Consider the following 57,671-nt stretch of genomic DNA (forward strand, 5'->3'; position numbering starts at 1 on the left):
GTTTGAAGCTTGTTCTCTTTGGCAAAACTCTCTTATATTATTATAATCTTCAAGACACTCCATACCTTCTTGTACTAGAGCTTTATATATTGGTTTTTCAGAATCGCTATATCCAACCCACAACTCTTTACCATTACAGCCTATCACAAACCGACAAGGATTTAGTCCAGAAGGATATGAGGCGTTGAGTTCAGTAGCGTATAATCTTGCTTCTCTATAACTCTTTTCCATTGATTCACTAGGTGTTTTAGCTTCTACTATTAGCACTGGAAAGCTATTTTCTACAACTATATAGTCTGGGAAATACTGTTTTCTAGAACTACCTTTATCTATATCGAATTTTCTGATATCTTTCTTAGTATATATAGAATTTGGTTTATAACCTAACCCAAAAGGAGCAACCCTAGTAAGTATTGGATAGATCAATTTTTGTTCGACATCACTTTCATTTTCTAATCCTTCGATTATTTCTCTTGTTACTATAGATTCCATTCTTTTTAACCTCTAAATACTTTTGTTTATTAAATTTTAATTTCCACTTCTATTTCTTATCTATTTAATATTCTTATTTTCCGTTAACTAACATTAACTTTTCAGATTGAGATATAGCAGTCATTTTCTTTATTTCGGTTGGTTTAATTCTTATAAAATTGATATTCAATTACATCCCAGATTAACCAATCTACTTTATCAACCAAATTGTATTGCACATATAATGTAAAACCTGATGAATAATAGCATACAAATATTCAGTTATATGACAGAATTTAGTACAAGTTGGAGAACTAAGTAATAGACAATAAAAAACGCCATCATAAATTATGACGGCGTTCTTTATTAATACAGATACCTACGTGTTAGCTACAGCGCCTTCAATTCTTCCATCTGCCCCGCCATAGCCTTAAGCTGACCTTCTAGCTCAGCCAACTTCGCCTTCTCGGCATCGACCACTTCCGCAGGCGCTTTACTGACAAAGCCTTCGTTACTCAGCTTACGCGAGATACCTTCCGCTTGACCTTTCAACTTATCATATGACTTACCTAAACGCGCCAGCTCAGCCGTTGGATCAATCAATCCTTTCATTGGGACAAGGACGCGCAGCTGCCCAATCATACTAGATGATGACAATGGCACTTCATCACCTTCTTTGACGATCTCTAAGCTCTCGACTTTCGCAAGCGCTTTGAACTGGTTTTTGATACGTGATAGACGCGCATCTTCATCAGTAGAGATATTTTGTAGCAATACTGGCAGACGTACCGCATTGCCCAGTTTCATCTCACCACGGATATTACGTACGCTAGCGATTAGCTCTTGTAGCCACGCCATATCCGCTTCCGTCTGCTCACTGATTTGCGCAGTATCGGTTTTTGGATAGTCAGCGACCACGATGCTTTCAGTGTTTTTGCGACCCAGTAACGGTGCGACTGTCTGCCAGATTTGCTCGGTCAGATACGGCATAATTGGATGGCTAAAGCGTAATGCCGTCTCTAGCACGTGCAGCAGTACATAACGGATTTGCGCTTTGCGTTCGTCAGACACCGAGTCATCATTTAGACTAGCTTTGGCAAGCTCAACATACCAATCACAGTATTCATTCCAGATAAACTCATAGATATCTTGGCTGACCATATCGAGACGATACTGAGCGAAATGCTGATGGATATCGGCAACGGTAGAGTTCAGGCGACTCATGATCCATTTTTCTGGTAATTCCCACACGTTAGGGTTTGCCGCTTGGTCGATAGGCTTAGCATTGCCTTCGCTATCGACACAGTTCATGAGCACAAAGCGGCTGGCGTTCCAGATTTTATTACAGAAGTTACGATAGCCCTCGACACGTTTTAGATCAAAGTTGATGTCGCGACCAGTACTGGCAAGCGAGGTAAATGTAAAGCGCAGTGCATCAGTACCAAAGGCTGGGATACCTTCTGGGAACTCTTTACGCGTTTGCTTTTCAATTTTTGCCGCGTCTTTTGGATTCATCATATTGCTGGTGCGTTTTTCGACCAACGCCTCAAGCTCGATACCGTCGATAAGATCGATCGGATCTAAGACGTTACCTTTGGATTTTGACATTTTTTGACCATTGCCATCACGCACTAGACCATGCACATAAACGGTCTTAAACGGTACTTGCGGGGTACCATCTTCATTTTTGACGAAATGCATGGTCATCATGATCATGCGTGCAACCCAAAAGAAAATAATATCAAAACCTGTGACCAATACGCTGGTTGGATGAAAGGTTTTCAGCACGCATGGGTCAGCATTGACATCCGCCCAGTCAAGCGTACTAAACGTCCAAAGACCCGAGCTAAACCAAGTATCAAGTACGTCATCGTCTTGGCGTAATTTAACATCGTCGCTTAGATTGTATTTAGTGCGTACTTCAGCTTCGTCACGGGCGACATAAATCTCGCCAGTCGCATCGTCATACCATGCAGGGATACGATGTCCCCACCAGAGCTGACGGCTGATGCACCAATCTTGTAGATCGGTCATCCACGACATATACATGTTTTTATACTGTGCAGGGACGAACTCGATGCTGCCGTCTTCTACTGCGTCAATCGCAGGCTTGGCCAGCTCTTTGACCGCCACATACCACTGATCGGTCAACCATGGCTCAACGATCGTACCGCCACGCTCAGCACGCGGGGCTTTAAGTGCATAATCTTCGATATCTTCTAGCCAGCCCTGCTCGCCTGCTTGCTCAACGAGAAACTTACGTGCGGCAAAACGCTCAAGTCCAGCATACTCGCTAGGTGTAGTTTCTAACGTTGGCTCACGCGTTTGCAAGTCAGGATACACTTCCATTGATGCTAAGATATTGGCACGCTCATCAAGGATATTAATCAGCGGCAACTCATGACGACGACCGAGTTCATAGTCATTAAAATCATGCGCTGGGGTAATTTTCACACAGCCGGTACCAAAGTCTTTTTCGACGTAATCATCAGCGACGATAGGAACGATACGACCAGTAATTGGCAAGGTAATGGTTTTGCCAACTAAATGTGTATATCGTTCATCACTCGGATTGACCGCAACAGCGGTATCACCAAGTATTGTTTCAGGGCGCGTGGTTGCGACCACTAGATAGTTTTTGCCGTCTTGAGTCATCAAGTCTTTATCAGTGAAATGGTAGCGGAAATGCCACAAGCTGCCCTTTTCATCAACGTTTTCCACTTCTAGGTCAGACAATGCCGTTTGGAATTTTGGATCCCAATTGACCAGACGCTTACCACGATAAATAAGTCCATCGTCAAATAAACGAACGAACACTTCTTTTACCGCATTGGACAAGCCATCATCCATCGTGAAGCGCTCACGCGACCAATCGACCGAGCTACCCAAACGGCGAATTTGGCTGGTGATATTGCCGCCCGACTCTTCCTTCCATTCCCATACTTTATCGACAAAATCTTCGCGCGTCATGTCACGGCGTTTAAGGCCTTGCGCCTCCAAACGACGCTCAACGACCATTTGGGTCGCGATACCCGCGTGATCCGTACCAGGTTGCCAAAGTGTATTGTCACCATCCATACGGTGATAACGCGTGAGCGCATCCATAATGGCATTGTTAAAACCATGTCCCATATGCAGCGAGCCAGTGACGTTAGGTGGTGGCAGCGCAATAGAAAACGACTCGTCTTTATCAAAGCTTGGTTTAAAATAACCGCTGTCCTCCCAACCTTGATACATGCCTGCTTCGACCTCAGCAGGATTATAGGCATTTTCAAGTTGGCTTAAGGCGGCTTGAATAGATTCGGTCAGGTTAGTCTTGGTGTTAGTGTCGGTATTAGAATTGCTCATAATAAAATGGTCTTTTGTTGATAATGAATGTGATCACATAAATAAGTTAAAAAATAAGCGAGAAAGTAGATAAAATAATTATTAGAGTGATTTTAACGCAGATGGTTAGATTTTGTTAGATGCTAAGGTAATTTATCAGGTTTGCAGAGCGGCATTGCCTAATTAGCAACAGTAAAAAACAGCAATCGGCTGAACTCTCAACATAGTAAGTTCTAGTGCTGTTATAAAATAGGGATCATATTATAAAATATAGTCATGCCATAATATATAAACGACATCTTTATATCACAATCATTATCTGATAAATAGCGAGCCGACCGTGTCCCAAGATACCGAGCGTCAAGATAACTCTCAGGCTGATTATACAGATGATAAGCATTTTACTTGTGCTGTGACCAATCATGACCATAATGCCGAAGGTGAACAGCAGCGTAGCAATGATTCTACTCATAAAGAAGACAAAGATAATATAGACAGTGACATGCACGCTACCGAGCATTTAGAGGACAAGGATTTTTCCGAAGGTATTAGCGAAGAAGATAGAGAAACCATCAAAAAAGTCGCTAATGATGACAATATGAGTCAAGCAAAGAGCTACGCCAGCATATTGGTTGAGCAGGTAATGGATGCCAAAGAAACTTTTGAGCGCTCGCTTGGCTCGCTATTTACCAGTGCCTTTACGGCTGGTCTTGAGATTGGCATTAGCTTTTTTATGATTTTATCTGCTTTTGCATTGCTTAGCAGTGTGCTACCTAGTCAGTACGCAATCGTACTTGCTTCCTTACTTTACCCGCTTGGTTTTATTATCGTCGTCATCGGTCAGTCACTGTTATTTACTGAGCAAACTTCTCTGTTGAGCCTTCCTGTGCTCAATGGTATCGAACCTTTAAGTAAACTACTGCGCCTTTGGGGTATCGTTATCACTGGCAATATCGTTGGTGGTTGTTTATTTGCTGCTCTGATGGTGGGTCTCGGCTTAAATATGCAGTTGTTTAGCGTCAGTGATATTGATACTTATGCTGAGCATGTTTTGGGCTTTGCATGGTGGGTGATATTCGGTAGCGCCATATTGGCAGGTTGGATGATGGGCGTTGCTGCCTGGCTTGTGACTTCAGCGCGCGACACACTTAGCCGTATCGTCTTAGTGACACTTATTACGGGAAGCATTGGTTTTTTGGGTTTACATCATAGTATCGTTGGCAATATCGAAGTATTTTCAGCGGTACTGTACGGCAATAATGTCAGCTTATGGCGCTACTTGCTATTTTTAATTGTGATACTAGTAGGAAACACGATAGGTGGCGTGGTATTTGTTGCAGTACTAAAAAACCGCACTTTCTTATTTCAAGTCGAAAAAGTGAAAGAACAGACCGCCAGTGATAAAGCGCAGGCAAAAACCCGTACCGTTGATTAAAGTTGTTGGATTAGAGACATGTAGTTTGTGATTGATACGTTGCTGTTTCAGAGCTCATCACTGCGGTACCGTAAGCAATTGCTTCGACCATACTGCCTAACTGATTAATATTACTAACTTCAAAGCGTAAACCATAAATATGGTTATAGCCCTTAATATGGGCTTGGGTACGTAGACGAACTAACGCTTCGCGGCGAGCGCGCTCAAGCAAGGTCTCATAGGTGGTGAGGTTTTTACCAAAAATACTTAAAACACGAGCAATCACCATTTTAAAATAATCTTGCGCAATCACCACACTGCCGAGCACCAATTCACCTTGGCTATCTTGTACGACGATTGGCTGATAAAAGCGCTCGCTTGAGACAATAATATGACTTAATTCAGCTTCAGCAATTGCCAATCTAGCCAGATGCTGACGCTCATGTCGCGCACCAAAAAACCAGCCAACTATAAATAAGACTAGCAGCGGTGCATAGTTCATCAGCATTTGGGTGAACGATTGATTCATGGAACGTCTCTTATCATCAAAAAGCTATGACTCAGTATTTGAGCCTAGACTACTCACCAAAAGGATTGAAGCGTGGTAAGTCATCAGAGGTTTGTGCCGGTTTTGACGGTTGAACAGCTGATGGCATAGACTCCTCATTTTGAGAATGACCTGAATGATGATTCGGCGGCTGATTTGGTGGTTGATTCGTTGATTGATAAACAGGCTGTTGTTGCATTGGTACGGCTTTTACGGCTGTCCCATAAACAAATAATTCAGCTGCACCCTGTGCAATGCTAGAAGTCGAGAAACGCAAACCGACGACTGCATCAGCGCCCAAAGCTTCCGCTTTGACGACCATACGGTCAATCGCCTCTTGACGCGACTCTTCTAATAATTCGGTATAGGCGGTTAGCTCGCCGCCTACGATGTTTTTGAGCCCAGCAAACAAGTCTTTACCAACATGCTTTGAGCGCACGGTACTACCATATACCACATCTAGGCGCTCAGTAATCTGATAGTTGGGCAAGTGCTCAAGATTGGAAAGTTGCACAGTCATAGTACAGCCTTATTAGTGACTTATATAATTATTAACTTATAGAATAATAAAAAACGTAAAGTCCGTTAAAGATAAGAGCGCGATGTCTTAGATAACTCAGAAAGCACATCGCTAAAATAAATTTTATTTAGCAAACTCTTTAATCATTGGTATGAAACAACAAAAATAGCTCAGTTAAGTTACCTTCAATACTGTTTGCCATTTGCGCCATCGTATCTTCATCTTTACGCATTTGGGCAAGCTCAGGATCTTCATCATCAATACCGCTCAGCACAAGCATCGGCAAGGTCAAGACAGCCACATCTTCTGCTGTCTCTTCGTTTTCCATCCAATCACTGGCTTCGTCGCCATACATCGCATCGACAAATCCAATCGACCAAGCAACGATATCTGATTCATCTGAAAAATCGACCGCCTCTTCTTCATCGCCTGCACCTTCATTAAACGGCAAGGTAATCGGCATCTCATTTTTAAGGTCATTGATAATATCATTGCGCCAGCGATGGATACAGTCGATTACGTTTTCTGGCACGTCTTTAACACGACCTTCAAACATCGCATCTATCCAATTAGGCAATGGACGACCAATAACGGTAGCGGTCAAAAAACCATGGGCAGCAATACTATCTAGTACATACTGTTCTTCAGAATTGTCCAAAAAATATGCTAATTCATCTAAGCTTATTGGATTACTCATAATGTGGTTGTCCTTGAAAGATGGATTGCGTCAATCGCAATAAGTAAGTGGTCATATAAAATGACAAGAAGGCTAAAGATGATTGTCGTCTGCAATAAACCAAAGAACCAAAAAATAGCACTTTAAAAAATAGGCGCTTTGATAAAGCAAGTTTGACGTCATTAGTTAACCATGGTTAGCTAATAGCAATGAAAATGTAAATAAGGATTCAAAAATTATCGCGCAAAATAGTTACTTCATAACCTGATTGAGGCAATGACGAGTTAAAGTTCGTCATCGTCCCAATCATCACCATCTTCATCGAAATTATCGATATCATCAAGATCGTCTTTTAGCTCTTTAGCCAAACGTTTCTCTTCTAACAGATTATCAATCAAACGACGCTTTTCAAGGCTGCTTAAGCGTGTACGCACACTTTTCTCAGCTTCTTCAACCATATTTGCATCATCATCGTCGACGAAATCATCATCGAAATCGTCATCAATATCAGCATCACTCATGACCAGCTCCTATCTATTTTGGGCAAAATTATTGAAAAGTTATCAATATATATATGCCTTATAAAGTCTCTCTTGAGCGTTGTCAATGCTTTTTATTACTATCACTTATTTACAAGTCAATAACAAGCCGATTCCAATTGATATTACACGGGCAATTATCGAGATTTTTAACCTATTTAGCTTTTTGTATTCACCTACGCTTCTGTATCATCAATCATCAATACCGCATTACGCACATCGGCCAAACGCTGGATCATGGCATCATTAGCACCATCAAATATCGCGCACTCACGCTCATAAACCGTCGTTGGACGCATGACACTTTGGACCTGTACATGATGACTGATTTGCTTGAGACCGCTATTTGGCAATAAAATCAGCATCTGCTCTTTTTTACCGATGCTATCTAGCAGATGGGTCATTGCTTCAACTTGGGCATTGTCACTGATACCAGCTTTTGCTGGCAGTGCAAATCGTGACAGCTCAATATGCTTATCATGAATGATTTTATTAAGCATCAAATACAACTTGGCAAGCATCACGCCTGCTAATGCAACTTTTGCGTGGCTGTTATCTGCCTTTAGCATCACATAAGCGCCGCTTCCATCAAAGCTTGGCTCATTGAGTACGCTCACACCGAGCAGCAGCGGCTGTTTCAGTAACTCAGTCACCGCCTGATTTAATAGCTGTGTACAAAGTGCTAGATACGGCAGACGTTGAGACGGTGCTAGGCGCTCAAGCATATTAAACTCGTCATGAAAGACGATTTGAACGCTAACACTATCAAATGCCCTAGTAGCAGATAGTCGAGAGGCATGGTTGTTAGCGTGCTGATTACTATCTACCGCTTGATGAGCAGTATTATCACTGAGAGAATCGTCTGTCATATTACTGGCAGCATCTGTATCAGTAGTTCCACCATTAATATTGCCATCAAGGGTAACATCTTGGTTTTGCTGATTTCTGACATACTGATTGACTGCACTATGAATGTCTAATTTACGCGTATCAGGTTGGGGCTTCTGTACCGCACTGGTATCTGTTTGAGCGTTAGACTCGCTATCTAAAAGAGGATGACCATTACTTAACGAACTATTACTATGACCAGTTTCCTTCTCGCCATTAGCAGCAGGCGTTGATTGACGGCGTTCGAATTCACGATCGTAACTGCGCTGATCAAACTGATTATATTGCTCACGATGCACGTCTTGCACATCACGGCTGATGGCGTTGATTTGCTCTCTAGTTGGGCGAGCAATATAGCTATAAATCAACCATAACAGTAAATGCAGTATCATCGAACCAATCACAAACGGCCATTGCATGGCAATGATTTCACCCTTACTAATATCTTTTAGGGTTAATGCTACGCTACCGATGACCGCATCGCCTTTGGTTGCGATTTGGCTGATGGTATCGCCTTGCTGCATCGGCGCATTGCCGACCGGCACCAAGATATCGCCGTTATTGTCTTTAATCAGGATGCGAGTCACATCCTGCTCGCTGGTATAGCGATTGGCAATGACGCTTAAGCTGACGCGGTCTTTATTTTCTAAAGACAGCCGCGCTTCGTCGATGAGCTGGGCGACCATTTGTTCGCCTTTTTGCGCCCGACTGTTGCTCAGCTGTTGATCGGTACTGATGACCAATAATAGGGTTTGCAAACAAAAACTAACCAGAAGAATGATGGCAAACAACCCTTGCCGCGGCGCTAAATAGGTCATGATATGGGAAACTTTTTTGAATAATTGAAATTAAAAAACGAGACTATGGCTCATTCGCTCATGTTTGCAAGAATATACAGCTATATTTTTTAATATTTAATACCGCACTTTAATACCGTATTGTCACAATCATTTATTTATAAAAAAATCGATTGTGAGACGCTGCTATCGTACAGTAGATTTGTTATGCAATTATGTGTGGCTTAAACATTTAGCCAGTCTTTTTACCTACTAAAGCAGGTATCAACCTCTACTATATCACCATCGTAAGGGTTATGGCGTTAGCAAGTATCATAATTTTTTTGTCATAGTTGTCTTTTATTTTAGGACACTTTCTTTTGCTGCAATCGTTATTCTATGAGGTACTGATACTTTGTGCCTCATCTATAGTCGCTGCCCTATAAAGCTGTTATTATTCCTAATCTTATATCAGCATACAAGGGACAATTGAGCAATGCCAAACAATACCTCTTACTCTTTACCAAAAGACAGCAAAGCATGGCAACAGGCAGTTGATTCTATAGCCTCCTTGTTACCAGAGGGTACTAATTTACAGGATTTTGACGCGCTACAATCCTTGCCCATTTTTGCTTTGATCGTGGTGTTGCCAACGCATGTATCGTCAATCGACATCCACCAGTATGTGCAATCATGGGTCGATGAGCAGCCAAATTGGCATCTGGTTACGGTCGCAGAAGACGCCGATGCCAATTTTGTAGATGTTGAGATTGCTGATGTAGATACGACGCAACCCTTTGCCAAACGCTCATTTGTCGATGTGCAAGTATTCCGTTACTTATTAGTGCCAGTGACTGATATCCTGATGCATCCTGGCAAAAAAACCGCTGCCGCCCATATTATCGATGACCAATTGACCACACGCTTGCGTCATGACTTGACTGAAGCCTATAAAAACACTCAGAGCGCAGCCGTTAGCGATCATTTGGATGTCGTCGACTGTCATATATTATCCGTCGGTCATATGCTACGCACTCATAAACTTGCTTGCTTTGATATGGATTCTACGTTGATTGAACAAGAAGTCATCATTGAGCTGGCAAAAACAGCAGGTATTGGCGAGCAAGTAGAAACCATCACTGAAGCAGCGATGCGTGGTGAGATGGATTTTGATGAATCTTTTGCGCAGCGCGTGGCATTATTGGAAGGTATTCCAACCAGTGTGCTTGATGAGATTTGTAGTCGCTTAACCTTATCGACAGGCGCCTTGGCTACCATTAGCGCGTTAAAAGCTTTAGGCTATCATACAGTGTTGGTATCAGGTGGCTTTACCTATTTTGCGCGCTATATCGCTGAGCAACTGGGTATTGATGAAGTGCACGCGAACCCATTAGATATCGAAGAAGGTGAAGTAACTGGTCATATACAGTTGCCTATCATCAATGGTGCTAAAAAAGCGGCTATCGTCACTCATACGGCTGAGCGCTTAGGTATTGCCATGTCGCAAGTGGTCTGTATCGGCGATGGCGCCAATGATTTACCGATGATGGCACTGGCTGATTTGGGCGTGGCTTTTAATGCCAAACCTATCGTACAAGCGCGCGCTGATGCTGCTGTTAATGTTACAGGTCTTGAAGGGGTACTATATGCACTAGGCTACCCTGCATTTGTACGTAGCAATGAACGTAGCCTTGAAAACAGAAAAATTTAGATACTAATAATCTACCTCCAAGTAAAAGCTGGGCTAATGTATTTTAATTGGTCCAGCTTTTGTGCTTTATTCTCTGCTTTACAGCGTGTTTTGGCGCTACTATACTGCCATTCGCGATTGTCATTTCATATTGCCACTTTTATCTAGTTCAATAATTTTTTAATAAAAAGGATCGTCCATGACGGCATCACAATCACCGCGACCAGATGCCCAGTCATCTTCCAACCAGCCATCTTCCACTCATTTAGATAGTCCACCTAAAGTTAGCGAAAGCAGCCCGATTTACAACGATAGTCCTAAGCAGTTGCTAGGCGTCTATGTTCGAGGCTTGGCAATGGGCGCAGCGGACATTGTACCCGGTGTCTCAGGTGGTACGATTGCGCTGATTGCTGGTATTTATGAGCGCTTAATTAATGCTTTAAGCAGTGTCGGTCCCAATCTTTGGCAAGTCTTTCGTCAAGAGGGTGGTATCAAAGGTTTAATAGCGGTATGGCGACAAGTCGATGCTACTTTCTTATTGTTCTTATTGATGGGGATTGCCACCAGCCTTGTCACGTTAGCCGGTACGATAAAGCATTTATTAGACAATCAACCTTTGATGATTTGGTCGTTTTTCTTTGGTTTGGTCATCGCGACAGTTTTTCTATTATTAACTGAGATTAAACGCTGGAATATCGGGCGGGTGCTATTGTTCCTGCTTGGCATAGCCAGTGCCGTTATTATTAGCAGCTTGCCTTTGATGAATACGACGCCAAGTTTGCCGTATTTGTTTGTTGCTGGTGCTATCGCTATTTGTGCAATGATACTACCTGGCATATCAGGGTCGTTTATTTTATTGTTGATGGGTGCTTATGATACGGTTCTTGAAGCGGTTCATACTTTAAACTTTGCCATTATCTTTACATTGGTGGCTGGTATGGCAACGGGTTTATTGCTATTTACCCGTATGCTTAAATGGTTATTGTCCCGTTATTACCAAGCCACTTTAGCACTGCTAATTGGCTTTATAGCAGGCTCATTGGTCAAAGTCTGGCCATGGAAAACAGATGCGCTAGGGACATTAAACAGTGAAGCTATCCATAACGTTATGCCATGGCACTACCCTACCGGCGCGCAATGGTTAACTACCTTGAGCTTAATGCTATTAGGTGCCATTCTTGTGACTGCTTTATCGCTTTGGGGTCGTCGTAGCCTTCGTCCTTAAGATCTGTCTAATTTTATTATCAAACCTTACCATCAAAAAAAGCGCCCATATTAAGGCGCTTTTTTTATGTCTGCGACTGCAAAATTTGCCGTTTATTTTGCTCGATACTTTTAAAAAATCAAACGTCAGCTGTTGTCGCAAAGTCGCCTGCAGACTCTTTAGCTTTGTGCTGCAAACTTCCATAATAGCCTTGTTGGAATTCACCTTATGAAGAGCGAGATGAACAATGTTATTAATAATATTTTCTACGTTTGCTAGCGAGTCGTTGAGTACGAGTGCCATCATTGGCTATGGTTTGCTGTTAAGCACCGTTGTCGCCGTTGCTTTGTCATCGCAGCGCTGGTTACTCTGGTATCTGTTCGGTGGTATGGCTTATTGGTTAGCGGTTGAAATGATTCATAGTTTAGTAACCCATTGGTTTGTATGGTCGGAATGGCATAGTTACGTAGTTGCGATGGGTATCAGCTGGCTGCCTTTAGGCGCATGGGTCTTATATCGGGCGCTGCGCTATGAAGATGTCAGTCGCAGCATGATACAAGAGCGAGAGCTACAAGCAGCGCGCTATATTGAGCACACACCTGTCTATGATGACGACTATCAGCCACGCTTCCATTAAAATCTGTAAATCCGCAAACCTGCCCTATTATATTGCTGTCATCGAATGTTACAAGATACTTAAGGCTCTCTACGTAACTCCTAAAGAATTGACACCTTGCAATCGTTTATAATCTACTTATATATTTGTCACAAAAATTGTTATAAAGTACACATTATTTTGCGTCTTATTTTTTAGGAGTTTGTTTATGTTTACTGTACCAGTTTTGGATATTAAGTCTGACCCATTAGATGCATTATTAGCAGTGGTTGGCTATCGCTTATCTATGCTTGCTGACAGCGATAACGAAGACTTTAAAGCACTACTTGCAGATCGTAAGGTTGTTATTGAGCTTGCTAGCACTGAAGCAGATGTGGCGCGTTATTATAGCTTTGATAACGGTGCCTTTAGCCAACATAGTGGTCATGCCAAAGAAGCTGATCTAACTATTAATTTTAAAGACTCTATGACCGGCGTTAAGCTTTTGACCAAGGGCAGTCTGCCCGCCTTTATGACTGCTGTACAAGAAGGTAACTTAAGCATCGAAGGCGATTATAGCCTCATGATGTGGTTTAATAAGCTTGCCAAGCATATCGTGCCAGCTATCCCAGAAGAATGTGAACCCTTTATCCAAAAAGCTAAACCATACGCTTATAAAGCACAGAAACTTGCTAACCATTGGGTTGGTATTGCTAAGCACAAGTTGGGTAAATAATCGAATCATCATAAGTAATGGGCAGATAGCCGCTACTGATAGCTGAGTGACTTTCTCGCTAGGTTCTGATTTTCTAAAAAGGTTGCGCTATACTATAGCGCAACCTTTTTTATTGTAGATTGTACTTATAAAAAATGAAAACATCAGATACTTACCTTCTATGTTTCTGCCTAATATCATTATAAAAGGATTTATATTATGTCAGCACTGCTCAACATCACAGAGCCAAATAACAATGCTAATAGCAATGATAATGATTTTCTAGCTTCACTGACGACTGATGCTGCACAGTCCACTGCGAGCAAACACAGTCGCGAGCAGATTGCTCAATTGTTCGACTTGCCGTTGATGGATTTGTTATTACAAGCGCAAACGATACATCGTCAAAACTTCACGGCTAATGAAGTTCAAATCAGCACTTTATTGTCTATTAAAACTGGTAACTGTCCTGAAGATTGCGGTTACTGTTCGCAGTCCGGTCATCACCGCGATACTACTAAACTACAAGCGGAAAAACGCATAGAAGTAGATAAGGTCATTGCTGCTGCCAAACGCGCCAAGGCTACTGGTTCATCGCGATTTTGTATGGGCGCGGCATGGAAGCACCCAAGTGCCAAAGATATGCCTTATGTGGTCGAGCTGGTTAAAGAAGTCAAAGCCTTAGGACTAGAGACTTGCATGACTTTGGGGATGCTAGATACGGAGCAAGCGGCGCAATTGGCAGATGCAGGACTCGATTACTATAATCATAACTTGGATACCTCAAGAAGCTACTACGAGCAAGTAGTCAGCACGCGCAGCTATGATGAGCGTTTAGATACCATTGAAAACGTACGCAACTCAGGTATCAATGTTTGTAGCGGCAATATCGTCGGTATGGGTGAAAGCCGTGATGACCGCATTGACTGGATACATGAGCTGCTAAAAATGCCCAAAGCGCCTGAGTCTATTCCGGTTAATTTATTGGTTCCTATTGCAGGGACGCCGATTGGTGATCGAGTGCTTGCAGAAGGTCAACTATCAGTCCTTGAATGGATTCGTACCATTGCTGTGACACGTATTTGCTGCCCAAGCAGCTATGTACGCTTATCTGCTGGGCGCGAAAGCTTGTCTGACTCTGAGCAAGCATTAGCATTTATGGCAGGTGCAAATTCGTTCTTTTATGGTGATAAACTACTCACTACCGGCAATGCCAGTCAATCAGGAGACGATAGATTGATGCGTGAGCTTGGTTTAACCAAACAATTTGCAGCGCCAAGGGCACCAAAATTACTGCCTGTCTTAGACGCTATGAGCGGTCATAAAACACAGGTCATGTTAGCTGATTAAATCAAATTGACGTGACGGTATATCAGTAGACTTTTATCATCCGCCAATCTAGGATAAGCTTGCCTGCATTCATTGCTGTTCAAAACGAAATAACTAAAGAGACTCTAGTATGGCAGATTATTTTAACTGGATTAAAGCAGCGCATATTATTTCGGTCGTGACCTGGTTTGCAGCGATTTTCTACTTGCCGCGCCTGTTTGTCTATCATGCGATGAGCGATGACAAGGTCAGTCACGACCGTTTTATTATTATGGAACGCAAACTCTATCGCGGTATTATGACGCCGTCTATGATAGCGACGTGGACGTTTGGTTTGTGGATGGTGTACTTAGGTTGGGATGTTTATAAAACCCAAGGCTGGCTACACGCAAAGATTTTCTTAGTTATTTTACTGTCTGCTTATCATGGTGCTTGTGGTTTCTACCGTAAAAAACTCGTCAATAACCCACAATATAAGTCGCATGTTTTTTGGCGCTGGTTTAACGAAATACCAGTTTTTGCTTTGGTGATTATTGTTATTTTGGTGGTTGTTAAACCGTTTTAATAGTATTTAAAGCAATGCCATTAACATAAAAAAGCGTCCATCACTTTATTAAGTGATGGACGCTTTTTTATAGCTGAATAAATTATATTAAAAAGCCCTACATCAAACGGTTGGTCGCATGATTTGATAGACGTTGCTTAAATCATAGACTCGGTAACGAGCTGGCTCATGGCGACTCTCACCAGCATAGCTGAGTATCAACGCTTGCTTCGCTTGCTCATCAACCCAGCCGACAAACAAGCCGCTATGCTCAATACCATTATAGCCATGGTTAATATAGTAGAGCCAATCACCGACTTCAATCTCACCACTACTGGCATAGGGACCTTGACCATAAGTGCCTTTATGGATGGTATCGCGTGTCACACCTGCACGCTTAAACACCGCATTCAGATAATCCCAGCAGCCGCCTTTAATTATGGTGCGCTCATTTAACGCCATTTTACGGGCAGTACTAATCACTTCACGAGCAGCGATACTGCTTTGGGTCTCAGCACTACTTAATAGTGGTAAATATGCGCTATCGACATTGTCATAATTACCGGACAAAAACGCGGGCAAAACTGATGATGCTTGGCGTTGTACTTCAGGATAACGATAGGTAGTGTTAGTATTGACAGCAGGTTGCGCGGTAGCAAAACTTGGTGTATATGTTCCTACACGTTGTATCGTAGAGCGCGTACTGATTCTAGCAGCAGGGACAGCAGATGGGGTATAGCGAGCACTATAATCAGGTTGAGCAGATTTTTGCGCAATCAAGCTGCCCATGCTATCGGCATGAACTTGACCGACCGCACCAAGCGTCAATAATAATGCACTGCACGACGTTGTGATTGACCAAATGGGCAAACGCGACATGACTAGCTCCTTGTCAATAGAGTATCAATAACTGTAGTAGCGATAACCGTACGAGCGATAAAGGTGATAAGATTTTTCAATCTTACTTATAAACCATTTGGACAGGAATCTGCAAGCCCTATTGCTTTTAAAAAAGCGATAAAAGGTATCTATATAGAGATACGTGGTAAATAGTAGGGGCAAAATGAAGAAGCTTAAAAGAGGTTTTAAGATTAAAAAGACTTTAAAAGGTAGAAATTTTTAGGAATTTTAAAAATTGTTAAATCAGTATGCTAATCACTGCTCATTTTGATATTCACATGGCGTTTGGTCAATGCTTGACCTTGTAGAATGGCTTTAGTAGCTTTAGCTTCTTGGATATTATCAAAACCACTAATGTGATATTTACGCTTATCATCCACATCCATAATCGCTAACTGCTCACTTGTTAAAGTGATTTTATCGCTGTCTAGCAGATGGATATGTTCACGCTTGCCTTGGTTGTCATGTACCAGCTCACCAGCACGCACCCATAGAATGCCATTACTAATCACACCCGTCATCGCTTTTTTATGCTGTTGGCGCTGCCGATTAAAAAAGAAACTGCCAATAATAAGTAATGCTAGGGCACCGATTGACCATCGTACCGGCAACAAGCTCATTGCCAGCGCTACCGCCACTGCGCCAACCAATAACGCAAAGCCAAACCAAAATAGCCCAGTGTCAGTCGTGCTAGGCTGACCTTGTAAAGTAATTTTGGCGCCGTCATCAGTCAGCTTAAGCATGGGTTATACCTATTAATTGGCAATTAGATGTTATTAATGACGGAATTACCAACCAAGTGCGGTTTTTTGCATAGCAATCAGCTCAGCGATGCCTTTTTCGGCAAGTATCAGCATATCATCAGCTTGGGCACGCGTGAATGGCTTTTCTTCTGCGGTACCTTGGAGCTCGATAAACTCACCTTTTTGGGTCATGACCACATTGAGATCAGTGTCACAGCTGGCATCTTCTTCGTAGTTCAAATCCAAATACGCTTTACCATCTTTCATACCAACAGAAACCGCAGCAACTAAACCAATTAAAGGATCGGCTTTTAGTTTTTTAGTTTTTTGAATGCTCTCTAACGCATCAATTAAGGCAATAGCCGCACCTGTTACACTGGCTGTACGCGTGCCGCCATCTGCTTGTAAGACATCACAATCTAGGTAAATGGTATTTTCACCAAGCTTACTCAAATCAATCATTGCACGTAAGCTACGACCAATCAAACGCTGAATCTCTTGGGTACGACCTGATTGTTTACCGCGTGCTGCTTCGCGTTGGTTACGAGTGTTAGTCGCGCGTGGCAACATACCATATTCAGCCGTAATCCAGCCCTTACCTTTACCCTTGAGCCAGCGCGGTACACCAGACTCCACACTTGCAGTACATAATACTTTGGTATCGCCAAAGCTGACCAATACTGACCCTTCGGCATGCTTAGTATAATGGCGCTCAAAGCTGATTGAGCGAAGTTGGTCAAGCTCACGGTTGTCAATACGCATAAAATTTCCTAGTACGAGGTTGTAAAAGTAGTGTTATAAAATAAAAAGTGTATCGTTATTTGATTATTTAGTAGATATTTATAGATCATTAATATGCTTAAATAAATAATAATTGAATGTCATAACAGCACTAAATATTAGGTTATCCTAACGTGACAACGGTGCAATAGCAAGATTCACACCCGCTATCGCACCGTTTTTTTGGCTAAAAATAGCTGTAAAAGTTATTCTAAGCCTTCCATCTTACGCAATTCTTTACGTAGGATTTTGCCAACATTTGATTTTGGTAATTCATCAACGAATTGGATATGACGCGGACGCTTATAACCGGTCAAGTTCTTTTTGCCAAAATCAAGCAGCTCTTGCTCGGTAACTTCACCTTTTTTGACCACAAACAGTTTTGGATCTTCACCACGGTCATCATTTGGAATACCAATCGCGCCGCACTCTACCACTGCTGGATGCTCGCTCATGACTTCTTCGATTTCATTCGGATAGACATTGAAGCCAGAAACCAAAATCATGTCTTTTTTACGATCAACGATTTTGATAAAGCCTTTTTCATCCATGATACCGATATCGCCGGTTTTTAAATAACCACTGGCAGTAAAGGTTTCAGCCGTTTCTTCAGGGCGATTTTGATAGCCAATCATGACTTGTGGACCTTTGACACATATTTCACCGCGATCACCGAGCGCAACGACATTTTCTTCATCGTCAATCAATACGATATCGGTACTAGACGCTGGAATACCGATTTTACCAGTGAATTCTGCAATAGTCATCGGGTTAAAGGCAACGACTGGTGAGGTCTCAGACAGACCATAACCTTCAACGATAGGCAGACCAGTGATTTTATGCCACTCTTTTGCTACGCTTGGTAAGACTGACATACCGCCGCCAATAGCCGCTTTTAGGTTAGAGAAATCTAAATCTGCAAAGGCTGGTTTGTGTACCAAACCATTAAACAAAGTATTGACCGCAGGTATAAAGGCAGGTTTATATTTACCCATCTCTTTAATGAGACCATCAAGGTCACGCGGATTTGGAATCAGTAAACCAGCATAGCCTTGATACATGCCGTACATGCCGCAAACCATAAATGAGAATACATGATATAGCGGTAGCGCTGTCAAGATAACATCATTTGCGTCCACATCATCGTCAAAAGCGCTGTTCATGAGCACGCTAATCTGTAGCATATTGGCAACTAAGTTACCATGCGAGAGCATTGCGCCTTTAGCAACACCAGTGGTACCGCCAGTATATTGTAGTAACGCCACATCGCTTAAGTTCAAATCAGGACGTTTATACTTGCTTGCAGATACTGCATTTAACGCCTGCTTAAAGTTGGTGCTCTCTGGCAAACGATACGCTGGAATCATTTTTTTGACATGGCGAGCGACAAGATTGACGATAGACCCTTTCACCAGCCCTAACATATCACCAAGCTTACAAACGATAACATGCTTTACTTGACCTTTATCTTCAGCGTCTTGATAAGTTTTGGCAAAATTTTCGACGATAAATAAAGCTTTGGCACCACTATCTTTTAGCTGATGTGACAATTCGCGGCTGGTATATAGAGGATTGACGTTGACCAAAATCATACCAGCGCGGATGATACCGAGCATCACGATAGGATATTGCAAAACGTTGGGCATCATTACTCCAACTTTATCACCTTTAACCAATCCTAACGACTGCAAATAGCTGGCAATTTGGCGACTGTATAAATCCAACTGTTTGAAACTGATGGAAGCACCCATACAGATATAAGCAGGTTTTTGACCATAACGGTTAAAGTTACGCTCGAACACTTCAAGTAAAGAGGTACTATCATCCGGCATATCAATGGTCGCATTGATGCCGTATTTCTCATAAGTACTCAGCCACGGACTGTTACTTGCTATCGTCGGCATGGTAGGAAAAGCATTATTTGCAACTTTATGGTCTGTGCTTTCTTTTTTGTTACTGTCCGTCATAATCTTCCCTAAATATCGCTGTTAAAACATTACTGTTAAAATACACCTGATGTTATTACTACGGACGCCATTGCTGGTGACCTTGAATGACTGCTATGCTGCTATGCTGCTATGCTGCTAAACTTTATTATTAATTATAAAAATAGCTAAAAACTCTGTAAATCAACAACTTTATATCGACGATATTGTGCAGGCTTTAAAAAAACTACGCCTTTTTATCGTCAAAAACGAAAATATAACGGCACAAACTATAGCAGTTTTACCGACACTTCTCTATAAATAGTAAGAAATGAGCAGCCAAAAACAAAAAAATGATAAGGTCTCATATAAGTGACCTTATCATCTGTAGTAGTCGTTTTAACGGCTACTATATCAGCGATAAACAGGCTCCTAGCCATCCTTATTCGCGATAAAGACCGTCGAAAATCTTTCTAAAGTTCATAGCGTATTACTTACCGTGGTTCTTTTCTTCAAGCACACGCAGATCTTTATGTAAGATCTTGCCGACGTTTGATTTTGGTAGTTCATCGATAAATTCAACATAACGTGGACGCTTATAACCCGTTAGATTTTCTTTGCTGTAAGCAAGTACTTCTTCTACCGTCAAGCTGTCATCACTACGCACCACATAAATCTTCGGTACTTCGCCGCTCTTCTCATCTTCAACGCCAATGACACCACATTCCAAAATCTTTGGATGAGCTGACATCACATCTTCTACTTCGTTTGGATAAACGTTAAAGCCTGAAACCAAAATCATATTCTTTTTGCGATCGACGATTTTAAAGTAGCCTTCTTCATCCATTACGCCGATATCACCAGTACGGAAATAACCGTCAGAGGTCATAACTTCAGCAGTGGCATCATCACGTTTCCAGTAGCCTTTCATCACTTGCGGACCACGAACACAAATCTCGCCACGCTCGCCAAGTGGCACCTCATTACCTTCTTCATCTAAAATAGCCATTTCAGTACCAGGCATCGGCAGACCGATATTACCTGAGAATTCACCAGTACCTTGCGGGTTTGCTGAAGCTACCGGAGAGGTCTCTGACAAACCGTAACCTTGAACGATGATATTACCGGTAATTTTTTGCCATTTTTCAGCGGTATCTTTTAAAACCGCCATGCCGCCGCCCATAGACATCTCAAGCTTGCTGTGATCTAAAGCTTTGAATGCATCACTATTTGCCAACGCATTAAACAGCGTATTAACTGCTGGGAAGAACGCTGGTGGATAATCTTTATAAGCTTTAATTAAGCTGGCACCATCACGTGGGTTTGGTACCAGTAGACCGATACAACCGCGATATAAGCCGAACATACCACAAACCGTGAATGAGAAAATGTGGTATAGCGGCAATGCGGTCATAATAACCGCCTGCTCACTCTTACCTTCAAACTTATCGAAAGCATCACCAAGATAGGTATCACACTGAATCAGGTTAGCCACTAAGTTGCCATGCGTGAGCATCGCGCCTTTGGCGACACCTGTCGTACCACCGGTATACTGTAGAACCGCAATATCATCTAGGCAAATATTATCGGGGCGCTTATATTTTTTCGCCGAAAAGCGATTCAGTGCCTTTTTGAAGTTAGTACTGGTTTTAAGATTGTAATCAGGCACAAGCTTCTTCACATGGCGCACGACCATATTAACAATAAAGCCTTTTAATGGACTCATCAAGTCGCCCATCGAGGTGACAACGACATGGTCAACCAAGTCTTTACCAATATCTTCATAAGTTTTGGCGAAATTTTCTAAAATGAACAAAGCCTTGGTATTAGAGTCTGTCAGCTGGTGCTCAAGCTCTTTTGAGGTATAAAGGGGATTGACGTTGACCAAGGTCATGCCAGCACGTAGCACACCCAATACGGCAACCGGTAGCTGCAAAATATTTGGCATCATAACGCCGACTTTATCGCCTTTTTTCAGACCTAATGACTGCAAGTAAGCTGCGATTTGTTTGCTATAGCGATCTAAATCTTCGTAGGAGAGCTTTACATCCATACAGACAAAAGCTGTTTTACCAGCATACTTCGTAAAATTCTGCTCAAATATATCGATTAGAGAGGTGTTGGCAGCTGGCATATCGATATCATATGTAATGCCAAGCTTTTCGTAAGTTTTGACCCATACTTTGTCATTACGACGAATCTGGTTGCCTTGATTTTCCATAATCTTTTTACTCCTAATAAGTGATACAACTGTTGGTCTGACCCATCATGCTGTGATAAACGTAAATTTGGACAAATGTAAAAAACTGGACAGACATAAAAGCCTGAACAAAGATAATAATTTGGCGCACAAGCCAGCCACAATGGTGGTAATCGATACTCACAGCATAAATATGCGGTAGTAACTCAACAATTTAATGGTAAATGACCCTTTGTTGTTTAACATACACACTTTATACAAACTACTCAATACAAAAGATTGCTACCTGAGTGCGCAAAGTCGTTTGACGAGGCGCAATGCTAGTACTATCAATTATTTAGATAGCTGTATTGGCAATATAGTCAAAGTGTGCTTGTCGATACTACAGCGTCTTATTTATTACTTGTTATCTGTCTTAACCATTCAAACACGCTCTTGCCGACAAAAACTGAGTATAGGCATAGTGTTTTTTATAACCAGTTGACCATATCAGTAAAAAATAAACGGTTAAAATAGGATAAATATCAAATCACCAGTAAATTCACTATACTGGATTTACTGCTTAAAAACTATATCGTTAACAGCAATCTAGATAGCGGTGTTTAGCACGTCATCGTTTGTCGTTTATACTGTTTTACACCTTTTTAATTGTGCCAATATCCTTTACGATAGGGCTATCTTATTTTCACCCTATTTAACTGTCTTGTGAGCCATTAGCTCTTAAGAACAAACCTATTAAAGCAAGCTATTAAAAAACTTCTATTAAGAATCAAAAGCGAAAACTACTTTATGTCCGATGTTATTGATACGATTGACCCTGTTTTATCCAGCGAACCCATGGATACGCGTTCAGTGGCGGAGTTCACTGAGCAAGCTTACCTTAACTATGCCATGTACGTCATCATGGATCGGGCATTGCCAAATATCGCCGATGGTCTCAAGCCTGTCCAGCGCCGTATCGTCTATGCCATGAGCGAGCTAGGGCTAAAATCGACGGCAAAGGCGAAAAAATCGGCGCGTACGGTCGGTGACGTTTTGGGTAAATATCATCCGCATGGCGATAGCGCCTGTTATGAAGCCATGGTATTGATGGCTCAACCATTTAGCTATCGTTACCCACTGATTACCGGTCAAGGTAACTGGGGTAGCCCTGATGATCCTAAATCATTTGCGGCGATGCGTTATACCGAAGCCAAAATGTCTGCTTACGCCAATACCTTGCTCGCGGAACTCGGACAAGGAACCGTCGATTGGCAAGATAACTTTGACGGCACTCTGCAGGAGCCAACTACCCTACCTGCGCGCCTGCCCAATATCTTATTAAATGGTACGACCGGTATTGCGGTCGGTATGGCAACCGATATTCCGCCGCATAATCTTAATGAAGTCGTTCGTGCGGCGATTCGTTTGCTGAAAAATCCTGAACTATCGGTTAAGCAATTGACGCAATCGATACCAGCGCCTGATTTGCCAACACCGGCTGAAATCATCACCAGCAAAAAAGACTTGCAGTCGATGTATGAGACGGGTCGTGGCAGCTATAAAATGCGCGCAACCTTTCATATTGATCCTAAAGAGAAAAACCTCGTCATCATTAATGCGCTTCCTTACCAAGTCTCCGGTAATAAGATCCAAGAACAAATCGCCAAGCTGATGACCGATAAAAAGCTGCCTTGGATTACGGATATTCATGATGAGTCAGATCACGAAAACGCTTGCCGTATCGTGCTCGAGCTACGCTCAACGCGGGTTGATGTTGATCGCGTCATGAGTCATTTATTTGCCAGTACTGACCTTGAAAGTAATTACCGCGTCAATATGAACATGATTGGCTTAAACGGTAAACCACAAGTTAAAAACCTTAAAGAAATCCTAGAAGAATGGCTCGTTTGCCGCCGCTCAGTGGTGACGCGCCGTTTGCAATATCGTCTCGATAAAATCGATAAGCGCTTACATATCCTTGCAGGTCTGCTGATTGCCTATCTAAATATTGATGAAGTGATTCGCATTATTCGCGAAGAAGACGATCCAAAATTATCATTGATGCAGGACTATGATTTAAGCGAGATTCAAGCCAATGCCATCTTAGATATTCGTCTGCGTCAATTAGCAAAATTAGAAGAGTTTGAGCTTAGACGCGAGCAAGATGAGCTAGCTGCCGAACGCGCCATTATTCAAGAGTATTTGGACAATCCAGAAAGCCTGACCACTTTGATGATTGATGAGCTCACTGCTGACATGAAAGAGCACGGCAACGAGCGGGTGTCACAATTGGCAGAGCGTGAAGAAGCGCAAGCGTTAAAAGAATCTGACCTTGTACCAAGCGAGCCAATTACTGCCGTATTATCAAAAGCTGGTTGGATTCGTGCTGCAAAAGGTCACGATGTTGATGCCGCTGGTATGAGCTATCGTTCAGGTGATGCTTATCAAGCGCACATCCGCGGTAAATCAAATGAGAAAATCTACGTCCTCGATAGCACCGGTCGTAGCTACAGTATCGACGCCCATAATCTCGCCTCAGCACGTGGTCAAGGCGATCCGCTCACCAGTGTATTAAAACCGCCAGCAGGTGCCAGCTTCGAGCAGCTATTAACGGGTGATAATGACCAACGCATCATACTCGCCAGCTCGCAAGGCTATGGTTTTATTAACACCATTGGCAATCTAGAAAGCAATCAAAAAGCCGGTAAAAATATCATCAATCTAGCTGCTGATAGCCGCTTACTTCCTGTTGCCCGTATAGATGCTCAAGCTGATGTGACTGTAAATCCTGATAATAATGGCTTATCTGCTAGCGAAAACGGCTCTACGCCTGATCATATCGCTGTCGTGACCAATGCTGGCTATTTATTAATCTTTGCACTCAACGATTTGCCTGAACAGGCTCGCGGTAAGGGTAATAAAATGATTACTCTAAAAGGCGATGAGGAAGTGCTAACTATTACGCCACTCAGTAAACAAGACAGCTTAGTCATTACTGCTGGCAAGCGTCACGTAACCCTAAAGCCGATGGACTTAGCCAACTATACCTCTAAACGTGGTAGTCGTGGTGGTCAGTTGCCAAGAGGCTTTCAGAATGTGACGAGTGTTGAGGTTGTTGGATGAGATTAGAGATATGACTGTACCTCAATCATTAAGCAATCCATCTGATAAAATCATTTATCAGGTGGGTTTGAATACGCTTAGATATCAAGAAATAGAAAGAATTGTTAAAAAACTCATTGAATTTTCGGATTACACTGTAACTTCTTCTGATATATCTAAAGATAGACCTACACCCATATCATGGTCTTTTAATCCTAGCGTAAATACTACAAAAAATACTATGGGAAGCTTAGTCAGCTTACTTTGTGATCTCCAGGATGTGGATGAGAATAAAGAATCTGATGATAAAAATGAGTTTAAAATCTCATTTAAAATGTCGCATGGAGTGATAGATAGACAAAGAATTCAAAATTTATTTCAAAAAATAATAACTGATAGAAATAACTTCACTCATCATTTTGAAAATTATTATTTCGACTCAAACTCAAATATTAAACAACCTCATGAGGTTGTTTTAAATCGTCTACAATTTGAATATAACGACGCTGGCTGTTTACTAGAAAAACTAAAAAGCGAACTTAAAATGAAAATAGATTTCATAATAGAACATATGAATCTCTTTTCAGAAGTAGCGACCATTAACCAAGTAGCTAATATCTTTGATGAAGCCTATCAGTCGTGCAAACGCAGTGACGATTGGGCAGTATGGCAACAAGTAATGCATTATGTGTATAAAACACCTAATATTCAAACTAATATTGAAGAACTGAAAAAGAAGAAAAGCCTTAAAACGACTAAGAATATGCTTATGTGTGTATTCCCTAATTGGTTATTTAGAGATGAGCCAACTGAAAATGGTACACGGACTTTAGTTCAGGTGGACAATACGTTAGTCAATATAGATAGCAGCTTCCCTGAAATTATTATTTCGGATTAATATTTTAGTAATTACTAATTAGTAACTTAAAAAGTGGAAGTTTCGACCTCCCTTATTCAGTAACTTCTTTATATTTCATCATACCAACACTACCTCTTTATGGTTAATACGTTTTAAATCACTAAAAATGGTAGGATTCTAACACTTAATATAAATAGGACTGCCAAAGCCATTATGAATAATAAAACACCTACCCCCAAAATCATCTTTTTCGATATCGATGATACCTTAAGCCGTGACGGTGTGATTGCCGCGCATAATAAAGAGACCCTTGAAGCGCTGGCAAAGACAGATATCAAACTGGTCATTTCAACCGGACGATCAAAGCCGATATTGCCACTTGATATCATCGCACTGCTTGAGGCGGACATTTTAGATGCCATTATCTGTATGAATGGGCAATATAGTTTTGATAATCAGCGCGTTATCAGCCATTATCCATTATCCGATGAGCAGTCTTCCGCCATTACTCAGCTTTGTCAGCAAAGCGGCTTGGTCTATAAATTTGACTCCGCTACTAACATTATCTGGTCAGATGAACATGAGTGGCAAGACAGATACCACGATAAAATAAAGAGCTGTAGCATCATCGACCCTGATTATTGCCGATTTAATACCGTATATCAGTGCTCGGTGTTTTTTGATGATCAAGATAAAAAAATGCAGGAGGTCAACTTCGCAGAGCAAGACTTAAAGCTGGTACCTTGGCATGAAATTGTCGCTGATATTTTGCCGATTGACGCCTCAAAAGCACGCGGTATATTAGATGTGTGTGCTTACTTTGACGTCGATGCAAGCGACTGCATGGCATTTGGTGATGGATTGAATGATTTAGAAATGTTTGATTTGGTCGGTTATGCGGTGGCAATGGGCGATGCAAAGCCCGAGCTGATAGAGCGTGCGGATTTTGTCACTGGGACGATTGAAGAGCATGGAATACAAGCGGTGGTTAAGCATTTACTTGTAGTCTAGACACTAGACAATTAATAAAATTTTAATTCGCAAAAACCCTTGCTAGTATCTAGTAAGGGTTTTCTATTGTTTAACATTCAGTAGCTATTTCTATAGCTATTTAATTTCGACCCGCTATCAACCCATAAACCCAACTGCCTAGCTTATAAAATCCAACAGCAACTAAAATAAAGAGTAATGCTGCCAATAAATACGCTAAAAAATTTGGTATACCAGTTGACCAGCCAATAGTAAATGCCACACCAAGATATGCTTCTAATGGCCAGCTTAAAATCGGCGTATCCATACCAAAATTAAAGAAAGCAATGAGTGCGCATAGACCTAGCACGGCGGTAATAATTCCAGCAAGTTTACGGTTAGTCATCTCATCTCTCTTATATAATCAAATCAATTTAGTTAGCAAGTAGTGCAATTATTAAGGCATTGTTAAACCACCATCAACTGCGATAGATTGACCAGTGATAGCCGAGCTTAAATCAGACGCCATCAGCAATACCGAGTTAGCGAAGTCGGCAACTGAGGTTGCTTGACGCAGTGGCGTCGTCGTAGCGATATAATCAAATACCTCTTCAGTGGTTAATTTACTTGCGTCAGTGGTTTTAAGCAGTCCACCTGCCAGCAAGTTCACACGAATACCATATTGACCAAGCTCGCTCGCTAAATTGCGCGTTAGCCCAATCAGCGCTGACTTTGCCGTCGTGTAATCGTAATACGTCACCACTGGATTATAGATAAGGTTGGTTGAGATATTGATAATCTTACCCATACCTTGAGACTTCATTTGCGGTAATACCGCTTGTACAGTATTGACCGCACCTTGAACAATACCATCGATTTGCTGAGAAAAATGCGCCCATTGCACGGTTTCGATACTGGTGTAATCAGCACTTGGATTGAACTGATAGCTCGGCAAAGCATTATTTACCAAGATATCAATGCGCCCGAAACGCTTAATCACTTCCGCTGCCATCGCTTGCATTTGTGCCAAATCAGTCACATCACCTTGATAAGCAAACGCTTGCCCGCCTGCCGCTTCAATATCAGCAACGACTGTTTCAGCAGCCGTTTTACTATTAAGATAATTGACGCAAACGCTCGCCCCTGCCGCTGCCATCTGCGTGGCAATCTGTGCGCCAAGACCGCGACTGGCACCAGTAACGATAGCGACTTTATCAGTGAGCAATGCGGGAATAGAAACGTCAGTCTTATTCATTATTATTTATCCTTTATAATTTTAGTTGGCTATATAAAATTGGCGTACTAGAAATCTCCACTTATACAGCAGAAGGAGTATTCACCAGTGAGTATTTGGCAAATGTTTAGCCGCGCTAATCATAGCATGATTAATTATAATGGTTATATGAGCCAATCGCGACCGTCATCCACCTTAAAGTCAGTAGATTCAATCCCTTGGCCTTTAAATTTCGACTTACCATAACCATAATCGTATAATGAATGATGTTATAACGGCATCATGCGCCCGCTATTTATCTTTTGCCTTAATTTAGGAGAGACATTTTGTCCCATTTATCATCTGCCAAGTGCTCTACTCGCGCCTCTATTAAAATACTGCCGAAAGCATTACTGTGCGTCGCTATCGGGCTATCTATTACCAGCTGTAGCAAATCTGATAATGCCGCTAGCGATACTGCTGCTACCAGTACAGAGACATTAAACCTATATAACTGGTCAGAGTATATGCCGCAAGAGATTCTTGATGGTTTTACCAAAGAGACTGGTATCAAGGTCAATTACACCACTTTTGATTCAAATGAAGCCATGTACGCCAAGCTCAAGCTACTTGATGATTCTAGCCAATATGACTTAGCGATTCCATCGACCTACTATGTCGAAAAAATGGCAAAAGAAGGGCTGCTACAAGAGCTTGATAAGTCTAAGTTGAGCAACTTTAAAAATCTCGATACTTCATTTACCAACACCAAAGTTGACCCTGATAATAAATACTCGATTCCTTATATGTGGGGCAGCACTGGATTGGCTATCAATGGTGAAACGATTGATCCAGCGACGGTGAATAGCTGGAATGACCTATGGCGTCCTGAATATAAAGGTCAAGTGATGCTGATGAATGACATGCGTGAAGTGTTTGGTATGACGCTATTGACCCTTGGTTACTCTGGTAACAGCAGCAATCCTGATGAAATCAAAGCCGCTTACCAGAAGCTTACTACTTTGATGCCAAATGTTAAAACCTTTAACTCAGATGCTTCACGTATGCCGTATATGGAAGGTGAAACCAGCATCGGTATGACTTGGAATGGCGAAGCGATTATCGCTAATAACGAAGGTCTGACCAGTTTGGTCTATAAATACCCAACTGAAGGGGCTATTCTTTGGATGGACAACTTTGTCATTCCTAAAAATGCCAAGCAGGTCGATGCCGCGCATAAATTTATTGATTATCTGCTGCGTCCAGAAAACTCTAAAATCGTTAGTGAAGAGATTGGCTATGCATCGCCTAACATCGCCGCCCGTGAATTGATGCCAGAAGAAGTCAGAAACAATCCGACCATCTATCCAAGCAAAGCAATATTAGCAAAAGCTGAATTCCAAGAAGATGTCGGTGATGAAGCATTGCAAGTGTATCAGCAGTATTGGGATAAGCTAAAAACGGGACGTTAATTGCTATTCTATATTTAAGCTTTAAAGCGATACATTGAAAATACACTTTATAAAAAAAAGCTGCTCATTATTGATCAGCGTTTTTTTTATAAAGTTAAAACAGCTTAAAAACGCTAAGGTACTGCTGGTATCAATTTTTTGCAGCCTCTGTCTGCGTAGGCACAGCAAGCAAGAAAAATTGATACCAGCAGTCAGTAACGTACTGATATTACTTTTTACTGACTATATCTATTTTTTATAAAATAGATTTTTTATAGCTATAAATGTAAATCTGTCTCGCCGCCATGCTCTTCGATACGGCGCTGTTCACGGCGCTGATAGCGCACACCAGAGGCAGAAAACCAGCGCGGTTTGGTCGTTTGTAACAAATCACTGAGCTGTTGTAATTGCGCTTGCAAGGTTTGAGTCAGCCAAAAATAGCCCTGCCACTCAAACGCTAAATGCTGCACACTTGGATAGTCAGAGACCATAATACGAGTAATAGGACGAAAAACTTCATCGCTCGGACTGCGTAACACCGCTGCCATATGACGCATTGCTTGGGTGAGCTCATGCTGATAATGTATAAGCAAGATATGGTTTTCCTCATCAATCTCGATATTTGCCAAGCGCGGCGCAGCCGTTAATAATAAATCAATAGTTCCGATAATATTGCGATGCGCACGCTGAATGGTCTCAATAGTGTCTTTATCAAGCCCCGTTTCGCTTGCTGTAGCAGCAATATGCGGTCGAACAGCAAGCAAGCGCTTGTTAATTTCTTGCAGCGCTTTTAGTAGCTCCTTATCCACCGGAATATCAGCTACCGCATGACTGGCATAATAAGTAACGCTTGAAGTACGGCTGACTTCAGTATATTTAAAAGGTTTAGCCGTCAGAGCTTCCGCATCGATATGATGACCAACGCCAGCATATAAATCGCTACAGGCATCAAGATTGCTCGCCATCAAAAACCGAAACATCAAGGTGGATTTGAGCGGTAAAATCAAGGTCGCTGCAACCGCAACCGCTGCACCAATTAAAATATTAAAAGCACGATAGAGACCGTCTTGGGCAATATTGCTATGCTCGGGGCTCGAGACAATCATCAACATCGTAATGCCCGTGAGTAAACCAACATAGCCAAGCTGTTTGACCGCTATATAACCAATAATGCCGCTGATAATAGCAATCAGCATGTAATATAACCACAACCAGCCACCGATATCCTGAATCAGCCATAAAAAACTCAAGCCGACCACCACACCAAGTAATGTACCCAATATGCGCTCTTTTGCTTTGGTGTAAATCGCCCCTTGATATTGCAATAACCCCAATATCACGAACACGGTAATGGTCGTCCATTCACCATGCGGCAAATGGGTTAGCTTATTTAATAATAATGCAACGAGAATAGCCACGCCCAAACGTATGGCATGCAGCACGTCAGCATGCTGATAGCGTGCATATGGCTCTATAACCGGTGCGGTAAATCGTTGCCAAATAGTCTGTTTCACGCAGCTCGTCTCTTATTATTAAAAAAATTGGAATTAAACAGAGTATAAAAATAACGCCTTTTACCTATTAAAAGATAAAAGACGTTAAAGGTCAAACCATCCTAGGATTTCAGTAGAAAAAATTATAGCTAAGTAAGCGTTTGGCTAGTAATCAAAATAATCACTACACTTCTAAATAATCTAAAATCCCTTCAGCGGCTTCGCGACCTTCCCAAATAGCCGTGACTACTAAATCAGAGCCGCGCACCATATCGCCACCGGCAAATATTTTGGGATTATTAGTTTGAAATTTAAAGGTTTGTTTTTCTGCTGCCAATACCCGACCGGACGTGTCCATAGATATCTGCTGTGAGTCAAACCAATCAGCCGGACTTGGGCGAAAGCCAAATGCCATAATCACTGCATCACAGGGGATAATTTCCTCTGAATTAACAATCGGCTCAGGATACTGGCGACCGTTTTCATCTGGTGTACCCAATTGCGTAGTAACGACTTTAACCGCATTAACCTTGCCATTGAGACCGATGATTTCGGTCGGTTGCCGATTAAATAAGAACTCAACGCCCTCCTCACGCGCATTGACTACTTCACGACGTGAGCCAGGCATATTTTCTTCATCACGGCGATAAGCACAGACGACTTGCTGCGCACCTTGACGGATGCTGGTACGATTACAATCCATTGCGGTATCGCCGCCGCCAAGCACCACCACTTTTTTACCTTTAAAATCGATATATTCTGCGGGGTCTTTTTCCCAATCATTACAGCGATTGACGTTGGCAATCAGGTAATCTAGGGCGTCATAAACGCCCTCTAATTCTTCACCGGCAAAGCCGCCACGCATATAGGTATAAGTGCCCATACCCATAAACACAGCGTCATATTCATCTAATAGCTCATCAATACTGACATCCGTACCGATTTCTGTCTCAAGGCGGAATTCCATGCCCATGCCTTCAAAGATGACACGGCGGTTGCGCATGACGTCTTTTTCCATTTTAAACTCTGGAATACCAAAGGTTAATAAACCACCAATTTCTGGGCGCTTATCAAAGATAACGGGTTTGACGCCGTTTCTGACAAGGATATCCGCGCAGCCAAGTCCCGCAGGTCCTGCACCGATAATCGCAACCTTCTTATCTGTCCAAACTACCTCCGACATATCAGGACGCCAGCCAAGCGCAAAAGCGGTGTCATTAATATACTTCTCAACATTGCCAATCGTTACCGCACCAAAGCCGTCATTAAGCGTACAAGAACCTTCACATAAGCGGTCTTGCGGACAAACACGCCCACAAACTTCAGGCAAGGTATTGGTTTGATGGCACAATTCTGCAGCTTGGAATATTTGACCTTCAGCGGCAAGTTTAAGCCAGTTAGGAATATAATTATGGACTGGACACTTCCATTCGCAGTAGGGATTGCCACATTCAAGGCAGCGATGCGATTGCTGCGTGACTGATTCACTTTCAAAAGGCTGATAAATTTCAACAAACTCTGTCGAACGGGTGGCGATGTCTTTTTTAATCGGCTCAAGCCGTGGCACATCTAAAAACTGAAAACTATTTTCTAAGCGTTTTGCCATGGTATTGTCTCTTTTATATAAGGGTCTTTTATAGTGGCTGACGACAGTCGGTATCTGTAGCCCAAATGAGGCAAATTTACTGGTACGGGCTGTCATCTGCCTGCTCAAAATATCTATAAATCCTCTTTAAAATAGCGTTATATACTTCTAAAAGCTGTCCATTACTTTTAGTTTCCTGCATAAATGCTATTAAAAATCGGCACCATTATTGCGGATCAGCGGTCGTGGTCTTAAGCAAGGTTGCAACGTTTGCTGCTTTTGGCTTAACCAAATAGAACTTACGCGCATAATGCTCAAAGTCCGCCAATATAGTCTGCCCCCACGCGCTACCCGTCTTATCGACATGTCTTTCGATGACTTGTTCTAAATAGATACGGTGGCTTTCCATCTGCTCGCTTGAGATGCGATTTAAATCGATCAGCTCATGGTTACAACGATCAAAGAAGTCACCATCCATATCGAGTACATAGGCAAATCCACCTGTCATGCCTGCGCCAAAGTTAAGACCGGTACGCCCAAGTATGGTGATAATACCGCCCGTCATGTACTCACAGCAGTGATCGCCTGTGCCTTCGATGACCGCATGAGCGCCTGAGTTACGAACACCAAAACGCTCGCCTGCGGTACCTGCCGCATATAGCTTGCCGCCTGTTGCGCCATACAAGCAGGTATTACCGATAATGGCAGTATCTTGCGTCACAAAGCTAGATTCTTTCGGCGGATAAATCACAATCTCGCCACCTGCCATCCCTTTACCGACATAATCATTGGCATCGCCTTCAAGCTCAATATGCAAGCCGCCCGCATTCCAAACACCCAAACTCTGCCCTGCTGTACCGGTTAAGTGTAGCTTAATCGGTTTGTCACTCATGCCAAGATTGCCCCATACCTCTGCAATCTCACCTGAGATACGTGCGCCAATCGAGCGGTCACAGTTGCCAACGTAATAACTGTAGTCGCCACCATTACCTTGACGAATATTCAGCAGCATATCGCTAATCATTTGCTCAGCAAGCAAGCCTTTATCAAATGGCTCATTGCGCTCAACCTGACAGGTTTGTGCTTTATCAATACTAGCAGGATGGCTAAACAGTAGCGGCGATAAATCAAGATGCTGCTGCTTAGCAGTATTGCCTTCTAATATATCAAGTAAATCCGTACGTCCAACCAACTCTTCCATGGTTCGCACGCCAAGCTTTGCAAGCCATTCTCGCGTCTCAGTTGCGACAAACTTAAAGAAGTTAATCAGCATTTCAGCTTCACCGATGAAGTGCTCATCGCGCAGCTGGGCTTTTTGAGTGGCAACACCTGTTGGACAGTTATTTAAATGGCAAATACGCAAGTATTTACAACCAACTGCTATCATCGGCGTGGTGCCAAAACCAAAGCTTTCAGCACCAAGAATAGCCGCTTTGACCACATCCAGTCCTGTCTTTAGACCGCCATCGGTTTGAATACGAACCTTATGACGTAAGCCATTCACCCGTAATGATTGATGGGTTTCAGCAAGACCCAGCTCCCAAGGCGAGCCAGCATGATGAATAGAAGACAGGGGCGACGCCGCCGTCCCACCGTCATAACCTGAGATGGTAATCAAATCAGCATAGGCTTTTGCTACCCCAGTTGCAATCGTACCAACGCCCGGACGCGACACCAATTTAACCGAAACCAATGCATCAGGATTGACTTGTTTTAAATCAAAAATCAGCTGTGCCAAATCTTCAATCGAATAAATATCATGATGTGGCGGCGGTGATATGAGTGTCACACCCGGCACCGAATAACGTAAACGTGCAATCAAGGCGTTGACCTTACCACCTGGTAGTTGACCACCTTCACCCGGTTTTGCCCCTTGCGCAACTTTGATTTGCAAGACCTCTGCTGAGCGTAAATAGGCGGGCGTGACCCCAAAACGACCAGAAGCAATTTGCTTAATTTTTGAGTTACGTAAGGTACCGTAACGTACAGGGTCTTCACCGCCCTCACCTGAGTTTGAACGACCACCAATAGTATTCATAGCGATAGCGATAGCTTCATGCGCTTCAGGTGATAGCGCACCTAGCGACATGCCAGCAGAGTCAAAACGCGACAAAATGGCTGAGATATCTTCAACCTCATCGACTTTAAGAGGATTGTCAGTTTTAAGTTGTAATAAATCACGTAAAGTAGCAACCGGACGGCTATTAACGAGTTCTGCATACTGACGGTAATTGTCATAATTACCGGTACGTACCGCCGTATGTAGGCTATTAATCACATCAGGATTAAAGGCATGATATTCTTTATTAAAGACAAACTTTAGCAAGCCGCCTTGATCTAGTGGTGCGCGTCGTTTAAAAGCATTGGCCGCGAGCTGCGCTTGATCGGCGGCCAAATCGGCAAAGGTTGCGCCTTTAATACGACTTTGCACACCTTTAAAGCATAAGTTAACGACTTCTTCAGAAAGACCCACCGCTTCAAATAGCTGCGCGCCTCGATACGACACAATGGTAGAGATACCCATTTTTGATAAGATTTTGAGTAAACCTTTATCTAAGCCTTTACGGAAATTTACCCTTGCCTGAATTGGATCGCCAAGCAGCTCACCTGTGGCAACCAAATCATCAATCACGTCATAAGCAAGATAAGGATAAATACAGGTCGCGCCAAAGCTAATTAATACCGCTACTTGATGCGAGTCACGAGCAAGACCAGTCTCAATAATTAAATTAGCATCGGTACGGATACCTTGGGCAATGAGATAATGATGCACTGCACCTGTGACCATTATGGCGTTAGCAGGGATTTTATCTGCTGCGATATCTTTATCCGATAAGACAATCAATGTATGACCTGCGCGAATGCTACTGGCTACTTGCTCACAGATAGTCATAATGGCAGCAGACAGGTCTAAGGTACGCTCATAGTTTAAGTCGATACGTGCCAGCTTAAAGGCAGGATCATCCAAGGTTTCAAGTTGCTGCATCTTGCTTGCTGATAATACTGGCGACGATAAAATAATACGATGGGCGTCGCGTGCTGATGGTGCAAACACGTTGGTTTCAGCACCGAGGCAGGTCTGTAGCGACATAACGATAGCTTCACGCAGCGGATCAATTGGTGGGTTGGTCACCTGTGCAAACTGCTGACGGAAGAAATCACCGACATGGCGGATTTGCTGTGACAGCACTGCCATTGGCGTATCATCACCCATTGAACCAACTGGCTCTTGCGCGTTTTCGGCGTTAGGGCGGATGATTTCTGTACGCTCTTCATTGGTGATGTGATACATCTTTTGCAGTGCTTTTAGCGGTTCACCGCGACATGCCTGTGCCGCTAACTCTTCTTCTAAGCGCTCATCATCGCGGATGCGAGTTGCTTCGTCACGTAGCCATTTACGATAGGGATGCGCCTTTTTAAGTAGGGTCGCAATGGCTTTGGTGTCCATGATTTGACCGGTTTGCGTATCGATGACCAGCATTTGACCCGGTCCAACACGACCTTTAGCGAGCACATCTTTTGGCTGATAGTCCCAAACGCCTACTTCTGATGCGACCGTAATATAGCCATTCTTCGTCGTCACCCAGCGTGATGGACGCAAACCATTACGATCAAGCATACAGACCGCATAGCGACCATCTTGAATGACCAAACCTGCAGGACCATCCCACGCTTCCATATGCTGTGAATAAAACTCATAAAACGCGCGCAAGTCCATGTCCATGCTATCGACATTCTGCCAAGCAGGTGGCACTAGAATCGACATCGAATGAAACAAGCTCATACCACCTGACATCAGAACTTCTAGCATATTATCTAAGCTAGACGAGTCTGAGCCACTGCTATTTACCAATGGCGTTAACTCATTCAAGTTGGGCAGTTTTTCTGATTTTAATTTTGGCGTACGCGCCTCAGACCAGCTGCGGTTACCCGTAATGGTATTTAGCTCGCCATTATGCGCCAGATAGCGAAAGGGCTGTGCCAATGGCCAGCGCGGTAGCGTATTGGTTGAAAAACGTTGATGGAATACCACGATATGCGATGCCAAGCGCGCATCTTGCAAATCTAGAAAAAAAGCAGGCAAGTCTGATGGCATCACCAAACCTTTGTAAATGATAGTCTGACAACTCAATGAGCAAACATAAAACAGCTCATCATCGACCAAGCGTTGCTCGGCTTTTTTACGCGCCACAAACAGCTTACGGTTAAAATCATCTGCCGCCAAACCATCCGGTGCATTGACAAATACCTGCTTAAAATCTGGCAATGTCTGACGGCCAATTTCACCAACAATACTTAAATCAAGCGGCACATCGCGCCAGCCAGCTATCTCTAGTCCTTGTGCGGTAATCTCGTCGCTTAATACTTGCTGGCTATGCTGTGCTTGGATTTTATCATCATGAACGAACACCATACCAACGGCAAAGTTATCCGTTAACTTAAACTCTAGCTCTGCTGCAATGCCTTTAAAGAAGGCAATTGGGGTCGCTAATAACAAACCACAACCATCACCAGTTTTACCATCAGCCGCCACGCCACCACGATGGGTCATGCAACTTAGGCTATGAATAGCTGTTTTTACCAAATCATGACTGGCTTGACCCTCAATATGAGCAATCAAACCAAAGCCGCAATTGTCAGAAAAGTCATCTGGCGAGGCCAAATGCGTATGGGAGGAAATCATTGACATAGCTGGTCCTTTTAAGTGAGCGGCAGTCTATGCAATCAATGTGATGCACAAACCGGTTTCCGCAAGCAGAACGGGCTAGAATATATTCACATATCCGGATTAATAAAGCGTGTGCTTAAACTTTAGTGTCTCTGCTTTGGGGATGATAAAAATACTTACCACTCCTATATGTATTCTAGTGGCGTTTAAGCCATTAATTTAACGGCAAACGAGACAGAATAATCTTGATGAAAGTATGAGGAATCAATCATACACAATCAAAATATTGAGCACTTTAATACTATCATTTATTTCATTATAAGAGTCAATATGAAGCTTATAACCTTAAATGATAAAATCAGCAATTCACTGAGAACGCAGTTTATCCATCAGATATAAATATAAGACGCTTATATTCAAGCGCCTTAATTATCCTAATAAGGATAATAATAAGAGAATTAGCAAGTAGCAGCGCTTGAGATACGATGTTTTCTATTAATCGCTTATCTTAGAATGAATATAACCTGATAAGATAATTGGCTCATAAATTGCCATTTACGATAACTATACAGAACGTTGCCCAGCTTTATACTAGTCAATGATTGATAAAAAATCTAGTATTTTCTGCTTACTTATCCGGCAGATTTTGTAAGCATTTATATTATTGTTTGTTATATAAGAGCTAAAAACATATAAATAAATTATTTATAAAAAAAGCCCACTACAGGTTTGAGTGGGCTTTTCAAGACAGATTTACATTTTTGAGTTAATTACTCTTTTCTTGAATAAGCTCTTTAATAGTATCGTTATTAGCCTTTGCTGCTGCACTGTTAGCATTGCTGTTAGTATTTTTATTAGCCGAGCTTATATTTTGATTTTTGTTAGTAGAATTTGCACTATTAGGATTGGCGTTACCAGAATTGCTGTTATTAGTACTAGCAGCTGGCGGCTTAGGCGTGGCGACTACAGGCGGTTTCTTCGGTATATTGCTATCAGTATTTTTAGGTACTGAGGTCGTAGCACCTTGCTCTTCTGTACCAACAATACGCTCTTCATTGACTACCAAGGTGTCAGAAGTATCTGCTGACTGACGAATGCTTTCAGTGCTGCTATTGGCAGATTCTTGAGAGTTTCGATTGGTCGCACTACTTGCTGTTTGCTCGCTGTTATTATCCACTGGTATTTTTTGACGTAATGGTACTTCTCGTTTGGTAGGTCGCAGATTGACAGCACGTGAGCGCTTGGTGCTCAAATCTTTTACAGCATCAGGACGTTCATAGTTATCAATAATACCGACATAACGGTTAATTTCTTCAGGCAATACACGTACATTAGCAGGCAGCTTAAAATCTATGAGCTTGGCTGCGCCTACCGCCTCTTGTGGGCTACTCAACAGTCCATAAGTCAGCATATAACGTACTTGCTTATTTTCATCAAGGTAGCGGAAATAGGCAAACTTACTACGGTCTTCACGCCCTTCTAAATAACTGACAATCACGTCATTTTCAGCGACATTCATGACCTGTACTGTCCACTTGCCTTTATTAGCAAGCAAATAACGCTTGTCTTTAAACTCATCAGGGTAGCTACGTAAATCGCGGACGGTTTCATCAAAGCTTATCGGCTGTACATCGGTATCAAGCTCATGCAGCGATTCTATTTTTAATGGCTGCTCAAGCTCAGCGCTTAATGGTTCTGGCGCTGCTATAGGGGCGTTTTCTATTTTGGCTCCCATCGCTGGCGTTTGACTAAACATCCATACCAACGCAGTAAATACGCCCAGCATCAAAGTCGCTATCAACCAAATCAAAGCTTGGCGGCGATAGGATTGGCTCGCGGTGCGAGTCGTCGAACGAGATGCTGCCATGGGGATGTCCTTGGTAAGGATATACTTAAAATAAGGGCGTAAAAAATATAAAAATCAGTAGAGATCTAACTGCTCATGCTATTTATAAAAGGCTTACCGTTATTGCTTGCGCATCATGTCTAGTAATCAGCATGAGTCGCGTGTTGTAACAGCACATCAGTAAGCAACTCAGGGTCAAAATCATTGGTTAAAACCGCCTCGCCCAATGATTTTAACAAAATAAGGCGGATTTGTCCGTGTTTCACTTTTTTATCGTGTCCCATTAAGCTCAAAGCTGTGTCTACAGCAATAAGCGGCGGTACGATAGGTAAGTTAGCTAATAATAATATACGTTTGATACGGTCAACATCATCACTCGTTAACCAGCCCATTCGTTGTGATAGCACAGCTGCTTGTACCATACCAGCAGCGACCGCTTCACCATGTAACCAATTGCCATAGCCTTCATGAGTTTCAATCACGTGACCAAAGGTATGACCAAAATTCAATACGGCACGTATTCCTGACTCTCTTTCATCTTTTGCGACGATATCCGCTTTGTATTGACAGCAGCGCTTCACTGCTTCACCAAGTATCGCTAAGTCTAATGCCATCATTGCAGGCAAATTGCACTCAAGCCAAGTCAAGAACTCTACATCCATAATCAACGCATATTTAATAACTTCAGCAAGCCCTGCTGATAGCTCACGCGCCGGCAAAGTCTTGAGCGTGCTCATATCCGCTAATACCATTTGCGGCTGCCAGAATGCGCCTATCATGTTTTTACCCTGCGGATGGTTAATACCTGTTTTGCCGCCGACACTTGAATCCACTTGCGACAGCAAAGTCGTTGGTATTTGAATAAAGTTGACACCGCGCATAAAGCTTGCTGCTGCAAATCCTGTCATATCACCAATCACACCGCCACCAAGCGCAATCAGGGTGACGTCACGATTAAAATGCGCTGCCATTAGCGCATCATAAATCTGATTGATACTGGACTGATTTTTAAATTGTTCACCATCTGGTAGCACACAAACCTGCACAGTAAATTGCGCTTCAAGTGGCTCCTGTAAGGCTTTAAGATAAAGCGGCGCAATAGTCTCATTGGTGACAATCAATACTTGCTGACCGCTAATATAAGGGGCAACTTGGCTAGCCATGCTGCTATTTTCTGCTATTGCGTTTTCATTAGCGGTGTTACCAGTAGCCGTTTCTTCAGTAATGACGATTGGATAGTCATGACTTTGCGTATGTACTGTCAAGTTAGCATGATACAGTGGCGTTGCCATGAAAATCCCCTTAAGTCTTACGAGTAAAAGTTAACTAAATAAATAAGTGTTCAATAATATTTGTTACATCAACTACTTTTGACATCAGTCTTTTTCAGGTTCCGAAGCAACAGAGGTAGAAGCGCAAAATGAGTTAAGTTGCTGCATTAATTGGTTGACCATGTGCCGTGGATAGGTGTGCCCTGTTGGCATGATAATATGCGCCACTTGCCGATATAAAGGATCGCGCGCACTATATAAACCTTGCAGTATTTTTCTGGGATTCGGTTGTTGTAACAATGGACGCGATTTATCTTTTGCAGTACGAGCCATTTGCACATCAACAGGCGCATTGAGATAAATAACGATACCGCGCTTTTTTAAATACTCACGATTTTCAGCTGCCATTACAGCGCCACCGCCAGTCGCTAAGACAATTTGCGGTTGCTGCGTCAGCTCATCTATCGCACGTGTTTCCCGTTCACGAAAGCCGGCTTCACCTTCTTTGGCAAATATCCAAGCAATATCAGCACCGGTCTGCGACTCAACATACCAGTCACTATCTACAAACGTCCGCCCTAGCTGCTTTGCCAATAATCTACCGATTGTGGTCTTTCCTGCTCCCATCGGCCCTACCAAAAATACCGACGGTAATTCCTCGACCATAGTACTCACTCAGCTAAATTAGGTATGATACAACGTCATTGATATTCTGGCTAGTAATGAGCGGTGATTATTGTTAGTAAAATTCTTGCCAGCCTAAAAATTAGCCATTAAAAAAGCAAGCCTTAGCGCTTGCTTTTTTAATGGCTAAAAACTAATTTACATACTAATCTAAGCGACTAATACCATCATTGATCAGTTTCGGTGTGATAAATATCAACAACTCTTCTTTGGTGTTGCTGCGCACATCTTTACGGAAGGCGCGACCGATATAAGGTAAGTCGCCTAAGAACGGTACTTTATCGACCCCATTATTAGTACGGTTTTTAAAGACGCCGCCCAATACAATCGTTTGACCATCTTCAACAATGACGTTGGTTGAAATAGAGTCTTCAGCAATAGCAACCTGATTATTAATAATAGTCGGTGTGCCATTAGTAATTAACAACTGCAAACCAATCTTACCGTCTGGGGTAATATTTGGGGTGGCTTCTAAACTTAAAGCCGCTTCCTTAAAGCTGGTTGTCGTAGCCCCACTCGCTGATGCTTCTTGATAAGGAATCTGCGTACCAGAAGATACTTTTGCCGTTTGTTTATCTGAGGTCAAAATCTTTGGCGTGGAAATCACTTCACCGCGGTTGTCCGCTTGCATGGCTGACAACTCAAGATCGAGCATAAAATCAGAGATACCGAGCAGACCAAAAGCAATACGACCAGCAGGATTAGCAACACCCAAATCAACGTTTAAATTGTCAGGACGAGTGATATCGTATTTAGGATAAGAGACCGTTTGACCATTAATCGTCGTAGTCTGCACATCAAAATCTTTTAAATCCCATAAAGTTTGATTACTACCACCGACTAACAAGTTACGGTTGTTAGCAGCGCCATTTGACAAGATACCCCAACGCACACCAATCTCTTTACTAAAGCTGTCAGTCGCACTAACAATACGTGCTTCAATCATAACTTGACGTACAGGAATATCGATTTTACCAATCAGCTTATGGATATTTTCAATGCTAGCTGCCACGTCTTTAACGATCAAGGTATTGGTACGCTCATCAACGGTTACCGTACCACGATTGGAGAGCAAGTTATTACTATCAGCCTTATTACTACCAGTATTGCTACCGCCTGTGTTATTACCACCACCGCTACCTTGGGAGATAAGGGTTAAAACATCGGCCGCTTTTGCGTAGCTTAGACGGATATATTCAGTACGCAGCGGTGCATAAGATTCAACCGCTTGCTGTGCTTCAAGATCTTGAGCTTCTTGCTGCGCAAGCTCAGTAGATGGCGCAACCAAGATTACATTACCGTTTTCACGTTTGCCCAAATTTTTACTCTTAAGAATGATATCAAGCGCTTGATCCCAAGGCACATTAATTAGGCGCAAAGTAATATTACCAGCGACCGAATCACTTGCAACGATATTCATCTCTGTAAACTGTGCCAAGATATCTAAAACACTACGAATCTCAACGTCTTGAAACTCCATAGACAGCGCTTCACCGGTATAGACTTTTTCTTCTAAAGTCGGCTCGCGTAACAGTTCCGGCTTTCTGATACCGATGTTTAGCTGATTACCTGATTGATAAGCTTGGTATTCAAAATCCTCTTTCATATTGATGGTAATAACACCATTTTGACTTTGATTTTTGGTATCAATACTATCGACCAATCCGCTATTCACATTTAAGCGGCGTAGCAGATTTCTAGGTACAGTACTGCCTGTCAAGCGCACAACCAGCTTATTACCTTGACGTTGAACGTCTACTGGAATGGCTTCATTAGCAAGTGAGATACTAACATTGCCACCGCCATCATTCCCTGCTGAAAAATTGACAGCGCTTAGCCCATCATAACTGTATTGCTTACTGACTTGGGCAGAAGCAAGTTGCGGGCTTAATAAAGGGTTGACACGTACAACCATAGTGTCAGCAGGCACTTGGGTTTTTGTTACAATGGTTTTAATTGGCGCAACCGCAACGCTACTGGTTTCGACAATGGGTGTAACCACAGCAGTGGTAGTGATAGCCGAATTGCCATTAAGCACATCTTGGACCGGATCACTGGTAATTACTTTGGTAGCCACTGGCGCAATTACTGGACGATTAGGGTCGGTAATCGTTAGCAATAACTCATTACCGTCAATCGCGGTAGTATAATTGCCAGTCTTTTTTAGACCAACGATAAGACGGGTAGTATTGTCACTGTTTAATGTGGTGACTTCATTGACCATACCGATATTATATTCATTAAAGCGACTAGCAAGCCCGTTTTGTACCTGTTCAAAGTCCAGCACTAAGCGACTAGGATTGTCAAGCTGATAGGCAGCGGGCAATACCGGCGCGCCTGAAAACCCTAAACGCATTTGGGTTACGGCAGGCGTTGTCTGCACCACAGAAACATTGTTGATGCGCTGCTCGGCATAGGCACTGCTGCTTACGGCTACCATACTCATTGCCAATGCCGAGATGGCAAAAGTAGAAGATACGCGGTTGCTCATCATCATTACCTTGTTATTGCGTACTGTCATTATTTATTCCTCAAAAAATCTGCCGACTTAGCTTATAGGGGACACCAGTGACTGGGGTTTTTCAACAAACCCAGCACGGCTGTCTGGCACAATTTCAATCAAGTTAATCTGAGTCGGCGTGATTTCAACAATACGACCGTCATTTATTCCAAGATAATTACCCACTTTAACACTAGCCACTGAACCATCGGGACGCTGTACTAAAGCATACTGCTGACCTTCAGGTGAAATCACCACACCACGAAAAACAAGCTGCGATAGCTCATATTGCTCAAGTGGTTCTTTCACTCGGGTGATATCAGGACGTACCCCATCTATAGAGGTAGTCGGACCTTGTACGTTCACTAAACTTGGCGGCAAAAATGGACTACGCTGCGCACTGGCGCTATAAACGAAATCTTCGACCAGCTCAGCTTTAGGCGGTGGTTCAATCGGCTGCGCTGGCTGATTACGGATATCTGCCATCGCTTGCTCTGCCAAACCAATACGGTCGGTACAAGCGCTTAAGGACAAAACAGCAGCAGTTAACAGCAGTAATCTTAATCTAGGCATAGACAATTTCTGGATAGTCATCAGTTGCCTCCTGCAGCAGCATCGGTAGGCGCTGCTTCAGTAGTAGCCGCTGCATCAGGAGCTGCTGCATCACCTTCAGGGTCCGCTTCTTTTGAGCGATAGGTTTTAGTTTGCAGTACCAAATTAAGTTCTGGCAAAACGTCCAAGGTTGGCTGCGGATTACTGACCTCAAAATCATGCATAGTGATAATCCTTGGTAAAGCGGCCAAACCACTGATAAAGCTGCCAAACTGATGGTATTCACCCAAAGCTGCAATACGGATCGGCTGCTCAATAAAGAATTCATTTTCAATTTCAGGCTCAACCGAGATGTCTTGGAAACGTATATTACTGCCCACGCCGGTCATATTGATACCCTCGACCAATTCTGATACGCGGGTATCTTTTGGTAGTTGGTCAAGCAAAGTATTAAATTCAGCTTCCATTTGAATCACTTGAGCTTGATAAGCTTGCAAATGGCGTGCACGCGATTCTTTTTCGCGGTAGCTATCGAGCAAGGTTTGTTGCTGACTCTCAGCTGCGGTGATTTCATCGATTTTACTGCTAATTGGTAATGCCCATGACAAAGCCGCAATCAAAGCAATAATAAAACCAATAACAGTAACTTTGACAGGCAATGGCCAGCTGCCATAGTTTTCAGAATCTAACGATTCAAAACTGCGACGAAACTCATTTAAATCAAATTGTTTCTTTGGCTTGATCGCTGTTTTTTTAAGTTTGACTAAGGTCTTTTTACGGGTCAGTTTCATGACGCACCTCCGGGTACAGTGCTGCCATCAGCACCCTCTACAGGAACGGCTGTTTCCGACTGCACTTTGGTCGTTATCACAAACTGTACGTAGCTGTCTTCAGGATAAATAGGACGCGGTTGCTCACCGGGAGTAGTAGTAGAAGTATTACCTAAAATGGGCGCTGCTTGATAAGCGGTGATATTTTGTTGAATGTTACTCACGGCTGAGTTGCCCATCCATTTACTGCTATCAAGATTGCGAATCAAGCTTGATACCACGTTCGGATTGTCAGCAAGACCTGTCAACGTCAATATATCTCCTTCACGCTTTAAGTTAGTCAAATAAAGCGCTGGCGGAATGGCTTTAGCAAGATCGTCCCATAAACGTACAGGTACAGGGCGTCGACCTTGCAGGTCTTGAATAACTTGCATGCGTGAGATGATATCCTCGCGGCGCTGCTCTAAGCTATCAATCTCGACCAATGCCTTATCTAAGCGGGCATTCTCTTGCTCAATCAGGGCATTTGCATTCAATTGCTCATCAAGTTCGTTATTAAAATAACTCCACGTTGCAAATGCTGCTAGCAAAGACAACAGCGTCACTGCCACGACCAAGGTGATAAATTCTTTATTACGGCGTGCGCGTTCTTCTTGCCGCCAGGGCAATAGGTTAATACGAGCCATTAGTCAAAGCTCCTTAACGCTAGACCGCATGCGGCCATTAAGCTGGGTGCATCAATCGCTAATTGCTCATTATCGATATGCGGCGCTATAGTCATGTTGATAAACGGATTCGCAATGCTTACAGGGACACCCAGTCTCTGCTGCGCCATTCCCGCAAGACCTGCAATGGAGCTACTACCGCCTGCAAGCACCACATGATCAATACTGCTGTATTGACTTGAGGAAAAATAGAACTGTAGTGAACGCGTAATCTGTTGAATAGTATTTTCTATAAAGGGTGTTAAGACATCAGGATAATAATCGTCAGGTAAGGCACGCTCGCGCTTACTAATGGCAGCTTCTTCAGCGGAAAGACCGTAGCGGTTTTGAATGGCTTCAGTCAGTTGACTGCCACCAAATAACTGCTCTCGGCTATAGATAAATTCGCCATTTTTGGCAACATATAAGGTGGTTTGATTGTGTCCGATATCAACCAACGCTACCAAGTCTGGTAAGTTTGGCAAACTGTCCGCCATCAAACCAAAAGCCCGCTCGATAGCATGCGACTCAATATCCATCACTTTAGTTTGCAGTCCGCCGAACGTCAAAGCGTCAACTCTTTGGTCAACGTTTTCTGAGCGCGAGGCAGCAAGGAGCACTTGCACCATGTCATCATTGATAAGAGATGGACCCAATACTTCAAAGTCCAAATTAACATCTTCTAATGGATAAGGGATATATTGGTCAGCATCGAGACGAATTTGAGCTTCACGCTCTACATCACTTAGCACCATATCCATATCAATGATTTTAGTAATCACAGCTGACCCTGAGACGGCAGTTGCTGCACTGCTACCTGCTGCTTGGCAACGTCTGGCCAAGCCTGCTATGGTATTACCTACTGCTTCGGTATCTACAATGAGTTTGTCGATGACTACGCCTTCTGGTAATATCTCAGTACCATAAGACTTTAAGTGAAAGACGCCATGTTGGCGCTGTATGTCAACTAGCTTCACTGAAGTGGTACAAATATCCACGCCAATTAAATGTCGACTTTTAGAAGTAAATAGCCTCACAAACTCTATACCTTATATTAAGTGTACAATCTGATAGTTATTTGTAATAATTTGGTACAATACTTTACTTAGCAGATAGATTCAAGCATTTAAATTATCTAGTTAGCCTAACTTACACATTTATTATTACTTGCCTATTTTGTTCAAGGTATAATGTGTTTTATCTGTTGCAAACCTAAATCGATAAGTCTCACTATGACCAAAAAAAATACCACCTTTCGTCTCGTTCACTTTTTGGTGGGGCTATTCATTGCCTGTTTAGCGTTGGCGGTTGTATTAGCGCTTGCCGTTCCTATCGGCTTTTATGGTATGGCGATGTATTTATCACCAACTTTACCGAGCACGCAAGAGATTAAAACAGCAAATTTAGAGATGCCATTACAGATATATAGTCGTGATGACAAATTGATTGGACAATATGGCAATCGCTTATCACTACCCATTAGCTTTGAAGAGATACCAGAAAACTTAACCCATGCCTTTTTGGCAGCAGAAGATTCCTCGTTTTTTCAACATAGTGGTATCAGTATTAAAGGATTGGGTCGCGCCGTTACTGAGGTTGTCACGGATGATGACAGCCAAACGGGCGGCTCAACTATCACCATGCAGGTTGCCAAAAACTATTTTTTAACTTCAGACCGCACTTTAAATCGTAAATTGACCGAATTGTTTTTAGCTCGTAAAATCGAAGATGAGCTGAGTAAGAACGATATTCTTACCCTTTATGTCAATAAAATCTATTTAGGTGAAGGCGCTTACGGTATTCGTGCTGCTGCCAAAAAATATTATAGTAAATCCCTAGAAAACCTCACCATTGCTGAGATGGCAATGTTGGCAGGTTTGCCTAAGGCACCCTCTAAATACAATCCTGTTGCCAATCCAAGTCGTGCGCTCACGCGCCGTAACTGGATCATTGGTCGTATGCATGAGTTGGGTTATATCGATAAAGCCCAGCGTGACGAAGCCATCAACGCGCCTATCGGCATTAAACTATATAAAGAAAAGCTGGATGTTAATATGCCTTATTTGGCAGAAATGACACGGGCGGCCTTGGTTGAGCGCTATGGTGAGCAAGTCATGCATGGCGGTTGGCGCGTGCGCTTAACTGTTGATAGTCAAGCACAGATAGACGCAGAAACTGCGGTACTATCTGGATTGGTTGCTTATGAACATCGTCATGGCTGGCGCGGTGCTGAAGCGAATGGTGAACCGTTAGAGAATTTCAGTCGCTACAGTAATATGACACCTGCCAAAGTAACTAAGGTCAATGCCCGTAGCTTTGAGGCAATAATGCCTTCAGGTGAGAGCGCCACTGTCAATTGGTCTGGTATGAGTTGGGCACGCAAATATATTTCTGCAGATCGCATCGGCTATTTTCCGAGTAATGCCAGTCAAATTGTGAGTAAAAATGACATTATTCGTCTGATACCGACTAGCAGTGGTGATTGGCAATTAGGTCAAATACCCAAAGTACAAGGTAGCTTAGTTTCTTTAAACCCTGATAATGGCGCCGTTCGTGCCCTGGTTGGAGGCTTTGACTTTAATCACAGTAAATTTAACCGTGCCCTGCAAGGTTGGCGTCAACCAGGTTCAACTATTAAACCGCTTGTCTATACCGCCGCATTAGAAAAGGGCTATCGTCCAGACAGTATAGTATCTGACCGCCCTATTCAAGTGGGCGATTGGAGACCTAAAAACTCTGATGGTCGCTTCTTAGGAGATATTACCCTACGCCGTGGACTTTATTTATCGCGTAACTTGGTTTCTATTCGCCTTTTACAAGCAATTGGCATCTCTGATGCCCGTGATCTTTTAGATGAATTTGGTCTTGATAAAGAAAAGCTGCCCACCACTTTGTCTTTAGCATTGGGTGCTGGTCAAGCAACCCCATTACAAATGGCCACTGCTTATGCTACTTTTGCTAATGGCGGTCACCGCATTCAACCGTATTTTATTGAACAAATTTATAACTACAATAACAAGCTTTTGTTTCAAGCCAATCCTCAACAAGCATGTGCACTATGTTTTAACGATCAGCTTGATGGCGTTAATAAAAAGCTGACTGAAAATCATGAGGCGAAAATAGCAGAAGACAAAGAATCGGTTTCGGATGCTAAGGTAGATAAAACTAAAAAGTCATCTACAGATGAAAACAAAGATGCTGATATAAAAGCAGAAGTAAGCAGTATAGAAAGCACTAAGATGGACTTGAGCATCTATGATGCCAGTCCGGAATCGGATCGTCTAAAAGCACCCGTCATACAGTATGTACGAGCCGAACAAGCACCGCGTATTTTGAAGCCCAGAGTAGCTTTCGAGATGGCAGATATCTTACGCGATGTGATTCAGCGTGGTACAGCCTTTAAAGCAAGATCTTTAGGGCGTGATGATATTGGCGGTAAGACAGGTACTACCAATGAGGCAAAAGATGCTTGGTTTGCAGGATTCCATCCTACCAATGCTACTGTCGTCTGGATAGGTTTTGACCAACCTTCAACCCTTGGTCGACGTGAGTATGGTGGCGTAGCGGCATTACCGGTATGGATGGACTTTATGAAAGCCCAGCTTAAAGACACGCCTAGCCAATGGGTTTCGATTAATAACCGCGCCAAATCTAAAAAACAAAAGCAAAGCATTATAGAGATGATGGATGAAGGGGTTACTGAAACTGATGACGAAGATACAGGTATAGGTAAATCGGAAAAGCCAGTCAAGACTAGCACACAACAGCGCCAACCACCTCCCCCAAAAGCTGTTGAAACGCCACAAGATACGAATGCAGCAAAAAAACCTACTAATAATAGTACTGCTAACAGTCCAGTACAGAAACCAAAGCCACTCACAGTTACACCTGTCGAACGTATGCCTGCGATGCCGGAATAATAAACTAGCTATAGTTTTAATTAATAAAATATAAAAAGGCTTGTTCAGTATCTACTGAACAAGCCTTTTTTGTTGAGCATATTTTTAATTGACTATAATGCTAGATCCCTACTCCTTTTAATAACAGGGTTACTGATACATCTACTGAATAGATACTCAAAGCATCACTTTAAACCTCATCGCTTCCTAAATTACCGGTAATTAAATCGTCTCAAGCATCAATACTAAAACTCTACCATCCCAGCTCGTAGCTGATCTATCAGCTCCAAAAACTGCTGACGCCATTGACGTATGGTTTCATCATCTGGTAACCATTGGTTGGACAGTGTTACAACATTGACAATCAAATCAGGCGATTCTGTTTTATCGTTGGCTGTCGCATTATTCAGTGTAGGCTCAGACACCATAGCATATAGACAACGTTGATAGGCGTGTTCAACATCAGCTAAAAATCCTTGCTGCTGCAATTGCTGTAGGCGCTGCACTTCAGGCGATACTTGGGTACGTTCGCTGAGTGCCGCTTCAATGTCTGTTAGTGTCGGTGCCGCCAGCGTTATATTATAAAAATAACCAATCTCTTGTAAAAAAGCTAAAAACGTACCGTATAAATGGAAAATAGCGGTCTCGCAATGTGCTTGATACAGTTGCTTGTCATTGGTAGTTGCAGCTGCCTGACAAGCCAAGCGGCAAAAATACAGCTTTTGATTGGTACGGTCAGCTTGGTATTTGGCAACGCGGGTTTTATCTGCCATGTGCCTATCCTTTTTGGTTAATACTGATGATAACAATAATAAATGCCAGTAATCAATGACTATAGCTTATGAAAGCTTTACTCGAATACTGTAACTATTTAAGTAATGCGGTTATGGCAGTGTACTATTTTATATTGTCATTTCCTAAGAAAAAACTTGTTGTGATGGAATTTTAAAGTAAAAAAAGCCAGCGACTTAGGCTGGCTTTTTTATTTATGCAAATAACTAAACGTTATTTAAATTAATGATTACCTTGATTCAACTCTTGAGCAAATGCTTCATCAAAGCTTGCAAAGTCTGTCGCATCAGTTGTTGCTGACATATCAAACGCTGCATTTAAGTCTTTATCTTGTAGTTTTTGCTCAGCTTTCTCTTTACGAGCTTTATGATAAGCCAAACCAGTACCAGCTGGAATCAAGCGACCAACGACCACGTTTTCTTTCAGACCACGTAGCTCATCGACTTTACCAGTTACCGCAGCGGCCGTTAGGACACGTGTGGTTTCCTGGAACGATGCAGCTGAGATAAAGCTTTCAGTAGCAAGACTCGCTTTGGTGATACCTAGTAATTGACGCTCATACTTGACTGGGAATTTATCTTCCGCCTCAAGCTTAGCATTCAATGCTTTGATATCAGCGTATTCTACCTGATCACCTTTAAAGTGGTTTGAATCGCCGCCATCGGTAATCTCAACTTTACGCAACATCTGACGAATAATAACTTCGATGTGCTTATCGTTGATTTTTACGCCTTGCAAACGATAAACGTCCTGTACTTCGTTAACGATATAGTCAGCAAGCGCCGTTTGTCCTTTCAGACGTAAGATATCATGCGGGTTTTGCGGACCATCAGCGATAACCTCGCCGCGTGCAACTGTCTCGTTTTCATAGACGTTGATTTGACGCCATTTTGGAATCAGCTCTTCATGAATCTCGCCATCTTCATTAGTGATAATGAAGCGGTTTTTACCTTTAGTCTCTTTACCGAAGCTCACGACACCTGACATCTCTGCCATGATAGCGTGATCTTTTGGACGACGTGCTTCGAACAAATCGGCTACACGTGGTAGACCACCGGTAATATCTTTGGTACCTGATGATGCTTGTGGTACACGGCCTAAGATAGAACCTGCTGCTACTTTTTCACCATCTCCAACGCGAATGATAGTTTCAGCTGGTAAGAAGTAAACCACTTCTTTACCTTCATCAGTATTCAAGATAATCGCCGGACGTAAGTCTTTTGCTGAACTTGAACGGTCACGAGTGGCTAGAATCTCAAACGAGCTCATACCAGTCGCGTCATCAACTTTTACAGTAGCCGTCAAGCCATCAGTGATTTCACTAAAACGTGCGGTACCAGCAAATTCAGTGATGATAGGATGCGTGTGCGGATCCCATTTAGCGATAGTCTGACCGCCTTCAACCTGCTCTTCGTCTTTCACAAGCACGCTTGAACCATAAGGTACTTTATAACGCTCACGCTCACGGCCAAGCTCATCAGTCAAAGCAATTTCAGCGGAACGCGATACGATAACCAAGTGACCATCGGTATGCTGTACCGTTTTCATGTTTTCAAAATGCGCTTGACCAGCACTACGGACTGAGATGCTGTTGTCCACAGAAGCAGAACTGGCTGCGCCACCAACGTGGAAGGTACGCATGGTTAACTGAGTACCAGGTTCACCGATAGATTGCGCTGCCATAACACCAACAGACTCGCCGATATTGACTTGATGACCACGAGCGAGGTCACGACCATAACACTGTGCACAAACACCATGTTCGATTTCACAGGTAATCACTGAACGTACCCAAATATCATCGATGGCGTTGTTATCTAGCACTTTAACCCAATGCTCATCAATCAAGGTTCCAGCAGGAATCAAGATTTTTTCAGCATTATCGTTATAAGTCACATCACGTGCCGTCACACGACCTAGTACTAGCTCGCCTAACTTTTCAATGATTTCGCCGCCTTGGATATGTGGCTTCATGAGCAAGCCTTGCTCAGTACCACAATCGTTGCTAGTGATAACCAAATCTTGTGCTACGTCAACCAAACGACGCGTCAAGTAACCTGAGTTAGCGGTTTTTAACGCCGTATCTGCAAGACCTTTACGCGCACCATGCGTTGAGATAAAGTACTGAAGTACCGTCAAACCTTCACGGAAGTTGGCTTTAATCGGCGTCTCAATAATTGAGCCATCCGGTTTTGCCATCAAACCACGCATACCTGCTAACTGACGAATCTGTGCGGCACTACCACGAGCACCAGAATCTGACATGATAAAGATAGAGTTAAAGGATTTCTGCTCTTCTTCTTCCCCTTTAGCGTTGATAATTTTATCAGTCGCTAAGTTGTCCATCATCGCTTTTGCGACTTTATCATTGGTACGTGACCAGATATCGACCACTTTATTATAACGTTCACCAGCGGTGACAAAGCCTTGCTCAAATTGGTCTTCAATCTCGCGCACTTCAGCTTCAGCGACTTCGATGATTTGCTTTTTCAGTGGTGGAATAACCATGTCATCGATACCAATAGACACGCCAGATAGTGTTGCTTGTGCAAAACCAAGATACATCAATTGGTCAGCAAACATAACACTTTCTTTTACACCAACTTTACGGTAGCAAGAGTTGATCAACTTAGAGATATTTTTCTTCGTCATCTCTTCGTTACACTCATCAAATGACATACCTTTAGGCATGATATTCCAGATAAGTAGACGACCAGCAACGGTATCTTGTAACTTGACTTCTTTAGTCTCATTACCTTCTTCGTCGACGTGGGTTTCAGTCACACGTACTTTAATCTTAGCGTTTACGTGTAAATCGTTTGAACCAATCGCACGCAATGCTTCATTGACGGTGGCAAAAATCATGCCCTCGCCTTTGGCATTGACTGACGAGCGGCTGATGTAATACAAGCCCAATACCACATCTTGTGATGGTACGATAATTGGCTCACCGTTCGCAGGTGACAAGATATTGTTGGTCGACATCATGAGCGCACGTGATTCAAGCTGTGCCTCTAAGGTCAATGGCACGTGGACGGCCATTTGGTCACCATCAAAGTCGGCGTTGAATGCGGTACAAACTAGAGGGTGAAGCTGGATCGCTTTACCTTCGATAAGTACTGGCTCAAACGCTTGTAGACCTAAACGGTGAAGGGTTGGCGCACGGTTAAGGAGTACTGGATGCTCACGGATAACCATGGCCAGCATGTCCCACACTTGTGGCTCTTCACGCTCTACCATCTTTTTGGCCGCTTTAATCGTCGTCGCCAAACCATGTGACAATAGCTTGTTATAAGTAAATGGCTTGAATAACTCAAGTGCCATTTTCTTCGGTAGACCACACTGATGTAGACGTAGGGTTGGACCAACAACGATCACCGAACGACCAGAATAATCAACACGCTTACCTAGTAAGTTTTGACGGAAACGACCTTGCTTACCTTTGATCATATCAGCCAAAGATTTCAATGGACGCTTGTTACTACCCGTAATCGCACGACCGCGACGACCGTTATCAAGCAAGGCATCTACTGATTCTTGCAACATACGTTTTTCGTTACGTACGATGATATCAGGAGCGCTAAGCTCAAGCAGGCGCTTTAAACGGTTGTTACGGTTAATAACACGGCGATATAGATCGTTTAGATCTGATGTCGCAAAACGACCACCTTCTAGTGGTACTAGAGGACGTAAATCTGGTGGCAGTACTGGTAAGATGGTCATGACCATCCATTCAGGCTTGTTATTAGAATCACGGAATGCTTCTAATAATTTAAGACGCTTAGACATCTTTTTAAGCTTGGTTTCCGAACCAGTTTGCGGAATTGCTTCACGCAGCTCATCAATCTCGATGTCTAAATCGATATCTTTTAATAAGTCTTGAATGGCTTCTGCACCCATCTTGGCAACGAATTCATCACCAAACTCTTCAAGGGCTTTGTAATAATCTTCATCATCAAGCAATTGGTACTTCTCTAAAGAAGTCAGACCAGGTTCTGTGACGATATAGCTTTCAAAATATAGGACGCGTTCGATATCACGAAGCGTCATGTCTAGCAATAGACCGATGCGGCTTGGTAATGATTTTAAGAACCAAATATGCGCCACAGGACTGGCTAGGTCAATATGACCCATACGGTCACGACGGACTTTGGCAGTAGTGACTTCAACGCCACATTTTTCACAAATAACGCCTTGGAACTTACGGCGTTTGTATTTACCACATAAACATTCGAAATCTTTTACTGGACCAAAGATTTTGGCACAAAAAAGACCATCACGTTCAGGCTTGAACGTACGATAGTTAATCGTTTCAGGTTTTTTAACTTCACCATGTGACCATGATTTGATCACGTCAGGCGATGCTAAGGTAATTTGAATGCTATCAAACTCTTGGTTACCGTTGCCGGTAGGGCTTTGCATGATATCGAGTAAATCTTTCAAGTTGCTTCTCCGTTATCTTTATAATCATCTGCTAGCGTTGTCACTATTATGATGGCGGCGCGGCTACGATGAATGAAGGCAATGAATAGGGTTGAGACAAATCACTAAAAGCAGCAGCAATGAGCATACTGCCTTTAGTCGACAACTAAGTTAAACAACGGATTTAGTTGCTTTGTTTTAACTCAATATTGATACCCAGTGATTTGATTTCTTTGGTCAATACGTTAAACGATTCAGGCATACCTGGATCCATATATTGCTCACCATCGACGATGTTTTTGTACATACGCGTACGACCTTCAACGTCATCCGACTTTACCGTTAGCATCTCTTGCAAGGTATAAGTCGCGCCATAAGCTTCTAATGCCCAGACTTCCATCTCACCAAAGCGCTGACCACCAAACTGAGCTTTACCACCTAGCGGCTGCTGCGTGACTAGCGAGTACGAACCGGTCGAACGTGCATGCATTTTGTCATCGACCAAATGGTTCAGTTTCAGCATATACATGTAGCCGACTGTTACTTTACGGTCAAACTTCTGACCCGTACGACCATCATATAATGTTTGCTGACCATCACGATCCATACCAGCAAGCTCAAGTAAATCTTTAACTTGATGCTCATGAGCACCATCGAATACTGCCGTACCCATTGGCACACCAGCACGCAAGTTATCTGCTAGTGCCATGATGTCATCATCAGTCAAGCTATCAAGATCAACTTGTTCGCCGCCGACTTGGTTATAGATTTTGTCTAAAAACTCACGTAAGTCTTTGATTGCTGCTTGTGATTTAAGCATACCATCAATTTTCTCACCCAAGCCTTTTGCTGCCATACCCAAATGCGTCTCGAGTACCTGACCGATATTCATACGCGATGGGACACCAAGCGGATTCAACACAATATCAACCGTATTACCATGCTCATCATAAGGCATGTCTTCTACTGGCATAATGCGTGATACCACACCTTTGTTACCGTGGCGACCAGCCATTTTATCACCAGGCTGGATGCGACGCTTAACTGCTAGATATACTTTAACGATTTTTTGGACGCCATGTTGTAAGTCATCACCAGCAGTTAATTTGCGTTTTTTCTCAGCAAACTTCACATCGATATCTTTTTGCTTATCAACTAGGTACTCGGCGATTTGCGTTAGACGCTCAGAGATTTCTTCTTCAACTGGCTGAATATCAAGCAAGGTCTCAAGGCTCATATCTTTCATATCAGCCAATGCCATGACCGTACCAGCTTTTAGACCAGAACCACCACTCACTTTTTGACCATCTAAAAGATTACCAATACGACCACGAGCGGCTTCTTCAAAAATACGTAGCTCTTCTTTTAAATCTTTACGATAGCTATCAAGCTGTGATTTTTCAATCGCTCTTGCACGTGCATCTTTTTCAACGCCGTCACGGGTAAAGACCTGAACGTCAATAACCGTACCTTTGCTTGATGTTGGAACACGTAACGAGGTGTCTTTCACATCAGCCGCTTTTTCACCAAAGATAGCCCGGAGCAATTTCTCTTCTGGCGTTAGTTGCGTCTCACCTTTTGGCGTCACTTTACCAACTAAGATATCACCAGCGTCAACTTCAGCACCAATATAAACGATACCTGCTTCATCAAGACTTGATAGAGCCGCTTCACCAACGTTTGGAATATCAGCAGTAATCTCTTCAGTACCGAGCTTGGTATCACGCGCCACACAGGTCAATTCTTGAATATGAATCGTAGTAAAACGATCTTCTTTCACCACTTTCTCAGATAGCAAGATTGAATCTTCAAAGTTGTAACCATTCCACGGCATAAATGCGATGCGGATGTTCTGACCTAATGCCAACTCACCAAGATCCGTTGATGGACCATCAGCTAAGATATCGCCTACAGCAATTTCGTCGCCTTGGTTAACGATAATACGTTGGTTAATACAAGTATTTTGGTTAGAACGGGTATATTTAACTAAGTTATAAATATCAATACCAGCTTCACCAGCGATCATCTCTGCTTCGTTAACACGCACAACAACACGTGAGGCATCAACGTCTTCGATCACACCGCCACGCTTAGCAATGACACAAACACCAGAGTCACGCGCAACGTGACGCTCCATACCGGTACCGACTAACGGCTTATCAGCACGTAGCGTAGGAACAGCCTGACGTTGCATGTTCGAGCCCATTAGCGCTCGGTTAGCATCATCATGCTCTAGGAATGGAATAAGTCCTGCTGCAACCGATACTACCTGACTTGGCGACACATCCATATGCGTCACTTTTTCTGGCGGCATACGAACAAATTCGCCATAGCTACGTACGCTGACCATCTCATCAGATAACGCGCCATCGGCGGTTACTGGTGAATCAGCCTGTGCAATGACCGTACCTACTTCTTCAATCGCTGAGAGATACTCAATAACGTCCGTTACTTTACCGTCAACCACACGGCGATAAGGCGTTTCTAAGAAGCCAAAGCTGTTGGTCTTAGCAAAGGTCGCCAATGAGTTAATCAAACCAATGTTTGGACCTTCAGGAGTCTCAATCGGACATACGCGACCATAATGGGTATCATGTACGTCACGTACTTCAAAGCCTGCACGTTCACGGGTAAGACCACCGGGTCCTAATGCAGACACACGGCGTTTATGGGTGACTTCAGACAATGGATTGTTCTGATCCATAAACTGTGATAACTGGCTTGAACCAAAGAATTCTTTAACCGCAGCCGCAACAGGCTTTGAGTTAATTAAATCTTGTGGCGATAAGTTATCAGATTCTGCCGATGATAAACGCTCTTTAACAGCACGCTCAACACGTACTAGACCAACACGGAATTGGTTTTCTGCCATCTCGCCAACTGAACGAATACGGCGGTTACCTAAATGGTCAATGTCATCGACTTCGCCGCGACCATTACGAATCTCAATCAACTCTTTTAGGACGTTAACGATATCGGCATTGGTCAATACGCTACGTTCACGCTGAATATCAGCATCATCGCTATCTACAAAGTCTAAACCTAAACGACGGTTAAACTTCATACGACCGACATTCGATAAGTCATAACGATCTGCGTTAAAGAACATGCTGTCAAAAAGTTTC

40 protein-coding genes (1 of these 40 running past the window's edge) are annotated in these 57,671 nt (G+C 42.8%); 12 read left to right on the forward strand and 28 right to left on the reverse strand.

Translation table 11 applies throughout. The features are described from left to right. Positions 1–492, reverse strand: a 492-nt coding sequence (locus ACMHKH_RS09055; protein WP_413520312.1) for a type I restriction endonuclease, incomplete at its 3' end; no start/stop codon positions are given. A gap of 369 nt (positions 493–861) precedes the next feature. Continuing rightward, positions 862–3,819, reverse strand: coding sequence for a valine--tRNA ligase (locus tag ACMHKH_RS09060; protein WP_413520313.1), 2,958 nt, complete (start codon positions 3,817–3,819; stop codon positions 862–864). Between the two features lie 319 nt (positions 3,820–4,138). On the opposite strand from ACMHKH_RS09060, the gene ACMHKH_RS09065 reads away from it, so the two are divergent. After that, positions 4,139–5,233 (forward strand): formate/nitrite transporter family protein, encoded by a 1,095-nt coding sequence (locus tag ACMHKH_RS09065; RefSeq protein WP_413520314.1) that lies wholly within the window; start codon positions 4,139–4,141, stop codon positions 5,231–5,233. A 10-nt stretch (positions 5,234–5,243) separates the two neighbouring features. Here the strand turns inward: ACMHKH_RS09065 and ACMHKH_RS09070 are convergent, their stop codons facing one another. From ACMHKH_RS09070 to ACMHKH_RS09090, 5 genes are all read right to left on the reverse strand, one after another. After that, positions 5,244–5,741 carry a YbjQ family protein gene (locus ACMHKH_RS09070; protein ID WP_413520315.1) on the reverse strand — a complete coding sequence of 166 codons (498 nt, stop codon included), beginning with the start codon at positions 5,739–5,741 and terminating at the stop codon, positions 5,244–5,246. Positions 5,742–5,790: 49 nt separating this feature from the next. Further along, complete coding sequence (locus ACMHKH_RS09075) at positions 5,791–6,279, reverse strand: YbjQ family protein (protein WP_413520316.1); 489 nt, start codon at positions 6,277–6,279, stop codon at positions 5,791–5,793. A 139-nt stretch (positions 6,280–6,418) separates the two neighbouring features. Continuing rightward, the gene (locus tag ACMHKH_RS09080) at positions 6,419–6,976 is read right to left on the reverse strand and encodes a YecA family protein (RefSeq protein ID WP_413520317.1); all 558 of its coding nucleotides are present in this window, start codon (positions 6,974–6,976) and stop codon (positions 6,419–6,421) included. Between the two features lie 263 nt (positions 6,977–7,239). After that, positions 7,240–7,476: a PA3496 family putative envelope integrity protein gene (locus tag ACMHKH_RS09085; protein ID WP_413520318.1), complete on the reverse strand. Its 237-nt coding sequence runs from the start codon at positions 7,474–7,476 to the stop codon at positions 7,240–7,242. Positions 7,477–7,670: 194 nt separating this feature from the next. Then, positions 7,671–9,200 (reverse strand): hypothetical protein, encoded by a 1,530-nt coding sequence (locus tag ACMHKH_RS09090; protein WP_413520319.1) that lies wholly within the window; start codon positions 9,198–9,200, stop codon positions 7,671–7,673. A 454-nt stretch (positions 9,201–9,654) separates the two neighbouring features. Here ACMHKH_RS09090 and serB point away from each other — a divergent pair, with 454 nt between their 5' ends. From serB to hemJ, 6 genes are all read left to right on the forward strand, one after another. After that, positions 9,655–10,869, forward strand: coding sequence for a phosphoserine phosphatase SerB (gene serB, locus ACMHKH_RS09095; protein ID WP_413520320.1), 1,215 nt, complete (start codon positions 9,655–9,657; stop codon positions 10,867–10,869). A 178-nt stretch (positions 10,870–11,047) separates the two neighbouring features. Then, positions 11,048–12,073 (forward strand): DUF368 domain-containing protein, encoded by a 1,026-nt coding sequence (locus ACMHKH_RS09100; protein ID WP_413520321.1) that lies wholly within the window; start codon positions 11,048–11,050, stop codon positions 12,071–12,073. Positions 12,074–12,299: 226 nt separating this feature from the next. Beyond that, positions 12,300–12,689, forward strand: a complete 390-nt coding sequence (gene aciT, locus ACMHKH_RS09105; protein ID WP_413520322.1) for an AciT family ciprofloxacin tolerance protein — start codon at positions 12,300–12,302, stop codon at positions 12,687–12,689. A gap of 187 nt (positions 12,690–12,876) precedes the next feature. After that, positions 12,877–13,383 (forward strand): hypothetical protein, encoded by a 507-nt coding sequence (locus ACMHKH_RS09110; RefSeq protein ID WP_413520323.1) that lies wholly within the window; start codon positions 12,877–12,879, stop codon positions 13,381–13,383. 198 nt (positions 13,384–13,581) lie between these two features. Then, on the forward strand, positions 13,582–14,712 hold the full coding sequence (bioB, locus tag ACMHKH_RS09115) for a biotin synthase BioB (RefSeq protein ID WP_413520324.1): 1,131 nt from the start codon (positions 13,582–13,584) through the stop codon (positions 14,710–14,712). Positions 14,713–14,821: 109 nt separating this feature from the next. After that, positions 14,822–15,256 carry a protoporphyrinogen oxidase HemJ gene (hemJ, locus tag ACMHKH_RS09120; protein ID WP_413520325.1) on the forward strand — a complete coding sequence of 145 codons (435 nt, stop codon included), beginning with the start codon at positions 14,822–14,824 and terminating at the stop codon, positions 15,254–15,256. Between the two features lie 102 nt (positions 15,257–15,358). Here the strand turns inward: hemJ and ACMHKH_RS09125 are convergent, their stop codons facing one another. From ACMHKH_RS09125 to ACMHKH_RS09145, 5 genes are all read right to left on the reverse strand, one after another. Continuing rightward, positions 15,359–16,114: a hypothetical protein gene (locus ACMHKH_RS09125; RefSeq protein WP_413520326.1), complete on the reverse strand. Its 756-nt coding sequence runs from the start codon at positions 16,112–16,114 to the stop codon at positions 15,359–15,361. Between the two features lie 272 nt (positions 16,115–16,386). Beyond that, positions 16,387–16,878, reverse strand: coding sequence for a hypothetical protein (locus tag ACMHKH_RS09130; RefSeq protein ID WP_413520327.1), 492 nt, complete (start codon positions 16,876–16,878; stop codon positions 16,387–16,389). A gap of 45 nt (positions 16,879–16,923) precedes the next feature. Next, positions 16,924–17,640 carry a ribonuclease PH gene (rph, locus tag ACMHKH_RS09135; RefSeq protein ID WP_025652276.1) on the reverse strand — a complete coding sequence of 239 codons (717 nt, stop codon included), beginning with the start codon at positions 17,638–17,640 and terminating at the stop codon, positions 16,924–16,926. Positions 17,641–17,864: 224 nt separating this feature from the next. After that, positions 17,865–19,625, reverse strand: coding sequence for an AMP-binding protein (locus ACMHKH_RS09140; protein ID WP_413520328.1), 1,761 nt, complete (start codon positions 19,623–19,625; stop codon positions 17,865–17,867). A 448-nt stretch (positions 19,626–20,073) separates the two neighbouring features. Then, positions 20,074–21,804, reverse strand: a complete 1,731-nt coding sequence (locus tag ACMHKH_RS09145; protein WP_413520329.1) for an AMP-binding protein — start codon at positions 21,802–21,804, stop codon at positions 20,074–20,076. 768 nt (positions 21,805–22,572) lie between these two features. On the opposite strand from ACMHKH_RS09145, the gene parC reads away from it, so the two are divergent. The 3 genes from parC (at position 22,573) to ACMHKH_RS09160 (ending at position 26,737) form a co-directional block, all read left to right on the forward strand. After that, the gene (gene parC, locus ACMHKH_RS09150) at positions 22,573–24,888 is read left to right on the forward strand and encodes a DNA topoisomerase IV subunit A (RefSeq protein ID WP_413520330.1); all 2,316 of its coding nucleotides are present in this window, start codon (positions 22,573–22,575) and stop codon (positions 24,886–24,888) included. A 10-nt stretch (positions 24,889–24,898) separates the two neighbouring features. Further along, positions 24,899–25,765 carry a hypothetical protein gene (locus tag ACMHKH_RS09155; RefSeq protein WP_413520331.1) on the forward strand — a complete coding sequence of 289 codons (867 nt, stop codon included), beginning with the start codon at positions 24,899–24,901 and terminating at the stop codon, positions 25,763–25,765. Between the two features lie 174 nt (positions 25,766–25,939). Next, positions 25,940–26,737 (forward strand): Cof-type HAD-IIB family hydrolase, encoded by a 798-nt coding sequence (locus tag ACMHKH_RS09160; protein ID WP_413520332.1) that lies wholly within the window; start codon positions 25,940–25,942, stop codon positions 26,735–26,737. Between the two features lie 100 nt (positions 26,738–26,837). Here ACMHKH_RS09160 and ACMHKH_RS09165 read toward each other — a convergent pair whose 3' ends face one another. Further along, positions 26,838–27,101, reverse strand: coding sequence for a hypothetical protein (locus ACMHKH_RS09165; RefSeq protein ID WP_413520333.1), 264 nt, complete (start codon positions 27,099–27,101; stop codon positions 26,838–26,840). Between the two features lie 51 nt (positions 27,102–27,152). Further along, on the reverse strand, positions 27,153–27,950 hold the full coding sequence (locus ACMHKH_RS09170) for a 3-oxoacyl-ACP reductase (RefSeq protein WP_413520334.1): 798 nt from the start codon (positions 27,948–27,950) through the stop codon (positions 27,153–27,155). A gap of 305 nt (positions 27,951–28,255) precedes the next feature. Between ACMHKH_RS09170 and ACMHKH_RS09175 the strand changes: the two genes are divergently transcribed. Further along, a complete protein-coding gene (locus ACMHKH_RS09175) occupies positions 28,256–29,380 on the forward strand; it encodes an extracellular solute-binding protein (RefSeq protein WP_413520335.1) in 1,125 nt (374 codons plus the stop codon). A gap of 257 nt (positions 29,381–29,637) precedes the next feature. Here the strand turns inward: ACMHKH_RS09175 and ACMHKH_RS09180 are convergent, their stop codons facing one another. The 11 genes from ACMHKH_RS09180 to ACMHKH_RS09230 form a co-directional block, all read right to left on the reverse strand. Continuing rightward, positions 29,638–30,873, reverse strand: a complete 1,236-nt coding sequence (locus ACMHKH_RS09180; protein ID WP_413520336.1) for an FUSC family protein — start codon at positions 30,871–30,873, stop codon at positions 29,638–29,640. Between the two features lie 163 nt (positions 30,874–31,036). After that, a complete protein-coding gene (locus ACMHKH_RS09185) occupies positions 31,037–32,458 on the reverse strand; it encodes a glutamate synthase subunit beta (RefSeq protein WP_413520355.1) in 1,422 nt (473 codons plus the stop codon). A 205-nt stretch (positions 32,459–32,663) separates the two neighbouring features. Further along, on the reverse strand, positions 32,664–37,127 hold the full coding sequence (gene gltB, locus ACMHKH_RS09190) for a glutamate synthase large subunit (RefSeq protein WP_413520337.1): 4,464 nt from the start codon (positions 37,125–37,127) through the stop codon (positions 32,664–32,666). A gap of 745 nt (positions 37,128–37,872) precedes the next feature. Further along, on the reverse strand, positions 37,873–38,973 hold the full coding sequence (locus ACMHKH_RS09195; RefSeq protein WP_413520338.1) for a hypothetical protein: 1,101 nt from the start codon (positions 38,971–38,973) through the stop codon (positions 37,873–37,875). Positions 38,974–39,092: 119 nt separating this feature from the next. Further along, on the reverse strand, positions 39,093–40,244 hold the full coding sequence (gene aroB / locus ACMHKH_RS09200) for a 3-dehydroquinate synthase (protein WP_413520339.1): 1,152 nt from the start codon (positions 40,242–40,244) through the stop codon (positions 39,093–39,095). Between the two features lie 84 nt (positions 40,245–40,328). Beyond that, the gene (gene aroK / locus ACMHKH_RS09205) at positions 40,329–40,889 is read right to left on the reverse strand and encodes a shikimate kinase AroK (RefSeq protein ID WP_413520340.1); all 561 of its coding nucleotides are present in this window, start codon (positions 40,887–40,889) and stop codon (positions 40,329–40,331) included. 163 nt (positions 40,890–41,052) lie between these two features. After that, entirely contained in the window at positions 41,053–43,428 is a 2,376-nt protein-coding gene (gene pilQ, locus ACMHKH_RS09210) for a type IV pilus secretin PilQ (RefSeq protein ID WP_413520341.1), read from the reverse strand. 27 nt (positions 43,429–43,455) lie between these two features. Beyond that, entirely contained in the window at positions 43,456–44,001 is a 546-nt protein-coding gene (locus tag ACMHKH_RS09215) for a pilus assembly protein PilP (RefSeq protein WP_413520342.1), read from the reverse strand. Then, positions 44,001–44,750: a type 4a pilus biogenesis protein PilO gene (locus ACMHKH_RS09220; RefSeq protein ID WP_413520343.1), complete on the reverse strand. Its 750-nt coding sequence runs from the start codon at positions 44,748–44,750 to the stop codon at positions 44,001–44,003. Before ACMHKH_RS09220 ends, ACMHKH_RS09215 begins: the two co-directional genes overlap by 1 nt. Further along, positions 44,747–45,415 carry a PilN domain-containing protein gene (locus ACMHKH_RS09225; protein ID WP_413520344.1) on the reverse strand — a complete coding sequence of 223 codons (669 nt, stop codon included), beginning with the start codon at positions 45,413–45,415 and terminating at the stop codon, positions 44,747–44,749. The genes ACMHKH_RS09220 and ACMHKH_RS09225 overlap by 4 nt, the downstream gene beginning before the upstream one ends. Next, positions 45,415–46,470 carry a pilus assembly protein PilM gene (locus ACMHKH_RS09230; RefSeq protein WP_413520345.1) on the reverse strand — a complete coding sequence of 352 codons (1,056 nt, stop codon included), beginning with the start codon at positions 46,468–46,470 and terminating at the stop codon, positions 45,415–45,417. Before ACMHKH_RS09230 ends, ACMHKH_RS09225 begins: the two co-directional genes overlap by 1 nt. 195 nt (positions 46,471–46,665) lie before the next feature. Between ACMHKH_RS09230 and ACMHKH_RS09235 the strand changes: the two genes are divergently transcribed. Next, positions 46,666–49,353 (forward strand): penicillin-binding protein 1A, encoded by a 2,688-nt coding sequence (locus ACMHKH_RS09235; RefSeq protein ID WP_413520346.1) that lies wholly within the window; start codon positions 46,666–46,668, stop codon positions 49,351–49,353. 224 nt (positions 49,354–49,577) lie between these two features. Here the strand turns inward: ACMHKH_RS09235 and ACMHKH_RS09240 are convergent, their stop codons facing one another. The 3 genes from ACMHKH_RS09240 to rpoB all read right to left on the reverse strand — a co-directional run. Then, the gene (locus ACMHKH_RS09240; protein WP_413520347.1) at positions 49,578–50,105 is read right to left on the reverse strand and encodes a DUF6586 family protein; all 528 of its coding nucleotides are present in this window, start codon (positions 50,103–50,105) and stop codon (positions 49,578–49,580) included. Positions 50,106–50,346: 241 nt separating this feature from the next. Continuing rightward, positions 50,347–54,567 carry a DNA-directed RNA polymerase subunit beta' gene (gene rpoC / locus ACMHKH_RS09245; RefSeq protein WP_413520348.1) on the reverse strand — a complete coding sequence of 1,407 codons (4,221 nt, stop codon included), beginning with the start codon at positions 54,565–54,567 and terminating at the stop codon, positions 50,347–50,349. Between the two features lie 163 nt (positions 54,568–54,730). Beyond that, positions 54,731–57,671, reverse strand: the 3' portion of a protein-coding gene (gene rpoB, locus ACMHKH_RS09250) for a DNA-directed RNA polymerase subunit beta (protein ID WP_413520349.1). The gene runs 1,178 nt beyond the window's last position; the window shows 2,941 of its 4,119 coding nt (coding positions 1,179–4,119); the start codon falls outside the window, past its right edge — the gene reads right to left on this strand; it ends in the stop codon at positions 54,731–54,733.

Origin of the sequence: Psychrobacter glacincola (assembly GCF_965118485.1) — a bacterium.
GTDB classification, from domain to species: Bacteria; Pseudomonadota; Gammaproteobacteria; order Pseudomonadales; family Moraxellaceae; genus Psychrobacter; species Psychrobacter glacincola_D.

Bases quoted from the DNA above. Each gene is read 5' to 3' on its own strand.
- ACMHKH_RS09060 (WP_413520313.1), bottom strand. From the start codon at position 3,819: ATGAGCAATTCTAATACCGACACTAACACCAAGACTAACCTGACCGAA.
- ACMHKH_RS09070 (WP_413520315.1), bottom strand. From the start codon at position 5,741: ATGAATCAATCGTTCACCCAAATGCTGATGAACTATGCACCGCTGCTA.
- ACMHKH_RS09075 (WP_413520316.1), bottom strand. From the start codon at position 6,279: ATGACTGTGCAACTTTCCAATCTTGAGCACTTGCCCAACTATCAGATT.
- ACMHKH_RS09080 (WP_413520317.1), bottom strand. From the start codon at position 6,976: ATGAGTAATCCAATAAGCTTAGATGAATTAGCATATTTTTTGGACAAT.
- ACMHKH_RS09085 (WP_413520318.1), bottom strand. From the start codon at position 7,476: ATGAGTGATGCTGATATTGATGACGATTTCGATGATGATTTCGTCGAC.
- ACMHKH_RS09090 (WP_413520319.1), bottom strand. From the start codon at position 9,200: ATGACCTATTTAGCGCCGCGGCAAGGGTTGTTTGCCATCATTCTTCTG.
- serB (WP_413520320.1), top strand. From the start codon at position 9,655: ATGCCAAACAATACCTCTTACTCTTTACCAAAAGACAGCAAAGCATGG.
- ACMHKH_RS09100 (WP_413520321.1), top strand. From the start codon at position 11,048: ATGACGGCATCACAATCACCGCGACCAGATGCCCAGTCATCTTCCAAC.
- aciT (WP_413520322.1), top strand. From the start codon at position 12,300: ATGTTATTAATAATATTTTCTACGTTTGCTAGCGAGTCGTTGAGTACG.
- ACMHKH_RS09110 (WP_413520323.1), top strand. From the start codon at position 12,877: ATGTTTACTGTACCAGTTTTGGATATTAAGTCTGACCCATTAGATGCA.
- bioB (WP_413520324.1), top strand. From the start codon at position 13,582: ATGTCAGCACTGCTCAACATCACAGAGCCAAATAACAATGCTAATAGC.
- hemJ (WP_413520325.1), top strand. From the start codon at position 14,822: ATGGCAGATTATTTTAACTGGATTAAAGCAGCGCATATTATTTCGGTC.
- ACMHKH_RS09125 (WP_413520326.1), bottom strand. From the start codon at position 16,114: ATGTCGCGTTTGCCCATTTGGTCAATCACAACGTCGTGCAGTGCATTA.
- ACMHKH_RS09130 (WP_413520327.1), bottom strand. From the start codon at position 16,878: ATGCTTAAGCTGACTGATGACGGCGCCAAAATTACTTTACAAGGTCAG.
- rph (WP_025652276.1), bottom strand. From the start codon at position 17,640: ATGCGTATTGACAACCGTGAGCTTGACCAACTTCGCTCAATCAGCTTT.
- ACMHKH_RS09140 (WP_413520328.1), bottom strand. From the start codon at position 19,625: ATGACGGACAGTAACAAAAAAGAAAGCACAGACCATAAAGTTGCAAAT.
- ACMHKH_RS09145 (WP_413520329.1), bottom strand. From the start codon at position 21,804: ATGGAAAATCAAGGCAACCAGATTCGTCGTAATGACAAAGTATGGGTC.
- parC (WP_413520330.1), top strand. From the start codon at position 22,573: ATGTCCGATGTTATTGATACGATTGACCCTGTTTTATCCAGCGAACCC.
- ACMHKH_RS09155 (WP_413520331.1), top strand. From the start codon at position 24,899: ATGACTGTACCTCAATCATTAAGCAATCCATCTGATAAAATCATTTAT.
- ACMHKH_RS09160 (WP_413520332.1), top strand. From the start codon at position 25,940: ATGAATAATAAAACACCTACCCCCAAAATCATCTTTTTCGATATCGAT.
- ACMHKH_RS09165 (WP_413520333.1), bottom strand. From the start codon at position 27,101: ATGACTAACCGTAAACTTGCTGGAATTATTACCGCCGTGCTAGGTCTA.
- ACMHKH_RS09170 (WP_413520334.1), bottom strand. From the start codon at position 27,950: ATGAATAAGACTGACGTTTCTATTCCCGCATTGCTCACTGATAAAGTC.
- ACMHKH_RS09185 (WP_413520355.1), bottom strand. From the start codon at position 32,458: ATGGCAAAACGCTTAGAAAATAGTTTTCAGTTTTTAGATGTGCCACGG.
- gltB (WP_413520337.1), bottom strand. From the start codon at position 37,127: ATGTCAATGATTTCCTCCCATACGCATTTGGCCTCGCCAGATGACTTT.
- ACMHKH_RS09195 (WP_413520338.1), bottom strand. From the start codon at position 38,973: ATGGCAGCATCTCGTTCGACGACTCGCACCGCGAGCCAATCCTATCGC.
- aroB (WP_413520339.1), bottom strand. From the start codon at position 40,244: ATGGCAACGCCACTGTATCATGCTAACTTGACAGTACATACGCAAAGT.
- aroK (WP_413520340.1), bottom strand. From the start codon at position 40,889: ATGGTCGAGGAATTACCGTCGGTATTTTTGGTAGGGCCGATGGGAGCA.
- pilQ (WP_413520341.1), bottom strand. From the start codon at position 43,428: ATGACAGTACGCAATAACAAGGTAATGATGATGAGCAACCGCGTATCT.
- ACMHKH_RS09215 (WP_413520342.1), bottom strand. From the start codon at position 44,001: ATGACTATCCAGAAATTGTCTATGCCTAGATTAAGATTACTGCTGTTA.
- ACMHKH_RS09220 (WP_413520343.1), bottom strand. From the start codon at position 44,750: ATGAAACTGACCCGTAAAAAGACCTTAGTCAAACTTAAAAAAACAGCG.
- ACMHKH_RS09225 (WP_413520344.1), bottom strand. From the start codon at position 45,415: ATGGCTCGTATTAACCTATTGCCCTGGCGGCAAGAAGAACGCGCACGC.
- ACMHKH_RS09235 (WP_413520346.1), top strand. From the start codon at position 46,666: ATGACCAAAAAAAATACCACCTTTCGTCTCGTTCACTTTTTGGTGGGG.
- ACMHKH_RS09240 (WP_413520347.1), bottom strand. From the start codon at position 50,105: ATGGCAGATAAAACCCGCGTTGCCAAATACCAAGCTGACCGTACCAAT.